Genomic DNA, 57,671 nt, shown 5'->3' with positions numbered 1-57,671 from the left:
AGATCCATACTGGCTCTAAGTAGTGTCAATCAAACTGAGCATTTTATTCTGGTTTCTGAGAGTTAGCTATTGATATGGATAATGATTCATCCACTTAAGGCAATCTCTCTATAAACCCATAATGGAGTTTTTTAATCAGATGAATTTCAGTGGCATTGTCGACACTATGGAGCCAGCCATTTTGGGCTTCTAAGACAATAAGGTTAGCTTGTCATCTGTGGTTTATTTATCCCCATTGTTTTTTCCTTGATTGTTAAGGTGTAGATTTGACACTCACATCATCCAAATATAAAAACGCATACTTTGCTAGGGAACCAAACTTTATCTCTGTGGATCTTCTTTTTGCTCTAAAATCTAAGGTGTATCGCGTATAAGGTTGAAAAGCAGTATCCTTTTTAACAGAAACCTTCTTTCCACCTATAAAAACCTGAAATTTATTCTCAAGGTCAGGTGGCTCCTCTATGGATGCAAAATAGTAAGTAAGTTGGTAGTGTCGACCAACAACTGTAGGGATAGTCTGTGATATGTAGCTAATGCCTGAAAATGCACCAAGCGATAAACCTTGGTTACCAGTGTGAGGAAAGTTGCTAATTGTAGTACCTGTAGCGCCAGATTTAAGCCATCCAGTAACATTAGGATTTACACCGTTAGGATTATTAGGATCTGCCAGAGGGTCGATTTCAAATCCCCCGTTATAAATCAGCTCTTTTCCTTCCGCTTGTGCTGCTGACTTATAAGTATTGGTAATCACAGCAGTATGAAGCAAGGCAGTGCTCAGACTACAAACAATAATTGAGAGTTTTTTAGTGAACTTCACGAGACATTACTCCAAATAGTTCAATCACGACAACGAGTACTTAATTGATTTAGTTTGCAGTCATTAAGGCAGGACAAAGCCATAATTATTTTTGAAGATATTCTTGGCAGTACTACCACTTAAGTAGTTAGAAAAACTTTGTGCCGTGGATAAAACTTTAGTTCTGGTGAGTATACCCAGTGGATAGACAATCGTATCACTCTCTGCTACTTTCGCACTGTCTACGACTCTTACCTTCTTAGAAATGGCAGCATCGGTTTTGTAAACGGCACCTGCGCTGATAGTTTTAGTTACACCTGCAACTACAAGAGTTTTATTTTCAACAGCAGTTAAAACGTTACGCACATTGCTAGCAAGGTATAATTTAGGACTTAGAGTAGTGAAAATACCTCGCTTAGTAAGAACTTGTTTGGCATAATTTCCGGCTGGCACAACTGAGGGAGTACCTCTGTAATCACCTATAGCAATGCCAGTAATGTTGGCGTTGGTCAACCCATTGAAGTTAGTGAGACCTGCACTACCAGTACTAATCGGAAATGTCGTAGGAACAATCAAAACTAGACTGTTTTTGACGACGTTTTTACGACTACCTGCAACCAATTTACTTGGAGTTGAATTCTGCAAAACATTTATTTGGTCGTTGGCAGCAGAAATGAAAATATCTGCTGGTGCTCCTGCTTGTATTTGCTTGAGCAACGTACCAGAAGCACCAAATGTATAAACAACGTTGACACCTGGGTTAGCATTTTGGTACTGAGTCTTAATAGCATTCAGCGCATTTGTTAAGCTGACAGCCGCATACACGTTAAGTGTAGTTGCGGAACTTGCTGGTGAAAAATTGACAAACTGTAAGCCAATTACCAGCATCATGCTGGTAACTGCCGTAGCAATCCAAGTAATAAGTCTTCTTCTGTTCATGAAAGTCATAGTTTGGGGAAAATATTACCTAAGGATCTTATTGCTCACATACATAATTTACGTACAGGCAACGAAAAAACCAACCATACACAAGGAAGGCAGAGTATACGGATAAATGAGAGTTTGAGAGGGTTTTTACGTAAGTCCTACGCATAATCTATTCTGGAAATAAACGACCAATCACAATTGCTAAAAGCATTAGTGTGATGGAAATTTATTGTTTCCAGGTAGGATTACAGAAACGGCGAGTGAAATGTATTTAGTGATGAAATATTATCAGTTAAATACGCTCATTACCAATATTTTTGGTTAACAAACCCTGACAACAGGGCAAACGCATCTATCTTGAGATTATAAAAAAAGCTAATTTGCTTGTAAAACAAGGGTTTTATCATCAAGTTATTAGCTAAATCGTAAATAATTAAAATTTTTTAGTACCAATATTTTAAAAATAAGGCGCGTATACCAATCTATATACTGATTTATTTGGTAATTAAATTGCTGCGCTGACACTACTAAACAGGCATCGCCTCTACATCTGTGTAGAAAAAGGAGCGATGCCTGCGGTGGTAAACTACGCATCCAGGAGTGCTTATAACTCATCCGCCTGGATCATCAATATAGATATAATTCTCTGTTTGTATAAAAATATTTACAATCCTCAATCTTATCAATAAAATATTTTACTTGACATACGTCTAACGATAGATAGATTTTATGAAATAAATAGTTTAGATTTGTAACAGATTACACAGAACTAGGTAAAGCACATGGCCAACATAATTGACACTGCCACTAATAATGGTTCTTTCACGACACTAGTTGCAGCAATCCAAGCTGCTGGTTTGGTAGATACACTGAAAGGTCCTGGCCCATTCACCGTCTTCGCACCCACTGATGAAGCGTTTAAGAAGCTTCCAGCAGGTACAGTAGACGCATTACTGAAAGATATTCCAAAGCTGAAGAAAATCTTGACCTATCATGTAGTCTCAGGCAAGGTACTAGCTGCTGATGTAGTTAAACTGAAGACAGCTACAACAGTTGAAGGTTCAGATGTAAAAATTGACGCTTCTAATGGCGTTAAGATCAATGATGCAAAAGTTGCAACAGCAGATGTTGCTGCTGATAACGGTGTTATCCACGTGATTGACACAGTTTTGATTCCTGCATAAACAAACCTCAGAATAGCGAATGCTATTTGTGGGGCGGCGACTACCTATAGTCGTTTGTTGATTACAGTTTGGTTGGATGTCTTTTAGTAAACATCAACTACCAATAAGTCCATCTAGATATTGTCTAGATGGATTTATTGTTTCATGCGTTTAGAGACGTTACCTTGCAACGTCTCTAGTGTTTGATTAGATGTAATCAAATTTTTAGTTTTGCCAAACCCAAATAACGGATACCTTCGGGGGAAATGTCAAAACGGCAAGGTAAGACTTCTAAACCAAGTGCGATCGCATCCCGTAATAATTTACCATATACAGGATCTGTGCGATCGCCAGGGGAAAACTCAGTACAATCACTACGATTGATAAAGTAAAGCATCACCGCACGAGTTAGAGGTAGCAGCGCCATTAGTTCTCGCAAGTGCTTTTGTCCTCTTGTAGTCTCCGTGTCAGGAAATAGCGCTAATCTCCCTTCAGAGAAAGTTGTATTTTTCACTTCTAAATAAATCGGGCGTTCCTCATCACTCCCTGTCAAGAAAAAATCCACTCGACTTTTTTTATCTAGCCCATAAACCACTTCGCCCTTGATTTGGTAATAGTCGCCCAATTCTGGGAAAAGGTGTTTCGCCAAAGCTAGCTTTACCACCCGATTGGGCAAAAAAGTATTTATACCTACCCAAGTCGGCTCGTTATCATCTACCTGAATTAGTTCTAAAGTGTAAGCCAATTTGCGGTTAAGATTATCGCTTTTGGAAAGCTGTACCGCACTTTGGGGAGTCGATACTCCAGTCATTGGCCCTGTATTGGGACAGTGTGCTGTCACTATTTCGCCAGAAGTAAGTTGAACGTCAGCAAAAAACCGCTTGTAGCGTTTTAACAGAATACCCGGATACAAAGGTGGGTAACGGTAAAGCCAATCAATCATTATGAAACCTTGTTGCTGCTAGTAAATATACGTCGATTTCTTCCCGACCGAACGCCCATCAGCAAATCTTTTCAGCAGCTACTTATACACCCATGAGCATTACTCCACTCTGTGACAGAAATTAAGTCATTTTAAATACCACAAAAGGTCAATTTTTGTAGTTAAATTGACAACATATTAATAAAAAGTAGCATATGCTAGGTGTTATAAGCCTCCCATGAAGAAAAATCTGGGAGGATTTTAACGTGCAAGGAGGTAAATCCTATGCAAAAAGTGGGGACATCAATGGAATTAGAATATGCTTTTCTGTTTACTCTCAGAAAGGTAAATTCGGTAAATCTAGAAGGTTTCAAGCCATTTTTTAGTAATATGCCTATTGACCCTTATATTAAAGGCAATTATCGTTCGAGAAGATTATCTCGGTTCACAGTCTCTGGAAATGAGTTAATCAAATTACCTCATGGCCACTTCTTTCAAAGTAAAGAGTATAATCGATTAGTGGGTGATGTAAAAAGAGAGTTTGCAGAATTGGATGATGCACTCATAGAACTTGATATTTTCAGAAATCTTGTCTTAGCATTTACTGATTCTTGTAAAATTCATCCGGAAGCTGAAATCGGAGTTCATCAAATTAGAATTATTTGTTCACCAGATAATTCGGGTAATCCAGCGCCTGAAGGTATCCATCAAGATGGTACTGATTTTATTGGCATATTCTCAGTAAATAGAGATAATATTGAAGGCGGAGAAACACATTTGTATACTGCCAAAAAAGAAAAGCCTGTGTTTAGCAAAGTTCTAAATCCAGGGGAACTCTTATTGGTTAATGACCATGATTTTTTCCACTTCGCTAATCCCATAAAACCACAAACTAATGCTCAAGGAAGTTGGGATGTTTTTGTACTGACTTCTCCTAGCTTGCTTTCAGAATAATTCTAGTTAACTATAAATATTTTACAATCTACGAGACATGGGGAATTGAATGTAGTCATTTCCCCAGCTTTTTTATTTAGAATTGGAAATAATCGGGCTGATAGTGGTTTATCTAACTTGATAGCTAAAGTTGCCATATCAATTAATAAAGCTACAATTGCTTTGACTTTCTTGGGAAATACGTTTAATAGCTTTGGCAGATTATTTGACATTCTCAAAGTTTATCCCACTTTCTCTGTCGCCAATTTTGCTTGAGCAATAAATAATCGATGTATTTTTGTAGATATTTGAAATTATATCTATAGTTTCAGGTTTGCTGCCATAACGTATTTAAAATTTGGCAAAGTTGTTCAAGAGTTTTAATTTCATTAATAACTTCGATTTTCGACAAGCCTTGTAGATATAGCAGTCCTAAATCATTTGTAAAAATAAATTAACCGCAGAGGCGCAGAGAGTGAAGAGAGAGGAATTGGAGATTTTCACGACTCATTTAGGATTGCTGTATTCTTCCCAGGTATTAGTGGCTATTCTAGTTGTTTGTACTTTATATCCTTTGTTTTTCAAACACAATCTGAGCTTGCTGATTAAACTCAACAGCTTGCTTAATTTTTTGCCTCTTTTATAGAGATTGAATTGATCTACCTGTTGTGATTGTTATAATTTTCATTCGGATAACTTATTCTTGATTAGGAGTAATCAAAGTTTTAGCCTGGATTTGCACTAAATCTAACTCCAAAATCTGGACGTGTACAATATTCTATTGGGTGAATTCCATTTATAACAACTTAGGGCGGTGTGTTCGTTTGAATTCACTGAAAATATGAAATGAACCAAAGCCACGTTGAATACTTAGAATATTAAAGGTAAGTGGATAGGTTAGGCTACGAAACAAGCCTGCTGGAATTCAACTAACTGAATCAACTAAACAAATGCCATGAATGACGAATTCTACAATAGAGGATTGGAAAAGGCTAGGCGAAAAGACTATGCTGGAGCAATTGAGGAATTTAACCATGCTTTACAACTGACACCTTACTTTCCCGAAGCTTACTTGCAACGGGGTTTGGCACATTATGACTCAGGAGCAATCCATAATGCTGTTTCAGATTATACCGAAGCCCTGAAGCTTAATCCTGAAAGCGTGGAGGCATATTATTGTCGTGGATTAGCAAGGGTGACGCTGAAAAATCTGCCGGGGGCGCTAGAGGATGTTGAACGCGCTATTCGTTTAAATCTCAATTACGCTGCTGCTTATAATCTGCGGGGAATAGTGCGGCGCAAACAGGGTTATATTCAAGATGCGATCGCTAACTTTAAAAAAGCTGCACAATTATATTTAGAACAACAGGATAAAGACAATTGTCGTCTGTGTCTGGAACAAATTAAACAGCTACAACCCCAAGAAAAACCTGCCGTTGAGCAATCGCGTACCAATACGCCAATTTTATCCACCAATGATTATTTTACGCAATTATTAGAAAAGGCTGAAAAGGGAGATACACAAGAGGCACTCGCCGATTTAAATTGGCTATTAAAAGCCGATCCGCAAGATGCCCAAGCTTACTGCTGTCGTGGGGTTGTGCGTTGTAAAATGGGAAATTATCGAGAAGCGATCGCAGATTTTAATCAAGCATTGCGACTAAATTTTCAAGATGCGATTGTCTATCGCAACCGAGGCAAAGCCCGTTCTGTATTGGGAGATCATCAAGGTGCGATCGCGGATCTTAACCAAGCACTTCAGATGCAACCGGAAGATCCCTTAGTCTATATTGCCAGAGGTAATGCCTATCGGACAACGGGTAACTATCTCGGTGCAATTCAAGATTACACCCAAGCGCTGCAAATCAATCCTGATGATGCTCAAGCTTACTACAATCGCGGCATTGCCTATACTTGTTTAGAAGAAATGCAAAATGCTCTGGAAGATTATCAACGGGCGGCGAGTATCTTTTGTGAACAAGAAGACTGGGTAAATTATCAACAAGTTTTAAGTAGCCTTGAAAAAATCCAAAAATTTAGTCCTGAGTCAAAAAAGCAAAAATATAACCTGCTACGTCAGCGACTTTTGCGAATGGTTGGGGGATATTGGGAAATTGCCGAACGATTAATTCAGCAGAAGCAGGATTACTATCCTGGGATGTCAGACGAGTGGTATTTGCAAAAAGTGATTGATGATTTAGAACGCGATCGCGGTAGATAAAATATAAATGTGACTACACACGTAAATTCACCCGTACACTTATCCGGGTGAAAATGCGATTAATCACTTGTTACTTTCTAATGAAACTAGATACACCTTATATTAGCAAGGTTTCAAAGTTTAGTTAAAATTGCGAGTTTGAGGGCGACAGTGCGGGATTGGAAAAGCAAAATAGCTAATATAAGTAGACATAAATAAACATAAGTATAATTTGGAAGAATAATTAGAAAAAAGAGGATAGCATATAAGTTTTAAGAAACAGTATGCAAGAGCAAGATTTTTATCGCGCTGATCCTGTAGCCCGTTGGTTAATTGACAAATGCCAATTGACACCTGTCAGTTTAGGAATACTCTCAATTGTTATTACATCTGGACTTTATTTAATTGCTGCTACGGCAACTAAGACGTTAATATTGCATGAAAAACACTTAGGATTGCTACAGGATTGGTTTGCCTGGGTGTGGATCTGCTTGCTCAATCCAGTCATCTTTGGCTACTACCTATGGTCATTTAAGGCAATCTATCGACTAATTCAGTACCTTGAACAATCAGATATTGTTGACACTGCCGAAGCAGAAATTAACTTGGTATTATTGCCCTACCAAAAGTCGTGGCGTCAATTTTTGGGGTTAGGAACAGCAATCGCTTTTGGAATCTGGTATTTCTCCGTACAGCAAGATGTTTATAACTGGACAGGATCTGATGGAGGAATTCCTGCCCTGACGGGTGCGATTAACGCTGTTGCAATATTTTACGCAGGAAGTATAGTGGTATTAAACCTAACAACTAATGTTTGGTTACTGCATGAACTTTTGGGTAAGGATAATAAGCAACTTAAAATCAATCCACTTCATCCTGATCACTGTGGCGGTTTGAGTCCGTTGAGCCGATATTCACTGAATACAGCTTACCTAGCTGCTATATTTGGTACAATGATAACACTGAGTAAGTATCAATTTATTAGTCAAGGAATAGCGCAGGAGTACTGGTATTTTAATTTAACAATTCTACTCTATATTCCCATATCGTTAGTATGCTTTTTTGGCCCTCTCCTTGCTGCCCGCAGAGGCATGAAAAAAGCTAAAGAAGAATTACTAAGCGAGATTGCGAAGCACTTTCAAGCAGATTATAAGCGTATTCACACAAGCTTGAGTAGCGATGGAGAAACTTTGAAGAAAGAAGCTACCAAACTTCAAGAGTTGCGTTCTCTCTACACATTGACTAATGAATTTCCTGTGTGGCCATTTGATGTTACAACCTTCCGTCAATACTTGCTTTCTGTAGTTACACCACTTCTCCCCCTACTACTCAAGTTAGGAGAGTACTATTTTAAGCGCATGGTTGTAAAGTAATTTAAATTCACATATTGCATTCATATACTTTTAATTAAGAACAGGTAATAAGTAATTTATTTACTATTACCTATTACCCATTACCACCCTTAACTGACTACTGCTTCAGCTTTTTCCTCTACTTTTTTCTTCACTAGCACATATGGCTTTTCTGTACCTTGTGCCAAATATTCAGCTAGCTGACTTTCGATTTGATCGCGCACAATTTGGCGATATTCTAGAAAATGCTCATTGTGGGCGCAGGCAGCAATGTAATGTTCAACAACTCCTGGGTTACGCTTGATGATGCTGAACAAATGATGCCAGAATTTCCAGCGAGTTTCCCGTTTGATTCCTTGTCGCCAAATTACAGTCAGCAGCGCTCTAATAACTATCCACTCAGGCATTTTGGCTGGTGCTTTCCAACTCGGCAAACCCATCATCAAGAAACAGCGATAGGTACGATCCAAGTATTGCACTGGGTCGTATAAAGTACAAAATGCCTCAATATATTCTCGTGCAAGTTCTTCCAGGGGACGGGTGGGAAGGAAGTTCATCAATGTTGTTTGGTTGATGTTGCCATCTTGATTTTCCCGCAGTCGTCCTTCCTTTTTCAGGCGATGCCAAAGCGCGGTGTTCGGTAACGCTTGTAACATGGCAAAGGTAGTAGAGGGAATAGCTGCTTGTTCTGCAAAGCGGACAATGCGATCGCCTGCACCTGCTTTTTCGCCATCAAAGCCGATAATAAACCCAGCCATTGGGCGCAATCCAGCTTTGGTGATGGTTTGCACTGCCTCAGTTAGGGAACTGCGAGTATTTTGAAACTTCTTGGTCATTTGCAAACTATCCTCATCCGGCGTTTCGATTCCCAAAAACACCGCCGAGAAACCACACTCAACCATCAACTCCAACATTTCTGAGTCTTGTGCTAAGTCAACTGAAGCTTCAGTGTCAAATCGGAAGGGATACTTGTGTTCTGCCATCCAGACTTTTAACTCTTTCAGCAACAATTTTACATTTCGCTTGTTGCCAATAAAGTTATCATCGACCATGAACACACCCCGCCGCCAACCCAATTCGTAGAGGTAATCTAACTCTGCCAAGAGTTGTGCTGGGTTTTTGGTACGCGGTTTGCGTCCGTAGAGAACAATAATGTCGCAAAATTCGCACTGGAAAGGACACCCGCGCGAAAATTGCACCGACATCATGTCATAGGCATCCAATTCTAATAAATCAAAGCGGGGTATTGGTGTGCTTGTCACATCAGGTTTTTCTGTGGCCCGGAAAGTGCCAGATGTGTCTCCCCTTTTTATTGCCTCAATAAACATGGGTAGCGTGATTTCCCCTTCATCCAGAATCAGAAAATCTGCGCCAACATTTTCAACTTCGTGAGGTACAGAAGTGGGGTAGGGACCGCCAACTGCAACTAGCTTGCCACGTTTTTTTGCTTCCTGAATTTGGTCAAGTAAATCTTGTTTCTGGACAATCATCGCAGAGAGGATTACTACATCTGCCCATGCCCATTCTGCTTCTGTTGCTGCGCGAATGTTGCGATCGACCAGCTTGAATTCCCATTCTTGGGGTAGAATCGCCGCTACTGTTACTAAACCCAGAGGTGGTAATAAAACTTTGCGATCGACTAACTCTAAGATTTTTTCATATGACCAAAAGGTTTTGGGAAATATTGGATACATTAACAAAATTCGCATGTAGTATAAATCCTCACACTTTGATTGTTATCTAACTTTAACGAAAATTAAGAGTTATTGACTTTTTATTAAAGTTGTTCTAGTTTAGCACTAATATTTTTCTCTGAAATTGGAACAAATAAAGAGAATACAGCCGTCAAAACTAAGTGTTTCGCTATGATAACTACACTTAGTAATCACAAGGCTTATCTCAATAATTAGTGTAATTTATTGCATAAGCTACTTAGCAGCTTTAACACCGCTAATTTTTAAAACATCACTCATGGTTGCACAATAATTTGGCAAGTCAAAACTACCGGGATTGATAAAGTTTTCATACGTGAAATGCCGATAGTTCATGCAAAACCTATCCCAAGCTGCCATCTGAATGCGGAACAGAACAATAATTAAATTAGCTAATGCTAAAGATATGGGAATGCGAAAGTAAATTTTTTTGCCTAAATAAGCACAAACTTCTTCCACTGCTTGATTAGCAGCTAACGGTGCTTGACCTAAAACCAACCGACGTGGTTGATCATTTTCGGCAGGATGAGCAATTAAATATCGCACGACAGTGGCAATGTCTCGTCCGTGGATAAAGTGAAAACTGCCATCTGCTTCCAAAAAGCGAATTAAATTAATATATTTCGTAACTTCTGGAATGCCAGATGTGAGGTGAGAATAGGGTTTATTGGCATCACCGCCCAATACTAAAGTGGGAAATACTGTGGTAATTTTGGGTGCGATCGCTAATTTCGATATCTTATGTAAGCAGTCATATTTGGAACGAATGTAATCTGTCCCAATTTCCCCGGCTTCTTTTAATGGTTGATTGTAGCGATCCAAAACGCTAGCTGTCGAAAAATAAATCACCTGCTGGCAACGTTCTGGATCTAGCAGTTCGAGCAACTCTATAGTCTTGACGACATTAATATCAAATGTCTGATCACCACCCCAAGCTGTGGCTGTGAGTACCGCCGTATCAATTGTTGATAGTAAATCAGCAAACTGGCGAATATTTTGCATATCACCTTGCAAAACGTTGATGCCTGAACGTGCCTTGGTATCAACTTGCAGTTTACTTGGGTTCCTAACTAGCAGATACAGTTCGTGATCTGTTTCCTTAATTAAAGCTTCTGTTAAATAATGACCTATACAACCACTTGCACCAGTCACTAAAATCCGTTTCTGGCTCATAGAGAATTTATAAAAAGTAAGGAGTTAAAAGTGAAGAGTTAAAAATGGAGTTAAAAGTTCCGAATCAGAAGTTAAAAATAAAGTTAGGAGTTATAAGTGAGGAGTTCAAATAACTCTGCACCTCACAACTGATAACTTAATAGCTTATAACTCATAACTCCTAACTCCTAACTCCTAACTCTTAACTCCTGCAAGATTCAGTTCCTTTGCGGTTTCAAAGAAGAAAGCGACATTTTCTTCTGGTGTTTCTGGTAATACACCATGACCAAGATTGAGAATGTGACCCCAATTGCCAGCTTTGCGAACGGTATCGAGGATGCGATCGCGGATAAACTGTTTAGAGCCAAATAGCACGCCTGGATCAAGATTTCCTTGAACTTTGACTTGCTTGCCCAATCTTGCCCGTGCATCTGCCATATCCACTGCCCAGTCTACACTGACAATATCAGCGCCAGATTGTGCCATTCTTTCCAACACACCCGCACTACCGCTAACTAGCAGAATCAAAGGTGTATCGGGGTGGGTTTGCTTGACTTGCTGGAAAACTCTCTGTTGATAGGGGAGAGCAAAGGTGTCATAATCTTGAGGACTCAATTGACCCGCCCAAGAATCGAACATTTGCACAACTTGAGCACCAGAGTCAATTTGGTAGCGGGCATAGATGGCGATCGCATCTGCTAATTTAGCTAACAATTGATGCAGTATCATCGGATCTGAAAATGCCATGTTTTTGATGATGGAGTAGGTTTTAGAACCTTTTCCCTCTACTGCATAAGCTGCTAACGTCCACGGCGCACCTACAAAGCCCAACACCGTTGATTTATCGCCTACTTCAGAACGCAGCGTCTGCAAAATTGTTTTGATAAATGGCAGAGTTGCTTCTGGTTCTAAGGGACGCAGACGATCAATTTGTTCTTGAGTCCGCAGAGGCGAGTGAATGATTGGCCCTTTACCTTCGGCAATGTCCATGTCAATACCCAAACCAGGTAATGGGGTGACAATATCAGAAAATAAAATTACTCCATCTGGTTGGAAGGCTCTCCACGGTTGCAAGGAAACCTCAATTGCTACATCTGGAATTTCCGAGCGATCGCGAAACGAAGGATACTGCTCTCTTAAGTCTCGATATGCTTTCATATATCGTCCCGCTTGTCGCATCATCCATACAGGGGGACGATCTACTACTTCACCACGAGCAGCCCGTAAGAGATGAGGAGTCGTTGAAGAAACACCCATTTATTACTTCGATCCTAAAGAGTGACTTTTTTATGCCACTGTTTAGCTTATCATTATGAATTACACTTTATTAGCTTATTAGCAACTTGTCAGGAAAAGGTGAGTAGCAGGGCAAACACATCTAAAATTACTCTTGATCGCAACCAAGGTTAAGAACCAACGAAAAAATTAGTATTTATTCCTTTGGTTTAGTTTCCAAGACTCAAAGCGATGTCTACGATGGTCACTGAGCGGCTGGTGAGCATCTCGGCTTCTCTACGAGACGCTACGCGAACGCTCGATGGAGCCGCAGTCGAACCATGTCGTACCCCTACGGTGAAGCAAGCAAGCTGCGCGCAGCGTCTCGTAGAGAAGTGCGAGCTACGCCTACGCCTAAAAAGGCCATTTATGGGTAAATCTAAAGGGCTATTGAGATGAAAGCTTGATTTTACCAGACAAAATTTTGATTCGCTCCCGATCAATTTTGAGTAAGTTAGTAAATTAATAAAGCATTATTTGCAATCTTTCTTTACAACGTGTCCCAAATTGCAGGTATCTCAGCAGACACCCATAAACAGTAATTACCGCCAGAATTAAAGCGGAAATATTAAAAGGTTCGCAAAAAAGCTGTGGTCAACCAAATTTTTTGGTGCGAAACATTAGATAACTAGTACCGCAAGGCGGAAGTCAAAAGTCAAAAGTCAAAAGTCAAAAGTATTATGGAATGGGCTTTTTAGGGATTTTAAATGGTTGCTCTATTTACGCCGTGGCGTACTAGTACAATAAGTCAAAATAAAAAATACTTATACCGTAAGCTTTTTACCCATTCCAGATCGTAGGTTAATTTCTGCCATGACGTATTAGTAGTATTTTAAATATTTTGGATATGAGCGCTCGGTTGGCTTGACTACAACATTAATGCCAGCTAGCGCTACAAGTTATTGTTTTTTTGACTTATCCCATGAAATCATCGTTTTAAGTACCACGTAGAAATGCACCTCTCACTTATGCATGAAGGGAACGCATGAGGAAAAGTGCATGACAAGTAACAGATGTGTCTCTATACCTGGCGTAAAGACACATCCTTAAGGGTTTTCAACGGGTATCCTGATAAATTTATGCTTTCACTGTCACTTTATGTTGTGAGCGTTTGAAGAGTGAAGTCATACCACAAGCACCTATTGCTAACACACCTAACATCGCATTAGGTTCGGGAATGCTCTGGCTGGCTAGTCTATAGGCGTGGTTATCTGTTTCAAAAGCAATACCATCTGAGCGCATCACAACTCGGTCAAATGTTTCTCCTGTTCCAGCTACAAGATTGATAAACATATTAGCTTGAGTGCTAGTCCAACTACCATCAGCTATAGCAGTTGGCACATCTGCACCACTAAAGGTCTTTAACAACTGATTACCTTTGTAAATGTCAATATAGTTGTAACTATCCAATGAGCCTGCATAAAAACCGAAGTAATTAACAGCTTCTTTGAAGTTAATATTGACAAACCCACTGTCGCCTGCAACATTACTACCTGATGGAGCAATTGTTAAAAATTTGGTATTATCCCCATAAGGTGAGGCGTATTGACCAGATACACTACCTTGAACAATGTTAGTAGTAATATTAGAGTAGGTAACAAATCCATTAGGATCATTTGCTGTGCCATCGTCAAAGGTGATAGTTTTGGTATTAGAGTAGCTAGAAAACGGGCCACTGTTGACTTGCAGAGTTACGGCACTGGCTGGATTTGCACTGATGACTACAACAGATGTTGCTACTAAAGCCAAGGATAATTTTTGCAGCATTCTAGTAATAAACCTTGAGAAACACAAAGATAATTAAGACTGAACCTTTCTTGAAACCCAGCTATGAAAAACTGATTTTATTACTCCAACAACATAGAATAAAATCACAAAGATTATTATGTCCTTCTAAATGACTGTTGTTGGGTACAACAAGCTCGAAGATGTAAGTTTATCTTGATGCTTTGTAATCCTATTGTGATTTTTTTAACTCGCAAAAGATACGGTATATATACTAAAATATCTTTAAAGATTAAGTGAAGGTTCTTGTACAATTCTAGTGGGCAGGACAAACGCATCTAAATTACTCTTGATCACAACCAAGGTTAAGAACGAACAAAAGAATCACCATTTCTCGTTTGGTTTAGTTTCCGAAACTCAAAGCGATGTCTACGACGGGCTACCTCAATACTTCTCGGTTAAACGGCAATAAAATTTAGGAGTAGGTTGGGTTGAGGAACGAAACCCAATATTATCAACCGTTCGTTGGGTTTCGCCATCGCTCAACCCAATCTACGATTCTTATCCGAGAAGTATTGCGGCCTACCCCTAAATCTTTAGCAATAAGCATAAGTTAATGAGATTATTTTCGACTCTATTGAGAATAAATTGCTATTATTGACATAATATGCCCGCCTTGGGGGAGTGGCGAGTAGCGAGTGGGGAATGGAAAATAGGGACTGGCGAGTGAGAAATAGGGTAAAACAAGAATCAATATTTAATTGAGGATTGGGCATTGGGCACTTGTACTGAGCGTACTCCTACGGGGAAGCAAGCTACGCGTAGCGTCTCGTAGAGAAGCCGTTGGCGCAGCCTCTCCAAGAGTTGTATTGGTTATTCTCCCCCTGCTCCCCTATCTCCCTGATCTCCCTATTCCCTCACTCCCCTAACTTCCTATGCAAACTGACTCTAACAGTCCCGATCGTGTTGCATCTGCTAATAGTGACCCTAAGCCAGGAAAGTTTTTGATTCCGCGATCGCAGCGACAAAGGTTCTTTATTCAGTTTACCTTAATGACCCTGATCGGATGGGTTGTGGGTGGCGTTGCCAGTATCGCTTTAGAGAAAATTATTCTGGAAAGCTTTTCACCTAGTGTTGCTCTCCAACCACAAACATGGAGTATTTTGGTCAGAAGTCTCAGCAACGTTGTATTTGCCGTGATTTTCGCCGCTGACCAAGCCCTTGTCATCTACCGATATTTACCGGGTTTGCAGTGGATATTTGCTACTAGCGTCGGTTGGCTGATTGCCAACGGTGTTTCTACAGCCTGGATTAACTACATTTCAACCATAGCCTCATCGTTAAATGAAACTTTATCTCCTGAACAAACTTTTATTTTTGGATTTCTGTCTGCGATCGCATATATAATTTCTGGTATTTGGCTGGGACTTTGCCAATGGCTGGTACTGAGGCGATATACAGTAGGCATTTGGTGGTGGAATTTTTTACCTTCAATCTCTTTTTTATTAATTAGTATTTTGGTTTGGTTGCTTTTTCTTGTGCAAAATTTGATTCCAGAACCCAACCGGACTCTCATATTGTATTGGAGTGGACAAGGATTTACAGCAATAATTCTGGGGATTGTACCAGCAATTGGCTTGTGTACCTTGAAAAGAAATTCACATCGCCAAAGTGGAATTTCTGGTTGATCATAATTAAGCATCGGGTTTAAGAACTAGTTCTTGCAAGGTCAGTAAAAAGGAAGCCTTAGTTAGGATTTCAGATTTCATTTAGATTGTAGGGAATCCCAAATTGAATCGAGGTTTGCTTGGGCTTGTTTGAGTGCTGTTTCTGGAGATGCACCTAGCATCGTGGCTTCGATGGCTCGACCTAAACTGTCAGACAAGCGACTATAGCCAGGAATGATTGGTCGAGAACCTGATACTGACATTTGGTCAATAAAGACTTTCAAGACAGGTTTTTGCTGGAGAAATTCTTGATAAGCCTGACTTTGGGCAGATTTAATGTTAACTGGTAAAAAACCCGTCCCTATACTCCATTCTGTTTGGAATTTTTCACTTAAAACATACTCTAAAAATTTGAGTGCAGCTTGCTCTCTTGCTGGTGTGGTCTTCATCAAATACATATTTCCAGTGCCTGTCACCGTAGCAGGCTTCACACTTGCAGGTATGGGGAATACTTTAAAGTCAACATTGGACTTCATTATATAAGTCCAAGGGCCTGTGATCTGCATAGCAACACGACCTGCAATAAAAGCGTCTTCTTCATAACCTCGCTCTGGAGGGGAAAGTGTTGCTGAACCATCTTTTAATATGTCTTGCCAAAATTGTAAGGCTGCGATCGCTCCTGCATTCGTCAAATTTGGGTGGTTATTTGTTACAATCTCTCCACCAGCGCTCAATAAAAAGGGGAACCAACTAAAGACAGTCCATTCTCCCTTTCCTAAAGGTAATAACATTCCGTATTGTTCAGGTCGATTATCACCATTCCGGTCTATGGTTAATTTTTTGGCAACTTTCCTGAATTCTTCCCAAGTCTTAGGAATTTGCGTAATCCCCGCAGCTTGGAAAAGTTTAGGTCGGTAAAAAATGCCTAAATTGCTCGTGCAAAGTGGGATTGACCAAAGATGACCGTCTAATTTTAATTCTTCCCATAGGTTGGGGCTAATTTCCGACTTCAATGGCAATTTGTCCAGCCATTCTTCTAAAGGTCGAATTGCCCCTAGTTCCATAAACTGACCTGTTAATTGAGGATCGAATGATAGAATATCTGGAGATGTATTGCCCACAACTGCTGTTAATATTTTTGGTAATTGGGGTTGACCTATGAAGATAGATTCCACCTGGACATCAGTATGAGTCTGATTAAATTTTTTTACTAGTTTCTCAAACACATCCCGATTAGCAGGAGGATTGATTGATTGCCATAGGCTTAGATGAATTACTCCGTCATTCTTTGCAGATGTTCCCTGACAACCGGATAAAAATATGAGATATGTACTAAGAAAAATTATCATAAGTGAAAGCCGCCAAGCAGAATTAATCAACTGGCGAGAACAATTCTGACTTTGGGGTTGAAAAAGAGTAAAGTTCATGCCAAGTAGTTAACCAATTTCATTATCTGAAGGATGAAAGATAAAAGTTCAAGTATGAAGGATAAAGGATGAATTTAAGAATCCAGATATCAATCTGGAGACTGGTAATCATGAGCCGACAAACTTCATATGAGGGATTTCGATTTATATTTTTTTCTATTTTGAGATGTGTTGGATATCTATCACTTCACTCTCTTTAAACTACACCAAGAAAATATACAACATTGCATTAGAATACGACGACTTCGAGTAAGGTTTAGAGTATTTGGAAGCAAGCAAAAAGTCTTCCTCTAATGTATTGTATTTTGATCTGGTAAACTCTTAAGAAACAGATTTTATAATCCATAGCCAGTAAGCATTTGAAGTTTTCAAGTTGAATGTGTTTCTTAGAGGATGTCGCAGGAGCGAAAAACGCACCCGTGGGAAGCTAACATCTTGCAGCAGTTATTTGATGACAATTTTTGTAGGATGAGTAATAGTTACATCTGTAACTAGTGAAAAAATGGGCTACTATACATATCCCCTTTACTTTTACAGGCTGCGTCCTGACTCAATGATTCATTCTAATCAAAATTATGCTCGCGATCACAAAACCCAATAAATACGTTGTTTAGGTGAAAAAATGATGTTTATGAAAATATATTAACGACGAAAATGTACCATAAATTATTATTTATGTCTACCCCAATGGGTCCGCTAGGTTCAGGATTGGGAGGTGGAGTAGAGTTGACCCTATCTAATATTGCTACAGAGATGCTGCGGCGAGGACATAAATTAGAAATTGTTGCACCGCAAGGGTCTATCAGTAATTCATTACCTATTAGAGAAATTCCCGGAGAACTAATACAGATACCAGCACAAAATCAGAGTCGTAGTGATCCAGTTTTCCTGCATAAAAATTCTGTTTTAGCGAATATGTGGGATTATGCTCGCCAAGTCCAGGCAGATTATGATTTGATTGTTAATTTTGCTTATGATTGGTTGCCACTGTATTTAACACCATTTTTTAACTGTGCAATCGCACATCTGATCAGTATGGGTTCTTTGACAGATGCAATGGATCAGATGATTGAACAAGTAGCAATCAATTTTCCGGGTAGTATCGGTGTTCACAGTCAAACACAGGCAGCAACTTTCACATTTGCAGGACGGTGTATTTGTCTGTTAAATGGCATGGATTTATCTATTTATCAGTTTTGTCAGGAACCAACTCAGAGTTTGGCATGGGTAGGTAGGATAGCTCCTGAAAAAGGGCTAGAAGATGCAGTAGCAGCAGCAGAAATAATGGGAATTACACTGAAAATATTTGGGTTAAAACAGGATGTATCTTACTGGGAGAAGATTTGTCAACAATACCCTGATGCTCCCATAGAATATGTCGGATTTTTACCAACGGTTGAGTTACAAAAAAAGTTAGGTCAATGTCGAGCACTTTTAGTAACTCCTCGTTGGATAGAAGCATTTGGAAATGTAGCAATAGAGGCGCTTGCTTGTGGAGTGCCTTTAATTGCTTATCGTCGGGGTGGTTTAACAGAAATTGTCCAAGAAAGCAAAACTGGTTTTTTGGTGGAACCTGATAGTGTCCAAGGTTTAGTAGAAGCGATTCAACATTTGGATGAAATTGACCGCCAAGCTTGTCGCCAGCAAGCAGAAACTCTGTATTCTTTAGAAGCTATGGGCGATCGCACAGAAGAGTGGTTTCAAAAAATTCTGAGAAACTATGATAATAATTGTGAATAAACTCTATGTATATGATGTGCAAACGTCTAGACAGCATAACTCTAGAGTTTGCCTACTAACCGTAGACCCGCGACCCGCATTCCCTACCAGACCACTAGAACTGAATAAAACAAATAACACCCCAGGTCATAAAATGCTTTGGCTCTTGTGGTGCATAATGATAATGATGCTGCAAGAGTGTAGTACAGGTGTGACCTAGATTAATGGAAAGAGTACTACTGCTTAAAAAAAAATCTGTAGAAAAACACAGTATTTTTATTTTGCTGAAACTGCACAATCGATATCTATTGAAACAACAAAGAACACGATTAAATCAAGTTTTTCCGGAATTGCAATAAAAAATATTCTCTATTTGAGCAAATAAAAAATAAGTTAATAAGCAAAAATTCACTTGCGGCGTGGATTAGCTATGTTAATCTCTATTTAACTAGTCAATAAAACAACTAAAGTTGTCGGATTTCTTAAAGTTGTCGGATTTCCTAAAAAAGCTCCCACTTTTAAAATCCCTTTCTATATAATCTGACTTAGATTTAACTTCAGTTAAATTCAAGACTCATAACTGAAAAAGCTTATGAACAAACAAACAGTTTTGTTTACAATGTTCGCTGTAATTTTTGTGGTGTTAGCTATGCAATCTGTAGCTGACAATCAAGCTAGGTCAATACTCTATGAGTTTTCAAAGCTGTTTTTTGCTGGTTATGTTGGTTACTTGCTCAAATAAAAAGCCTCTAGCTAGTTTGACTAACGAGAGACTTGGATTTAAAATGATGTTCTCAGATTATCGTGGATAAATAAGATAGGCAACCTTTTTACAGAAGGTTGTCTATATTTGCGGGAAACTATGGCGCGATCGCTAATATCCCCGCATCCCCATTTAAAGTTGCTTCTACACCCACTGGCAAAGCTGCATTGGGACTATCATGACCAAAAGGCAAATCAGAGACAATCGGAATATTTAAATCGCCCAAGCGATCGCGCAATACTTCTTCTACACTAAAGCTAGGCACAGTTGGCGGCGCTTCACAGCGACTAAACCCTCCCAAAGCAATACCGCAGACTTGAGACAAAGCACCGCTCAAACGCCACTGTGTCAGCATCCTGTCAATCCGATAAGGTGCTTCCGTAACATCCTCCAAGGCCAGAATTACACCATCCAGATGCGGCAGGATTGGTGTACCTAAAAGGTGAGTAGCCACCGTGAGATTACCTGGTAATAAAATACCATTAACTGCACCACCACCCCAACCGCAACCTTTGAGAGGGGCGAGAGGGAAACCTTCCACCAAATTGAATAATCGCTCAATTGACCAATCTGGTTCATCTGCCAAAGTCGTCAGCACGGGAGCGTGAACGCCAGAAAATCCTGCTATATAAAGGCTCCATAATAAAGCTGTGATATCAGAAAATCCGATGAGCCACTTGGGAAGCCCTGAGTTTAGCCAATTCCAATCTTCTAAGATACGGGTGCTGCCAAAACCGCCTTTGGCACAGAGAATACCACGACAATCAGGATCTTGCCATGCTGCTGCGAGCTGGTGACGACGGTTTTCATCTGTCCCCGCCAAATAACCACATTGGTCATCTATCTGGGGAGTGATTTCTACTCGATAACCACGCGCTCGCCAAATTTCTACACTCCGCCCAAATGCCTCAAATTCTCGCAAAGCACCACTAGGGGCAATTACTCGTAATAAGTCACCAGGTTTCAGGGGCGGTGGTAAGATTTTGGATGGCATGAAAAAAGTTAGGGGTTTGGAGAGACGCGATTAATCGCGTCTGTACAGGAGTTAAGAATAAAGACTATACCTCATAACTCTTATAAAATTTTGTTGAATCATTTTTCAAAGCGATCGCACAGTGGTTTTATTTTAGGTTTGCTTTGTATCTAACTGTGTATTTTCCTGAGTTGGATTTTGCGGTATCAGGTAAATTGCCCCAGAGATTAATGTCAAGCCCACAGAAATCCAAAAGGCAATCCGAGAGGGAATTTGCCCCACTTCAGGTAGGGGTGCAATCAGAAGTGCGATCGCGACTATTTGACTAACAGTTTTGAGTTTACCCCAAATATTTGCCCCCGTAATCGTTGTTTGATTCACACGCCAACCAGCGATCGCTAATTCTCGCGCTAAAATCAGGAATACTCCCCAAGCCGGCACTATTCCTAGTTCAATAAAAACCAGCAACGGCGCAAGTACCAGAAGTTTATCCACTAAGGGATCAAGAAATTTACCCAATTCACTAATTTGGTTGAGTTTCCGCGCTAAATAGCCGTCTAACCAATCAGTCAATGCAGCAATGAGAAAAATCGCCAAACATATCCACTTAGCTTGAGGTGTGGGATTATATAAACCGTAAAGCAGAAATGGTATCCCCAATAGGCGAGAGAAGGTAATCCAGTTGGGTATAGTCATAGGGAATTCAAAACTCAAAATTAACAAGTGTAAAGCAACAAGCAGCCAAGCAAATATGCAAAATCTATGCAGATTAGTGTATCTGAGTCTGCCTGCGTGGGAAAATCTGTTTTCTGTAGCTCTCCTAAAACAATACTATGACTGAACACACAGACTCCCAATTCCGCATCGAACGCGATTCGATGGGCGATCGCCAAATCGCTAGTAGCGTTTATTACGGCATCCAGACGCTGCGGGCAATCGAAAACTTTCCAATTAGCGGCATCAAGCCTTTATTCACTTACGTAGATGCTGGTTTGATTATTAAAAAAGCTACAGCAATTGTGAATGGTGAACTGAATTGCATTCCTCAAGATATTAGTCAGGCGATTGTTCAAGCAGCTGATGAAATCCTGGCTGGAAAGTTCCGCGATCAATTTGTCGTGGATGTTTATCAGGCGGGTGCTGGAACATCCCACCACATGAATCTCAACGAAGTTCTGGCAAATCGCGCCTTAGAAATTCTTGGTGAAGAAAAGGGCAATTACAAACGTGTTAGTCCTAATGACCACGTTAATTATGGTCAGTCTACCAATGATGTGATTCCTACTGCAATTCGCATTGGTGGTTTATTGGCATTATCCAAGACATTACACCCAGCAATAGATGGGGCGATCGCAGCCTTAGAAAAAAAAGCTGTAGAATTTCAAGATATCGTCAAATCTGGTAGAACCCACTTGCAGGACGCAGTACCCGTGCGTTTGGGTGAAAATTTTCGGGCTTGGGCACAAATTCTTGCAGAACACCAAAACCGGATTTACACCGCCTCTGGTGATTTGATGGTGCTAGGTTTGGGAGGTAGTGCAGCCGGAACGGGGTTAAATACTCATCCTCTGTATCGCGCCCGTGTAGTGGAAGTTCTCTCAGAATTGATTGACACTCCTTTAGAACCTGCACCCCACCTGATGGCAGCAATGCAGAGTATGGCACCATTTGTAAATGTTTCCGGTGCTTTACGCAACTTAGCGCAGGATTTAGTCAAAATATCTCACGATTTACGGCTGATGGATTCGGGGCCAAAAACAGGCTTGAAAGAAATTCAACTCCCCCCAGTGCAACCCGGTTCCTCAATTATGCCAGGGAAATATAACCCAGTGATGGCAGAGATGACATCAATGGTGTGTTTTCAGGTGATGGGTTACGACAGTGCGATCGCTTTAGCCGCACAAGCCGGACAATTAGAATTAAATGTGATGATGCCGCTGATTGCCTATAACTTGATTCACAGTATCGAAATTCTCGGCAATACCATCGCTGCACTCACCGAACGCTGCATCCAGGGAATTACAGCCAACCGGGAACGTTGTTTAGCATCCGCTGAAGGCAGTTTAGCTTTAGTAACCGCACTAAATACCCACATCGGTTATTTAAATGCCGCAGCTGTCGCTAAAGAATCTTTAGAAAGTGGCAAATCCCTGCGCCAAATTGTTTTAGAACGAGGATTGATGAGTGAAACAGACTTAGCCACAGTGTTAAATCTAGAAAAAATGAGTGGTATCTTACCGCTGAGAACAGAATAATAGGTTATGGGGCATGGGGCATGGGTTATTCCCCCCTTGTCCTCCTTGTCTCCCTCATCTCCTACGCTGTAGAAAGCTAAAGCTACACCTCCCCCAGTCTTTTTCTTCTCTACGAGACGCTACGCGAACAATTTTGAATTTTGAATTTTAAATTGATTTCTCTCCACTTCCTCTATCCCCTATTTATTATCCATGCAGACTCAAAAACCATCTGTTAGTCTCATTCGGGCTACATCTTACGAACAAGAGGCTTTACGAGAATCTTTAGTCATTCTCCTGGAACCTTTTGGAGGAATAGCAGCGTTTGTGAAAAAAGGCGATCGCGTTTTACTCAAACCGAATCTACTTACAGGAACGCGTCCTGGTAAAGAGTGTATCACCCGTGCCGAACTAGTTTACGAAGTTGCCCAGATGGTAATTGAGGTTGGCGGTAAACCATTTTTGGGGGATAGTCCTGCTTTTGGCAGTGCCAAGGGCGTAGCAGTAGCAAACGGCTATCTGCCTATTTTAGAAGAACTCAATCTTCCGATCATCGATTTTCACGGTCAGCGTTACCAAACCGTTAGTGACAATTTTAACCATCTCCGGCTGTCTAAACAAGCAATGGAAGCAGACGTAGTGATTAACCTACCGAAAGTGAAATCACATATGCAGTTGACATTAACACTAGGCGTAAAAAACTTGTTTGGTTGCGTCCCCGGCAAAATGAAAGCTTGGTGGCACATGGAAGCTGGAAAAGACGCGAATAGATTTGGTGAAATGTTAGTAGAAACTGCTAGGGCAATTAACCCTAACTTAACCATATTAGATGGCATCATCGGTCATGAAGGAAATGGCCCCAGTAATGGTGAACCTCGCCACCTGGGCATTTTAGCAGCCGCATCAGATATATTTGCCTTAGATCGGGCAATGGTAGAAATCCTCAATGTTCCTCCTGAACAAGTGCCCACAGTTGCAGCTTCCCAAAGGCTAGGAGTTTGTCCAGAACTTGCTGCCATAGAGTTTCCGCATTTAAATCCTGACTTATTAAAAATAGAAGATTGGCGGCTACCAGACAAGTTAATGCCCATCGATTTTGGTATGCCCCGCGTCATTAAGTCTACGTTTAAGCATCTTTACACCCGATTTATCAAGGAACCAATGAGTGTTTACGGAAGGAACTAGTACCGCAAGGCGGAAGTCAAAAGTCAAAAGTCAAAAGAATTGTATTCCTTGCTCTTGCGCCATTTGAAATGGTATGTTTATTTCCGCCGTGTTGTACTAGAGAGTGGGGGAGATAAGGGAGACAAGGAGAATAACCATGCCCCATACCCAATGCCCAATCCCTAATTTACAAGTGCAAACTTCGTTACAGCAATTTCATTTATTAGCAGAGTAATCTGTAATTACCCTCCGATTGCTTAACCAGACTTTAACCAGACCGCCCTATCATAGTTAGTGGCGGTTTTTTTGACTGATTAATTTGTTATATAATTTCTCGTCTTAGATTTTGATTTATCCAAAAACTTATATGGATTTAGGATCTGAAAATTGGGATTGGGTATTTTGTTCAGATATGAGCAAAGTTTGCCGATAACCCGCTACAGGTCTACGCCACCTTCTAAAACGCTTTTTATTCTACCTATATATAGATCGACAAAATTCCTGTGATATTACATAGAATTTAAAATTTAAATTCTGAAATATTTGTTTAGTGGTATCACTGAATCCATGCTGCACGACACAGTTGATGTATCTGTATTTATTCGGTAGTTATAATTGGTTACAAAAATCATTCCTACCATTTATTCTCTGGTGTCAAATATTTTGTGTATAACTACTGTATAACAATCAAAAGGACTGACACATATTCAGTGCTTTTGCGGTTTTGTATCCTGTATCACAAATTAGCAATTCCAGTAAAATGACCTTATCAAAGGCGTTGTAGGATGTTATAATCATGAAGTATCGGACAAATACATTTTGCTAATTAATCTTTAAACAGCGAAAAAATGTAATTTATGATGCTGTTAAAGTTAGCTTTAGGTATGCGAACGTTTACACTATACAGGGAAACATCTGAAAATATTAATTACAAAATAAAACATAATTTGTTTATTTGTAACTTTGTATTAAGAAGTCCATGTATAAAAACGCTATTATGACAGTTGCAAAACTGGTTTAGATTGGAGAATGCTAGACATTTTACAGTTTAAAAATAGCATTAAAACTCTCGATAAGAGAGTAGACCTACACAGTGTTACGAAGAACTTCAATTTTGTATGAATTCAAATAGCCAGTCTGCCAATTCTACCGACACATATTCCCAACGTTTGGCAGACATTGTGGGAACTGCGATCGCTCTATTGACTCTCACCCTACCCGTGTTTGTCATTGCCCACTATTCTTCAACTAATGTTCAAAATAACCAGCAACCCCTGATCCAAAACCTCAAAGGAAGTCAAGATTGATAAAGCTTTCCAGTAGCATTTCACCAGCAGGAGAGCTACAAAAAAAAGAAAACTGATTTTGAGAAAATCTCTGTAGATTTGAATGTAGTTCATCAGGAATAAGCTGAAATCTGTATTGTGTGACTCCAGATTTCAGTTGTATTCACAGCATAGGGGCAGAAATCCCTTTAACAGCAATCAAGGGCGGGAAAGAATAATACCCTTTTGGAAAAAGCGTTGCGAGGAAACTTGGCAACGCTTTTTTCATTTTTTGGCTAATTCAAGGGAACTGGGCATGAGGGCGATGAGGCAATACTTCTTGGGTTTTGGGGAAAAGGGGAAAGAAAAAACCTTTAACCCTTACCCCAAAACCTTTTCCCCAAACCCAATTCCAAGTTAAAAATGCACAAAGCCAGAAGTATTGGAGGATGATGGAGAAATAACCAATACAACTCTTGGAGAGGCTGCGCCAACGGCTTCTCTACCAGACGCTCTTGCGTTCGCTCAGTACAAGTGCCCCATACCCTGGAATAAATACCTTGGGAAGAGATCCATATTGCCCTAAAATTCTACACGGGGAGCGAAGCTGACTGAGTGCCCCCATGATTCACTGTTATCAGAGGAGTTTTTTGTGGATTTATCTCGTATTCCTGCCCAACCAAAACCGGGTCTAATCAACGTTCTGATTGAAATTATTGGCGGAAGTAAAAATAAATACGAATACGACAAGGAACTAGAAGCTTTTGCTCTAGACCGAGTACTTTATTCCTCGGTACAATATCCATACGACTACGGCTTTGTACCCAATACTTTGGCTGAAGATGGCGATCCCCTAGATGGTATGGTCATAATTGACGAGCCAACCTTTCCAGGTTGTATTATTGCTGCACGACCGATTGGCTTCTTGGAGATGATTGACGGTGGCGATCGCGATGAGAAAATCCTTTGTGTTCCTGACAAAGATCCGCGCTACACTCAGGTGAAATCACTGAAGGACTTAGCGCCACACCGCTTAGATGAAATTGCCGAATTTTTCCGTAGTTATAAAAATTTGGAAAAAAAGGTGACTGAAATTCTCGGTTGGCAAGATGTGGACAAAGTTGCAGCTTTAGTAGAAAAATCCGTCAAAGCTTATAGAGGATAATAGAAGAGTTAGGGTTAGGAGTTAGGAGTTAAGAATTATGAATTTTTATTCCGAACTCCTCACTTTAATGACTTCCGCTTGTTACGGATCGCAAAAACTGCCACCAATCCCAAACCTAAATGCAGCGCACTCTCCTTTTGGCAAAAATTCATAACTGCACCCTCACGGGGGCAAATATCAACTACGTGGGTAGTATCAGCATCGATGAAATCCTTTTGGAAAAAGCTGGTATCTTACCCTATGAGCAGGTGCAAGTAGTTAATAATGCCAACGGTCAGCGCTTTATTACCTATGCGATCCCGGCTCCAGCCCATTCAGGAGTAATTGAGCTAAATGGGGCTGCGGCACGTCTAGGCATTATTGGCGATCGCTTGATTATAATGACGTACGGGCAGTTCACTCCAGAAGAGTTAAAAAGTTACTCTCCTACGGTAGTCATTGTGGACGAAAAAAACAGGCTGTTGGAAGTGCGGCGCTACGATGACCTGCTCAGTAAGGTCTAATTTCAAGAAAAATGTCAAATTTTGAGTTGTCGGGTTCCCAGAGCTACATACCTGAAAAGTCATCTACCCTGCCAAGTAGCCCAGCAGGTGAATTTCTCGTGCAATTTTGGGGTGTAAGAGGTTTGATTCCCACTCCAAGTAGCAATACCAGTCGTTATGGTGGTAATACCGCTTGTGTAGAAATGCATGTAGCTGGGAAACGCTTGATTTTTGATGGCGGTACTGGCTTACGTATACTGGGGAAAATTTGGCAAGAATTACAACAGCCACTAGAAGCCCATTTATTTTTTAGCAACTGCCAATCAAATCGTATTCAAGGGTTTCCCTTTTTTGCTCCAGCATTTATTGTGGAAAATTGTTTTCACATTTACGGCACAGCTGCCTCAAATGGAGCCTCAATCAAACAATGTCTGTATGACCAGATGCTCCAGCCACACTTTCCTTACCCTTTACAGGTAATGCAGTCGGAATTGCAGTTTTACAATCTGACTTCAGAAAGTGATGTGAAGCTAGATGATGTGACGATTACAACTGCATTAATTAATCAAACTCAGCGGTCAGTTGGCTACCGAGTTACTTGGCAAGAGTATAGTGTTGCCTACGTCACGGATTTGCACCAGAATGCTGATCAACTAGAGCAAGAGCGGATTTTACAGTTTATTAAAGGCGTTGACTTGCTGATTGCCAATGCCACTTACACTCCCCCTACCTCTCACAACCATGACTCTGCTGATTTACTCTGGCAAGCTGCGGTGAATGCAGCTCTGAATGCTGGTGTGCAACGGTTAGCCATTTCTCATCATCACCCAGATGACCATGATGATTTTCTTGACCAGGTTCAAGTCGATGTTAAATCTGCCTTTCCTGAAGCAATAGTAGCCTATGAGGGTCTAGTTTTAACTGTTGGTAAGTGATTTTCACTCGTTGGCAGAGCATCGCCAAGGGGGAGATGAGGGAGGAGAGGGGTAGGATGCCAACAGTTCAGTTTAAGATTTGATTTCCTCCCTTTCCTTCTTTTTAAGGAGGGAACTAGTCTGAGAGCCAGAGCAAGTGACTGGCTCCCAAATCTAAACTTTCAACTTACAATAAACCTCGTTTACCATTAGGGCGCACGGTCATCCAATTTGTTTTTGCTAGTGCTAGCTGCTCATCAGAAATTTTGGCACTGGTGAGATTAGCACCACATAGATTAGCTCCTCGGAGGTTAGCATTGCTGAGATAAGCATTGCTGAGGTCTGCGCCTCGGAGGTCTGCCCCTTCTAAATCAGCATGGTTAAAGTATGCTTTGCTCAAATTAGCATCCTTGAGATTTGCTTGAGTGAGGCTAGCTCTGCCAAAGTCACTATTGTGGAGATTAGCTCCCTGGAGATTGGTTTTTTGCAATTGAGCGGAATGGAAATTTGTTTGGGATAAGTCAGCACTTTGTAGATTCAGCAAACTTAAATTGTGTAGGGCAAAATCCCGTCTTCCCTTCAAATAGGCTGTTAATAAACCTTGGGTATCTAACTTCCGCTCAACTTTAGAATTTTGAACTTGCGAACCATTGCTGTTGCTGTTAGCTAAAGTCGTTGATTTGGCCATCCCAGAACTCTGGTGTAATCCAGCCGCTTCCGCTGCCTTAGCTCGTCTAGCGCGAATTGCTGCCGCTACCTGTGCCACTCCTACACTGGTAACAGCAGTAGAGGAGTTGTTACATAAAACAGCAGAATTTTCCAGGTAGTTGTGTGTTCGCTCTTTATATCCACTATCTGATTTAATCAGTAAACCCTTTGCTAAACTTTCTAAGTATGGTTCTATTTCCAATGCTCTGAGAACTTCTGCCGCTGACTGATAGCGACTACGTACAGACACGTCTAACATTTTTCGCAATACATTGCTCAAGTGGTCACTCACTTGCACAAGCCGCTCCCACATCATCTCGCCAGTGTTGGGATTGTAATCTAAATCTTTAGGAGTTTTGCCAGTCAGTAAATAAATGCATGTCACCCCCAGTGCATAGATATCGCTGGCGTAGACTGGACGCATAGCCATTTGCTCTGGAGGTGCAAAACCAGGAGTGCCAATGGCATATGCAGTTAATACTGTTTGTCCTGATTGACTCGTCGCACCTTGAGTGACTTGGTCTTTGACAGCGCCAAAGTCAATGAGTACCATTCTGGCATCTTGAGTGCGGCGAATTAAGTTGGCTGGCTTGATATCACGGTGAATCACCTTTTGCTCATGGATATATTGCAGTAGTGGCAGAATCTCGCTTAAGAATTGCTTGACTCCAGTTTCGCTCAAGATACCGTTAAGTTTGACCTCCTCCTGCAAAGTATCACCACTGATATATTCTTGAACTAAGTAGAATTGTTCATGATCTTCAAAATAGTCTAACAACCTTGGTACTTGGGGATGATTGCCAATCTTACCTAGGGTTTTGGCTTCTCGCTCAAAGAGTTCTCTGGCCATCTGTAAAACGTGTGGGGTGCTTCCTGATGGGCGTAATTGCTTAATTACACAACTCGGTTCTCCTGGTAAGCCTTGATCATCGGCCAAGAAGGTTGCTCCAAAGCCACCCTGACCTAATGGTTTGATCACCTGATAGCGCGAACGCAACAGTAGTTGCGAGCCACAAGACTGACACCTTTGGCTATTTACCAAATTTTCTGGATTGGGACAGGTAGGATTTAAGCAGTAGCTCATGCACTGTCAACTCGCTGCACGAATAATCACGGTGAGTGTTATACTCCCTTTCAATTATTTAGATATTAATCAACTCTTGCCAGGTAATTTTTGCTGGAAATCCTTTGAAGAGTTCCTAAAGTTTAACTGGTATTACGTAAAGCGATCGCCTAAGTAAGCTGATTTATTATATTTATACCAACAACTAGTGTTTGATCTCCTTTTTTATAGGTAGTATTGTTTGACATTGCTGAAACAGCCTTAAGCCAGAGACTTTGAATCCAAAATTCAGCTTGCGCTGTCAGCGCACCTTTGGTGCGACCCAAAATCCAAAATTGGTATTGGAGGTATTGAAGGGCAGTGCCCATCCTACAAAAAATTGCTGTAGGATTTTGGATGCCCAAATTTGGAGGCAATTTAGAATTGTCTCCATTAGTCCTTAAGTGACTATTAGCTGGCTTTCATGTCCACACTAATCAGCTGTTCTATAAGTGCAAAAACATCACTGCGGCTGAGTTTCTCTTTACCATTAGCAAGGGCGTCAAGGGTGCCATTAGCCAATGTTAAGGGAATTTGGCAAAAATCTAAGGCTGGGCCTGTAGGAAGATTTTTGGTGTAGGCTTCTGCTAGGGCTAGATTGCGCCGAGCATACTCTTGCATATTTGCTGCATTCCAACCCTCTGGAAAAAAGTCTACCCCACGCCCTAAATCTTGAGTATGGTTACGCAGGATATTAACTGCTTGTAAACCCCGACCAAACCCAATCGCCTGGGTCCGGTTAGTTTGCGTTCCATCGTACCAAGTCCATAAGTCCGAAAGTAATAATCCCACTGCACCTGCAACCCCAAAAGTATAACGATCCAAATCAGATTCTGTGTAAATTTTCCAGTTTTTTTCTGCCCAGTAAGCCATCCGGTCTGCCATTGCAGCAGTGGCATCCCAAATTCGAGGTGCAATGGTCTCTGGTGCTAGCAGTGACCATTCTCTAATCCTCACAGTGACTTCTTCTAAGGTATTCTCATACCCACTAAATCCTCCAAAGAAAGCATCTACCGCGAAGCCATCAACCCCTGCCTGTAATGTCAGACTAATCGTTCTTAACAGCTTTGCTTTAGTAGCGTTATCTAGTTCGGGATGATCTTCAATTTCATCAATGGCACGCATACACAAATATGCTGATGCTACTGCTTCTTGCAATCCTGGCGGTAAAAGACTAATTGGAATATAAAAAGTTCGGCTAGTTTCTTTGAGGATTTGCAATGCATCTCTACGTAAATTCATGTTTTCACTCCCCGATTGATTTTTGCACCACATGAAGTTTGCAGTTTTTTGATGATACTGGATATAGTTTTGACTAAACCTTAAAAACTATAGACCATAAGATACGCTAGTATTTAATCTAAAAATTAATAGTTTTTGGTGTTGCAATTAACAAAACTCTCAAATTTATCAAAGTCCTATCTAGTATATAAGGTTTTGGTTGCAAAAATGTGTAAGGCGTCGTTTGATATAGCTTTCAGAAACTTTTAGTGTATATATAAAGAATTATGCTAGTATTTTGTTAATTCTCGCGAAATTTTTCCATCAGCAAACATCCATTTTAGAGATTTGAAAGTGTTTTAAGTCTGCGTTAATCTGACTAACAAAGTATAATTATTGTATATATAAAGGCAATTTAGGAAAAGCTGGTAACGGATAACAGTAACTGTACGCACTTAAAGGTGCGAACGGCGGCTTGCCTAAGAGTTAAGGTCAAATTGGACATAGAGGGCTGCAATCCTTGGGTTGAGCTACGCCTACGCTTGATCGGTTACAGTGGGAGCGTCCTTGCTGTTCAAAGTGACATAAAGTGACCATAACCTAGAGCAAGAAGTTCCCGTATATTTACGAGATTGACAAAACAGCCTACTCAACAAAACATTTGTGAATATTTGACCTCTCATTCAGTCTCAAGATATAGAGATTCAACAAGTTGTTTAGAGTCAGGCTAAAGCTATGGTCTCCACTTTTTACTTGTTTTCCACTGATGTCACCTCATTGGGCGAGTTGGTTGCTACTACCACAGCATCAGCTCTCACAACTTTACCACTGCTCGTCTCAACACGGGCGGGTAAACCACCTGGAATTTTTTCTACGTGTGCCTCCGGATAAATTCTACCACCACGGCGTTGTATAGCTTCTGCAAGTCCAGTTAGATATTTCAGTGGATCAAATTGCCCTTGTTGGGGAAAGCGTAGACACACTCCTGTATAAAAATCGCTCAACGGGGCTTTCTTCACCATTTCTACGTTAGTGAGTCCGACCCGGTGTACTGCTTCTAACTCCTGCTGAATCTCATCTATTGATTTCAGGTCTGGGGGAAAAAGATAGCCGTCAATCAATTTTGGATTTTGGATTTTGGATTTTGGATTTTGGATTTTGGATTGACCCCGGTAAGATTGGGTATGGGGCAAGCCGAATTTTAAATTGAGAATTTTGGATTTGTTCCGCCCACATACTCCGTAGGAGAAGCAAGCTAGCAAGAGGGGCACGTTCGCGTTAGCGTCTCCAAGAGTTGTGCGGGGCGGGGCATGAACCAAAAAATCTTTTATCTAAAATCTTTTATCTAAAATTCGTAGTCAAGTCTCTCCAAGTCGCAGTTAATGTTTTCTTGGGTGGCGATCGCCTCTATAGTATTAATTGCTGTTGTATGACTTTGAGCAACAAGTTTTGCGCCCTCTTCACCGTGCATTTGCTCCAGTTCGTGGTAACGATAAGTCAACACATTCGATAAGTGTGCCGTTGTTCTTGCCGTTTGACCGCCACCAATGGGGCCATCATCCAGCACTACTACTGACATTACCTTCGCGGGTTAACATATAGGCAGCTGACATCCCTGCTATCCCAGCACCGACAACGCACACATCTGCATGAGTATTTTCGGTAAGTAGGGGTTGATCTGGGACTTCTGCCGTTGTCATCCAAATAGAAATAGTTTTACCAGAGTCGTTTCGCATATTCTTAATAGAGTCTCAAGCCAAATTTAGTTTCTAGAAAGAAGGTTATAGGGATAAGAGCGAGGCAAGGGAATAGGACTTATGCACAAGAGATTTCCCAACCCCTTAAAAAGTTGGCTCTAGAGATTCACCCCTTTTTAAGGCTTGATCAGCGGAGCAACGTTTAAGTTTTTAATCTGTAAGTCTTGACTAAGAAGGAATAAAAAGGAAAAATATTTTGACATCTTTCATTTTTTTATTGCGCCTCTATATACTTTTAACCCTTGCAATAGCAGCAGAAAAGCGATCGCTAAACAAGCTAAGAAAAGTTGCAGGGCAAACCAATGAATAAAATTTTTGAAATCGCTCTTGGTATTGTTACCAGTATTGGCGGCTTTTTGGATGTAGGTGCGATCGCTACTGCTGCCGAAGCTGGATCTATTTACAGCTTCCAACTAATCTGGGCGATTGTCTTAGGGACAATTTGTGTAATCTTTCTGGTGGAAATGTCTGGACGTTTAGCAGCCGTTAGCAAACATACATTAGCTGCGGCGGTGCGAGAACGATTTGGGTTTAACTTTTATATTATTCCACTGTGCTAGCGATCGTTGCTATTCCACTGGAAATTATTGGAGGGTAGGAAATGGATGTTATTAGAGATATTCTTGATAACCAATTAGTTGACAGTAATCAACGCAAAATGGGTAAAGTTGATGGCATTGTGATGGAGTTGCGCGATCGCGAACCACCACGACTTGCTTATATTGAAGTAGGAGTAACAACCCTTACCAGACGGCTAAATCCGCGTTTGGCAGGTTTTGTAGCAACAATTGCAAGTAAATGGGGTGCTAAACAAAGTGAACCGTTTCGGATTCCGTGGTCAAAAGTGCGGGATATTGGTATTGATGTTGAAGTCGATGTTGAAGCTGAAGCAACACCAGCCTTAGGCTATGAAAAATGGTTGCGCGATCGCATCATCGCACGAATTCCAGGAGGGGGATAATGACAACTCGTGAAATTCATCTAGAATTACTGCTGAGTAAACCAGTACTAGACTCAACAGGTAAAACCGTCGGACGCATTCAGGAAGTACGCGCCGAACAACAAGGCGAAGAATGGATTGTTAAAGAATATCTTATCGGCTATGCTGCCGTTTTAGAACGGCTATCCGCTTGGACAATTGGGTTAAAAATTTTGCATCTACTTGGGGCACAGAAAATTTACGGTGGTTATACAATACCTTGGGACAAGCTAGATTTGACTGACCCTGAAAAGCCTCGTTTGCGTTGCAGTCTAGATACATTAAAGTCATTAGACGAGCAGCAGGATACAGAGTAACTTGGCTTGAAGGAGGCAGGCGGATGATGTCGCTAAGTTGCAAAACGCTGTAAATATTAAACATTTTTGGTCGCCTGCACCTTCTTTTAATTAAATTTAGTAATGTTAAGTATTTTATAGTATTAATAAATTGAGACTTAGTATGATGTTAATTTGACTAAAATTCTCTAAAAACTTTTAAAAATCTTTTAAAAGCTAATTATTATATTTTCCTATTCTTCATCTTTTTTAATGTTCAAATGCCAGAAGTTCAAGTTGGAGATATTAGCATTTACTACGAGGTTAAAGGCAGTGGGTGGGTATCCGCTACTCATGGTTATGGGTTTCAGCTTCAGCCTTTTAGATTGGGGAGATGTGTTGCCTGATGAACTGGCAAAACATTACCAAGTCATTCTGTTTGATAACCGCGATTCTGGACGGACAAAAAGCCAGTCAATTGAGGCGTTGCTGATTAGATGTATGATTCTTGGTGTAGAGACGTTGCAATGCAACGTTTTTACAAAGGTTTTGAAATCGGACAAAATCATTTTCATCCCTAAATTCAGCAACGCCAGAATTGGTATTAGCAGTGATGGATTGATTAAGGATAAAGCTTAATTGCTAGATTTTTATGATGTGGCTTTCTGCTTACGGCTAACTACCTTGCCTGCTCCTAGCGCAGCACCAAGTGCCAACACAGCTAGCCCCATTCTAGGTTCTGGAACAACAATGCTGTCTTCAGTGAAAGCCAAAAAGCCAGCCCCATTTAACCCACCTCGACCGGCAGGGATAAAGGTGTCAATAAAAGCTCCTGTCTTGCCGTCGTAACGCAACACATTGTTACTTTTTAAACCACTAACGTAAAGGTTTGCGTCGGGACCGAAGATTGGCTTGATAGGATCATTGAGTCCGCCACTGCCAGCCGAAACAAAAGTGTCGATAAAGACTCCTGTCTTACCGTTAAAGCGCGAAATATTATTAGTATTAAAGTTAGCAACGTAGAGATTGCCGTCTGATCCAAAGGTCAAGCCACCAGGTTCTGACCCTTTTTCCTCTGTTGCAAAAGTGTCGATAAATGCCCCTGTTTGCCCGTTATACCTTAAAATACTATCAGTAAGAGTACTACTGACGTAAAGGTTTCCGTCTGAACCAAAGCTCAAACTAACAGGTGCACTGAGTCCGCCGCTACCTGATGGGACAAAAGTGTCAATAAAAGCTCCAGTTTGCCCGTTGTAGCGTAGAACACTATTACTAGTGCGGCTGTTAACACTGGTAACGTAGAGGTTGCTGTCAGATCCAAAAACTAAGTCTTCAGGTGTATCTAGTCCACCACTAAGAGAAGGAACAAAGCTACTAATGAAATTCCCTGTTTTTCCGTCGTAACGTTTGACGCTACCGCTCAAAATACTACTAACATAGAGATTTTTATCGGGTCCAATAGTTAAACCAGTTGGTCCCTTTAGTCCGCCACTACCGGAAGGAACGAAGTCATCAATGAATTCTCCCGTTTTTTCGTCATAGCGCAGAACGGAGTTATTATTATAACTCCCCACTAAAAGTGCTGCGTTAACTCTTGGGGCTACCCACCCTAGCAATGCAAAGCTTATCAGTGGGAGGCTGATCTGACAAAAATTGAAAAATCTCATAATTTTGTTAGCTAAAACAACGATAATTACTTAGTACAGTTAATCATAAATTTGTAGCCTATCCTTGTTGGTTCTTAACTTTGGTTGTAAGCAAAAGTAATTTAGATGCGTTTGCCCTCCTCTGCTCTGGCTGCCTCAACGGATAAATTTCCTTAACCCAAGCGTATTGGTATTTAGTGTGGTAACAATAACTTGTGGATTACAAAAACCATTCTTGGTAAAAAATATCTCCTAATCTTTCACCCAACTTCTAGCGAAAGAAAGAGTTTCAGGCTGAGTATCTCTGTAATCATGAATGCCGACAAGTATTAACCTGCTTAATAACTGATATGCCGCAATATTTCGGAAAACTACCCACTACTAACCAACCTTGGACAACTGTTAGCAATGTAAAAGCTGTAACCTGGGACAATAATATTATTAATTTTGACTGTGGTGACTCACGCCTTACCATCAGCGTACTTGCTCCCAATTTAATCCGTGTGCGTTTTGCACAAACTGGGGAATTTATGCCTCGCCGCTCTTGGGCAGTGACGCTGGATGATGCAGAATGGGCGACAACACCTTTTGCAGTCCGGGAAACTGAAGCGACGGTAGAAATTGAAACAGCACAGATTCGTGTGTGCGTCCAGCGAGAAAAGTGTCGCATCGCCTGTTTTGACAAAGCTAATCGTCCCTTTGCCCAAGATGCAGAGATGGGTATAGGTTGGCGGATGGGCGCAGTTGCAGGGTGGAAAGAAATTGCCGCCGATGAACATTTCTATGGCTTTGGTGAACGTACAGGCTTTCTGGATAAACTCAGCGAAGTAAAAACCAACTGGACAACGGATTCTTTAGATTATGATGCACTAACTGATGAAATGTACCAAGCAATTCCATTTTTTATGGCTTTGCGCCCAGAGGTAAGCTATGGCATCTTTTTCAATACCACTTTTTGGAGTCAGTTCGATATCGGTGCTGAACAACCAGGTATTTGGAAGATGGAAACTCGTGGCGGTGAATTGGATTACTACATTATCTACGGTCCTGAACCAGCCCAAATCCTGGAGACTTACACTCAGCTAACTGGGAGAATGCCATTACCGCCGAAATGGGCGCTAGGTTATCATCAATGTCGCTGGAGTTACGAATCAGAAACCGTTGTGCGGGAACTAGCAAAGGAATTTCGCCAACGCCGCATTCCCTGCGATGTCATTCACCTCGATATTGACTATATGCGGGGCTATCGGGTGTTTACCTGGAGTCCCCAGCGTTTCCCCGACGCGGCAAAACTTATTAGTGACTTAGCACAGGATGGTTTCAAAACAGTCACAATCATTGATCCTGGTGTGAAATATGAACCAGAAGGCAATTATCACGTTTTTGACCAAGGATTAGAAAACGATTATTTTGTGCGTAAAGCTGATGGTACGTTGTTTCACGGCTACGTTTGGCCTGAGAAAGCTGTTTTTCCTGACTTTTTACGTCCTGATGTGTCTAACTGGTGGGCTGATTTACACAAAAGCTTAACCGATGTTGGTGTGGCAGGAATTTGGAATGATATGAATGAACCTGCTATAAACGATCGCCCCTTTGGGGATGAAGGTGAAAAGATTTGGTTCCCCTTAGATGCACCACAGGGAGGAGATGGAGATAATTCTCAATCCAAAATCCAAAATCGTTCGACTGAGCGACTTGTACTGAGCGAAGTCGAAGTAAGCCGAAGTCCAAAATCTAAAATTGATGTGACTCATACGGAAGTACATAATTTGTATGGGTTAATGATGGCTAAAGCTTGCTATGAAGGATTGGAACGGCATCGAAGCTCGGAGCGATCGTTTGTGTTAACGCGATCGGGTTATGCTGGTGTGCAACGCTGGTCTTCTGTGTGGATGGGGGATAACCAATCGTTGTGGGAGCATTTAGAAATGTCTCTGCCAATGCTTTGCAACATGGGACTTTCGGGTGTGGGGTTTGTGGGTTGCGATATTGGCGGGTTTGCTGGTAACGCCACAGCTGAATTATTCGCTCGGTGGATGCAGGTAGGAATGCTGTACCCAATGATGCGCGCTCACTCGGCAATGTCTACTGCTCGTCATGAACCTTGGGTATTTGGCGATCGCGTTGAAAATATCTGTCGAGAATATATTAATTTACGCTACCAACTACTTCCCTACATTTATAGTCTTTTCTGGGAAGCAGCAACAACGGGCGCACCGATTTTAAGACCCTTATTGTACCATTTCCCCAACGATCCGAAAACCTATAGCCTCTACGATCAAGTATTGCTAGGTGCATCGCTGATGGCTGCACCAATTTACCGCCCTGGAGTTGAGCATCGATCTGTCTACTTACCCCTTGGTACTTGGTATGATTGGTGGAGTGGTGAGCGTTATGAAGGCCCGATTCACATTCTTGCTCATGCACCACTAGAAAGAATGCCACTATATGTCCGTAGCGGTGCGATCGTTCCCATGCAACCTGTCAAGCAATACGTTGATCAAGCCTCACTCGACGAGATCCGATTACGGATTTGGCCTGGTAATAACGAATATCAGCTATTTGAAGACGATGGACAGACAAACAAGTATCAAGATAAAAAGTTTTCGCTAGCAAGTATCAGCGTATTTAGTGAGTCTAATCAAATAGTAGTCGAAATTGGAGCAAGAGTTGGGGAATGGACACCTCCACCGCGGGAAGTGATTGTAGAACTTGTTGGTATTGGAGAGCAATGTTTCCAAGATGATGGTAAGCGACATACTCTGCAATTTTGAAATACTCGCAAGGGTGGTTTTTTAAACCACCATTATTTCCTACTCTAAATTGTGCCAGAAAAAATATGCATACAGGTAGATGAAAAGCAAGTCAAGGGGTAACATACAATACAAAGGATCTAAATGATAAAACCGTAAGAAATACCGAAGTTTACCACGCTAGATAGATGCGGTTAGAGAACACTCAATGTTAAATTTTAACCGCTTGCGGCTGCAAGATAGATTTAAAATTACTACAAATTCACTTGTGGCAAAAGTCGCAAGTTTGCTCGCTGTTTTTGTTGGCAGCTTGGTACTAGTTGGCTGGTGGCTTGGCATTGAAGTTCTCAAGCGCGGCTTCCCTGGTAGTTCGGCGACAATGAAAGTCAATACAGCGCTGTGTTTTTTGCTGTGTGGTGTGTCGCTGTGGCTATTTTTAAGAGGAGGGGGAAACAATTCAAAATTCAAAATTCAAGTTGCGCTGGAAGCGCACCAAAGGTGCGACTCAAAATTATTTCCCCACTTCCCCAGTCTTCTAATTTCTAGGGTATGTGCAATAGCGGCTACCACAATTGCTGTGCTTACAGTCTGTGAATATCTGTTTGGCTGGAATCTTGGGATTGACGAACTGCTATCGCGTGATTCGCTAACTAGTATAGCGACATCGCATCCGGGGCGAATGGGGGTGAACACAGCACTGAACTTTATGCTGGTGGGCGTCGCCTTACAGATTGTGGTTGATCCAAAAACCGACCGCAGTTATTGGTATGCCCAGATTATCGCTCTGATAGCTACTTTAATTTCCTTTCAAGCGCTCATGGGCTATGCCTATAAAGTGAAAGTTCTCTACGGACTTGCCCCTTATACAACATCAATGGCCTTACACACAGCGGTGTTGTTCAGCTTACTAGGTATAGGCATTCTCTGGGCGCGGGCAGACCAGGGGTTAATGAGGGTAGTTACAAGTGATACCTACGGCGGCTTAATTGCACGTCGTTTGTTGGTTGCTGCGATCGCAGTCCCTTTTGGATTGGGGTGGATAATTGTTGAAGGTCAACGGGCGGGACAATACGATCCAGCTTTTGCAGTATCGGTGTTTGCCATCGTCCTGATTGTAATTTTTACTGTTTTGATTTGGCAAAGTGCGGCGGTTATTGAACGCCTTAGCCATCAACGTGATCTTGCCCAAGAAGCACTGAGAACCTACGAAGCTAAACTGGGGAGTTTTGTAGATGCTAACGTCATCGGCATTCTGTTTGGCGACGTGTATGGCGGTATCCAGCAAGCAAACGACGAATTCTTGAGGATGATTGGTTACACGCGGGAGGATTTGTTAGCAGGTAGGCTAAGTTGGAGCAATATCACACCACCAGAGTATCTATACTTGGATGAGCGAAGTGTTGCCGAAGCACAAGGAAGCGCCAACGGTGCTTGTACGCCTTACGAAAAAGAATATATTCGCAAGGATGGTAGCCGCATCCCAGTTTTAGTTGGTTACGTACTGCTAGGAGAAAACCGAGAAGAGTCAGTAGCATTTATCCTCGACTTGAGCGAACGCAAGCAAGCAGAAGCAGAGCAACAAAAATTAGTATCGCTGGTAGAAAATAGCTCTGACTTTATCGGCATCGCCACCCTTGAGGGTGAATTACTCTTCATAAATGATGCAGGTCAAAAGCTGGTAGGGCTTGCCAGCCTTGATGAAGTGAGGCAAAAAGCAGTATTAGATTACGTCATGCCCAAAGACAAAGCCTATTTTCAAGAATATATACTGCCGACTGTGCTATTACAAGGGCGCTGGCAGGGAGAATTCTGCTTTTGTCACCTCCAAACAGGTCAAGCGATACCAGTTGATTACAACATCTTCACTGTTACAGACAATAAGACAGGTCAGCCAATTGCCTTAGCAACTGTGACTCGCAACATCAGCGAACAAAAACAGGCTAAGGAACAAATCTTACAACTAAACAAGGATTTACAGCGCCGCATTACTGAGTTACAAACTTTGTTGGAGGTCATTCCCATTGGAATTGGCATTGCTGAAGATCCAAAATGCCAAAATATCAAGGTCAACCCTGCTTTTGCCAAGCAGTTGGGAATATCGTCAGATACAAATGCCTCCCTCAACGCTCCCAGTAACGAAAAATCGACAAGCTTTAAAATCTACCGAGAAGGAAGGGAACTCTCAGCAGAGGAACTGCCAATGCAATACTCTGCCACTCATGGTGTCGAAGTTTTGGATTGTGAACTCAATGTCGTCCATGAAAATGGAAAAATCGTCAACCTGTTGGAGTATGTTGCACCCCTGTTTGACGAAGAGGGTAAAACTAGAGGAAGCGTTGGTGCATTTTTAGATATTACGGAGCGCAAACAGGCAGAGGAAGTACTCCTAAATCAGCAAAAATGGCTAGAGGATGTGTTAAATCTGATGCCAAGACCTTTGCTGTTTATCGAACCAGGAACGGCGCGGGTAACTTTTGCCAATCGCTCTGCTGACGAATTAGCTGGGGGCGAATTTCCCAAAGGTGTACCAGCCGCAGATTATCACACAGTTTACCACTACACAGATGCAGCTGGCGATCGCATCCCCAATCAGCAAATGCCAGGAGTGCGGGTTGCCCTTGGCGAACGCCTGAATGGATTAGAAGTAGACTGGCACACTCCCGGTGGTGTCCGCTCTCTACTAGTATTTGCTGATACTCTGCCAGCAATGCACGGTCATCCAGCTACCTGTATCTTGGTGTTCCAAGAGATTAGCAACCTCAAAAAGGTACAAAAAGCACTCTCGTTAGGTTACAAAAGGCTAAACCTACTATTTGACACAGCTAACGATTTACTATCGAGCCAACAACCAGTAGTACTAATCGATAGCGTCTACCGAAAACTAAAAGACCAAATTGATTTAGATATTTACTTTAACTATTTGGTTGAGGATAACTCTCAGATATTGCAGTTGGGGTCTTACAGTGGTATTTCCCAGGAGATGGCAAAGGAAATTGAGAGATTGGAATTTGGTCAAGGGGTTTGTGGTACTGTAGCGCTCTCACGCCATCCTATAGCTGTAGAGAATGTGCAGCAATCAACTGAAGAGAAAACAGAATTGATTCGCTCTTTAGGCATTACTGCTTATTATGCATATCCATTGATCGCTCAAGGACGGCTGTTGGGTACTCTTTCTTTTGGCAGCCGCACTCTGTTAAGCTTCACCGACAATCAAAAGGGGATGATGCAAGCAGTATGCGACCAAATAGCGATCGCAATGGAACGGGCTAGTTTAATTGCTTCTTTGCAACAACAAACTGAGGAGTTGCAAGATGCTAACCGCATGAAGGATGAATTCTTAGGGATATTGTCCCACGAGTTGCGATCGCCCCTCAATGCCATTCTTGGCTGGGCGCAATTGCTGCAACGAAGCAAGCTGAGTGAAACCCAAATGGCTAGGGCTACGGAGACAATTGAGCGCAATGCTAAGGCGCAAACCCAGCTAATTGAAGACCTGCTGGATATATCACGGATGATTAGAGGTAAGTTACGCCTCAATGTTGGTACATGCAATTTGGTTGGGATGATTGAGTCAGCCATTGAGACTGTTAGTCTAGCCGCCCAGTCCAAGGAAATCGATTTGAGATTTTCCCTGATTCCCTCAAAAGAAACGCGAAATGCGCCACCGGGGATACTCCCCGTGGTCACTTTCGCGCAAAATTCAGATTTGGGATTAGGAATCAATCGCGAAAATCTAGAATCTCTAGAAGCACAATCCCAAACCAATCAACACTCAGAGGACAGCAAATTTAGCGAAAATTCTCAATTCTTAATTTCCGGGGATTTCGAGCGCTTGCAACAAATAATCTGGAATCTGCTATCCAATGCCATCAAATTCACACCCGTAGGAGGACGGGTAGAAGTGCAATTGTCAGTAGTCACTGGTAAAGAAAAACAACAGACAACGGATAAATATGCCCAAATTCACGTGATTGATACAGGCATTGGTATCAGTCCTGACTTTCTTCCTTACGTCTTCGATCGCTTTCGTCAAGCTGATAGTTCTAACACTAGAACCTATGGTGGATTAGGACTAGGATTAGCGATCGTGCGTCATTTAGTAGAATTACATGGCGGTACTATCCACGTAGATAGTCCAGGTAAAGAGCAAGGAGCAACGTTTACAGTCAAGCTACCACTTTTGAAAAGTCGCCCCCTCGCAGCCTCGTAGCCTCTCCCTCTCCCCTCTTTTCCTCTTCCCTCCTTGGCGTGGGCGTACTGGTTGTAAATCACCAAACCGATACCTGGGAATTTATCACCAGATCCCCTACGTATATTTCAAAAATCAAATATGAGTCCTATATATGTATATTTTTATCTCAATATGAATAATTATTCTGTATTGGAGCGATCGCTATTTAGTAGACCTCTTGCAAAAATCCCTAACACCCCACTCCTAACCCCTCCCCTTACCAAGGGGAGGGGAGACAAAGCGTAGCTTTGGCGGGGTGGGGTTCTTATTTTTGATTTATGCAAGAGGTCTATTAGAAGCAGCTTCAATAGCCAATGCAATGACTCCCCTTAAAAAGGCTTGCTGTTTTCCTCCTTTACTCCATTTTTCTAGGGGTTCCCAGGTGCATGAAATACACAAAACCTCACCCCCAACCCCTCTGGGTGAGTTTGGAGAGGGGAGATGCTTATTCTTTATCAGGGTGAGGTACAGCTTAACGTCACTCTTATTAGCACTCTTTTATTACTCTCATTAGAGAATATTTAAAACCTTGTTTCTCCGGGCTTGGTTCCTAACAAGGATTTTTTGGCAATGCTTATCAAGCGAGGTTTTAAAAAAGATTCAAAGTCAGCATCTTATTTTTCTCTCTTCAGAGACATAAAAGAGCGTTAGGAAACGCTATAAGGGGGTGACTACAGGCGGGAAGAACTTATCCAAAACTTATTTGGAAGCAACTTCCGAAATAGGCAATTTTAGAATTGTATTTAAATTATGTAACCTGAGTTAATCGAAACAGGCTACATAAATTGTTGTTTGAGTATTGTCAGGAAATTATGTTAAAAATTACACTTGTATTACTGTTTTTAGCATGATTGGTCTGTAATATTCACGTAATTTATTCAGATAATCATACAAAAAAAAGATGTGCATCTTCCAACTACCATAAATCTAACTAATAAGCAGTATTTAATACATTACAATACCTCCTATGATTGCTCTAACAAAGACATTAGTACAAATAGTAGCTGAACCACAACAGCTAGATAGTATTAACTTACATGAGTCGAAGCGAGCTGATTTTTTACAAGAAGTAATTGAAGGCTTAGAAGACGGTATATTAATTTTAAGCAAGGCTGGTAAAGCGATTCATGCTAATGCATCTGCTCATCGCCTTTGTTGTCAATTTAATCAAGGCAATTTTAATCAGAATTTTGTACCCCCAGCCATCTGGAATCTTTGTAAATCGTTACTCAATAGTCGGTATTTGTTTTCTGATAAACTGCTAATTCTGTCAGATGAGATTGTGCTTGATAAGTCAAATGTTTTTCGGATTAGGGTGAGATTGCTAGATTTAGAGGGGTTTGAAGTGCCTTGCTTGTTAGTGACCATAGAAAACCAATATGAGTCTGTGAAAAATGTAGCACTCACTGAAGTTAAAAAATTTGACCTGACACCGCGAGAAGCTGAAATTTGGTTTCTCTATAGAAGCAACTACAGCTACAAAGAAATTGCTAATAAGCTTTACATCACCATCAACACCGTGAAAAAGCACATGAAAAATATTCACACCAAGCGACAAGCGTCTCTTGTACTTGAATAGTAATATCGCAATCATAATTGGTTATGCAAGTTGGGGCACAATGCTGTATCCCTAATTGTATTCGGAGCTTTTTGTAGACATAGTAAGGTATTGGAAACCTGCTGTTTTAATAAGATATTGTTATTTTGTAGTTCCAGAGTAATTTTGTTGAACTGATCATTGCTCAAACCATTATCTTTGACAATTTTTTCAGACAGGGTACAGAAATTTTTGGCGATATCTTGAGCCTTTGTTGGAAGATCCTTTATACTGTTAGGATCGTTACAAACAATCTTGGGAATTTCTCCATTGCCAATAAGTTTTTTAATTTCTTCAAAGGCATTTTGACGGGCTGGCTCCATTGCCAGCACGGCTTGAGCGTAACTGTTGATTTCAGTATTGTTAACTATTGGTGTTGGAGTTTGACCATCAGCTTTTGAACTCAATGAGAACGCGTTGGAAATCACACTCACAGTAGCGATCGCACCGAAAAAGAATGATTGGAAAAGAATTCGCTTTCGGCTAGGTCGGAAAAAGAAGTCGGAAGTTTTCTTCATATAGTGTGTAACACAAAACTACATCAGGGATATTATAAGGACTTGGAATTATTTTCGGAGTTGGAAGTTCCAGCAACCGCTGAATACATCAAGCTTTTATATTTGATTGTCAACTTCCTCGGCATACTTGACAAAGTTCGATGACTTTAGTCTGGAGTGTTGACATTTCTGATGCTCCTTGCTTGAGGCTGACTTCTAACTCCAGTAGTAGGGGTAAGCAAGAGATTAACTGTTGCATAGAAAGCAGCCTGATTTCTTGCTGTAAGAAGTAGATCCGTTTGGGATTACCGATATCAGCAGCTTGAGCGATCGCTTGTTGATTGCGCTCACCACTTTCGATCATAATCTTCACCCATACCCAGGTGCGAAATTGTCCAATTAGTGTGGCAACTATCCGTAATCCCGGTTCGGCAGCATTGATCAGATCCGCCAACGTTGTCAAAGCTTTAGCTGTATCTCCTGTTCTGATTGCTGCTGCTAATTGTAAGCTATTTTGAGTAGTATTTCTTACTAACTTCGTCACGGTATCTACATCTAAAGGCTTGTTGCTACCTTGGGCATATAACCGCAATTTCTCTATTTCATTGTAAAGTAGCCGTGTATCATTTCCTACAGATTCTGCCAACAGCTGGGCAGTATTGGCAGTCAGTTTCACGCCCACAGTCTGGGCTGCTTGATTAACAGATTGCACCAGCAATTCTGTTTTCCAAGGGGGAATGAGGGGAAATTCTCGGAATTCGGTAGCAAATTGTTTTAACAATTTCGTGGATTTGAGGCGTTCATCTGGCTTGTTGCGGCTAGTGAGCAATAAAAATGAGTTTTCGGGAATGACTGGTAGCGATCGCACCAATTCTGCTAACACATTGTCTGGACAGTGTTGGCACAGAGTAGTGTTTATCAGCCATACCAAGCGCCCACCAGCGCCAAAAGTGGGTGTCATTACCTGATTTAACCCCTGGATAGCAGCATCAGCTTGATCTGGGGGAAATGAAGTGTAATTAAAACTGATCCATTGGGGATCGAGGACGCGATCGCGCAAAAGAGCGATCGCCTTTTCTATGGCAAAATCATCTTCACCCCAATAAACATAGATTGGCATAGATAAACCTCATTGGGCATTGAGCAAAACAGTTCCGAATTCTGAGTAAAGAAGTGAAATTCCCTACTTCTTTACTCAGCACTCCCCACTCCCCACTCCCTCAACCATCACACCCAGAAACTAAATACTTTTGAAATCATTCTGTTAATCAAGGTAATTTTCCCTAAAATCTATCAAGTGAGAGCGTGAGGCTATGAAGATTGGACGACAACTATCAAACTTACTTAAATCGGTTAGCACGACTGACGCTGCCAGAAGCCTACAGATCCCAAGTCCAGCATATTCAGGAATCTTCTAAATTCCAGCCACATTCTGGGTTGAGGCAAGCAGCGTCCTTTCCTGGCTATACGATAACTACCCCGCCGGCAGAAGAAGAATCACAAAACTCTGCTTTCTATGCCAAATTACAGACTTACCAACAGGAACTTTTACAGTTGCCTGTAAACCGTAATTTGATTGTACCTGTACCTCCTGCTAGCTTCCATCTGACTTTAGCGGATTTAATTTGGGACAGTGCTTACCTTGATGCTTGCGAAAAAAATCCCAATTTTGACGAGGAGTTACACTCTTGTTTAACCGAAATATTTCAGCAATATCAACAATTGATGACAAACAGGAGTCATCCAATTCAATGGCAAATGCTAGGACTGATACTGATGCCAAGAGCTGTAGCTGTTTGTTTAGTCCCTCAAGATGAACGCTGCTACGAGGAAATTATTAAATTTCGCCGAACAATTTATCAAAATCCCAAGTTAATTGCTTTGGGTATTGAGCAGCATTATCACTTCACAGCCCATATTACATTAGCTTATTTTGGGGAGGTTTCATCTGACTTAGACCGCACAAGTTTCAGTACAATGCTTTCTGAATTGAATGAAGAATGGCTGTTGAATTTGCCAGAATTTTTGATTCATCGCGTCGAATTGCGGAAGTTTGACAATATGACACGCTATTATCGTGAACCAGACTGGCCAATTTTAAATTTTTGATCTAATCCGCGGATTGTCTTCACAATAAACGTAAGAATTTAGCATTCAGGAGTCAGGATTTATTAGGAGTTTAGTATGCTCGGTATATTCATTCAGCAAATATTCTCCTGATTTTTTAACTATTCGGACTCCTGAATTCTAACTTCTGAATTTACGTTACTAGTTTTTTTACATCAAAATTCTGGTTGTTTATAAACGAGGTAAATAGCTTCTAAAAATATATCAGGTGTAATAGCTTCTGGGAGCTTTTCTAAATTAATAATAGTTTTAACTTGCTCGGCTAACTTTAGAGATAGTGAAGCTCTTGCCTTTAATGACATTGCACCACGTCGCTGTAAATACTCACGAATAACAGCAAAATCATCGGGCAACAATTGTGATAAATCGGCAATTTCTACTAACTGCTGATTGAGTACCTTTGCCTGTTCTGAAATTATCAATGTCGCGGATGCAGTGGGTATTTGGGCTTGAATCACAATTGTGCCAGCTGCCAAATCACCCAAACGCTTTTCGCGACGGCCCAACATAATTAAAAAAGCGCCAATAAACAAAGTTTCATCAAAGGGTCGCAGTAAGGCACGTAGCGTTGCTTGTTGTAGCCCGATGAGTCTACCGTCATCTCGAACCACGCGAATTTTAGCAAACCGTTTACCAGGAGTTTGCCCAAACCATAAAGTTTCAAAAAATACAAAATAGCTGATATAAATTGCAAAAGCGATAATGAAGAAAATTGCTAATAACCAAACTCCTAAATTTTTGCCATTAGTAAAAAAGTCTTCAACAAAATTTAATAGTTGCGTCGATAAGATACTCCAAGCAAGGACAAACAGAAGCAAGGTTACAATCAAGATTGTATAGTCAATCAGCAGTGCCAAAGCTCGATTGCCGATTCCCGCTAAAGTGAATTCCAACTCTACACTTTCTGGAGTCTGGAATGTGATGCGATTAAAAAAGCGCATATTTTAACTAATTGAAAATTAATAGAGTTGAATTAAGGTGTTGAGTTAACGAAAATCTTGTGAGGGAGGTTTTCGTAACTGCAAACCTAAACCCTCACGCCGAGTCCGCAAGTCCAAGTATAAAACAGCTTTTAGTGCTTGCCAGAATGGCATCACTAAAACTCCACCTATTAAGCTGCCGATTAAAGAAATAACATACACAATCCAGTAGATAATAGTACCTTGCTCAAGCTTTATGAGGAATAAGCTAGGTATATAGTTTAATACAAACATTAACGGCAGTGTAACTAAAAAAGCAACTAAAACAACGCCCTGAATGCGAAGTACCGAAGCTTTAGTTAACTCCCAACTTCGAGCAACACTTTCGCTACCATTAATATTTTCCTCAACTGCTAGTGGTACTTCAGCTACTACCCAACGAGAGTAGAACCAGGTTAGTCCCAACACCACAATTATTGTAAAAATTATTGCCAATGTAGTTACGATTATAACGACTGTATTACCACCGAATATCCTTCCTAATACTACTCCCAGCAAGCCAGCCAAGATACCAGCCGCGATCGCTAGTCCAAAATAAATTAAAAGCATTGATATTCCTACCTGAAAACCAACTCTTAAAAATGACCACAGACGCGGATTAATATGGCTGCTGGCAGCTTTGACACTTTCAGGTTGGTAAATCAATTCTCCAAAAGCCAAGCGTGAAATTAGTCCAGAAATAGCTGCATATTTTGCCCAGCCATAGATCGGAACTATAATCCACAAGTGAGCAATTAAAGCCAGTTTCAGATAAGTCTTCAGATGAGAACGATACAATCGTACCGCAGCACTGACAACATTTCCTACACTCAGTGGTTGTATCTGACCGGCAGATCCAAAATTTTCAGACATAATAGCAAATTTACCTTGAAACTACGGAGATGAATTTGAGGATATTTTAAGCTAAGTTAAACTCAGTGTTCCCAAAATTCATGAATATTCAACGTTGGATTGCGCGACGAGAACCGAATTGGCAGCGTTTGGATGCCCTATTAAAGCAGATAGAAAAAAAAGGGCTAAAGTCCCTACAAGCAACAGAAATTAGAGAGTTAGCGAGTTTATATCGTTCAGTAGCAGCAGATTTAGCTCGTGCCCGTACCCAGCAAATCAGCAATACTTTGATACAAAGTTTACAATCTTTAACAACTCGTGCCTATACGCAGATTTACCAAGGTTCGCGGCGACAGGAATGGCAGGCAATCCTAGAATTTTACCGTTGGGGATTACCATCTGTAGTCCAGAAAACATTTGCATATATTGCTGCTGCAACGGCGCTGTTTCTACTGGGGGCAGTAGTAGCTTGGTGGTATTCCTGGCAAAATCCTAGCTTTATGTCGTTGATAGTACCTGAAAGTTTGATTACCAAGGTGCGAGATGAGCATAAATTGTGGATGGGGTCAATTGTTGGCGTTGAACCTCTGGCATCCAGCGGTATCATGATCAATAATCTGTCGGTATCTTTTGGTGCTGCTGCTGGTGGCATGACGGCTGGAGCATATACAGCCTACTTGATGGTCTTTAATGGCTTATTGATTGGTGCTGTTGGTACTTTGGTGGGTCAAAATAATCTGGCTTATCCTTTTTGGGCGTTTGTGTTTCCGCATGGTTCCTTAGAATTACCCGCCATCTTTTTTGCTGGGGGTGCAGGATTTTTATTAGCAAGAGCAATTTTATTTCCTGGTAAATATCGCCGTGGTGATGCACTGAAATTCTATGGTTTTCAAGCAGTGCAGCTAATATTTGGGATTGTACCAATGTTAGTTATTGCTGGTGCGATCGAAGGCTTTTTTTCTCCTAATCCCAGCGTACCTGAGCCGATTAAATATCTAGCAGGAATAGGATTATTTATACTTTTGGTAATGTATTGTAGCCGCAAGCAACATGAAATAATTTAGATGGCGGCGGATTGGTAAGAAGCAAAGCGATCGCAACATCTGTACTTTGCGATTACTTCATACATATTTTTTATCTCTTATCTACTGATTCTATCGATTATGTTGAATATGCCTACGCGATCAAAAACAATCTGAAATCAGCATTGGTACAAAATAAGAGAGGAGAATTTGTTGCTCCTTCTTTAGAATCTGCAAATGCAGCTTTGTCAACTGTCACTTTCCCAGACAACTACCGCGTTTTTGTAGGAGATCCAGGACAAGGTTATCCCATCGTAGGTCTTACCTGGATTATGGTTTACAAACAGTATGCTAATGCTTCTAAAGCTGATGCTATTAAGAAATGGATCAATTGGGTATTGAAAGACAATCAACAATATAACGATGACCTCAACTACACCAAGATTCCATCTGATGTGGCAAATCGTGTACTTCAGACAGTGAATAGCTCTGTCAAACCTTATATTTGCAATCTTATTACTTTCCTCTCCTAGAGCATTGATTCGTAATCCTGGAAGAACTTCTCCCCCAACCCTACAAGAGTTGGGGGCTGGGGGGTTAGGTTTTTGATTACTGAATCGATGGTCTAGTAAGGTGAGTTGACAACTTTAGCATTTGTTGTTGAATTAATTGCAGCAATTCCCAGTGTCATTAGATGTGGTTTTTCAAATCAATCATATTTGGTCTTTCCTGTCAATGCGTAAGTCCTAATAAAATTATTTATTCAGAGTAACCGCCTAAAGAGCGGGAACACGCAAAATACAGGCATGGGGTCAATCTAAAATCTAAAATTTAAACCCGTTCGACTGAGCGACTTGCCTTGAGCGTACCCCTACGGGGAAGCAAGCTACGCGTAGCGTCTGGTAGAGAAGCCGAAAGGAGCCGAAGTCCAAAATCCAAAGTTGTTTGACTACCCATGAAGGGTATATGATATTAATATTTTTATTTCTACATAGCTATTTTAAGTCGAACCAACCCGAATCCTTTTTATAGGAAAGGATAGTATATAGGTCAAGGTGCGAAAGGTAGGTATAAAAAGTCTGTAAAAGAGAAATTTTGGGATACAGTCTTAATACAAATACTAACAGTTTATCTGCTGTATAGCTACGTAATTTCCATGAACATCTCCTTTTGGGAGTAACATAGTTAAACAGCGGCGCTCATTTCTACTGCTTTACTTCGTCAAGTTTTGTTTCACACGTTTTGGGAATATGAGTAAACTAATTCCAGCCATCAGAGTCAAAAACTTCAGCTTATATTACGACACTCAAAAGATAGTTGAAGGCGTGTCAATGGATATTTACCAAAACCAAGTCACGGCAATTATTGGTTCTAGTGGTTGTGGCAAATCTACTTTTCTTAAATCGTTAAATCGCATGAGTGAATTAGAAGGAGAAGTGAGGGTTGAAGGAAAAGTAGAATTTTTTGGACAGAGTATTTATGAGCGTCGTGTCAACATCAATCGCTTACGTCGCCAAGTTAGTATGGTTTTTCCCAAGCCAAATCTTTTTCCCATGAGCGTTTATGATAATGTCGCCTATGGGGTGAAATTAATTGGATGGCATCCGAAAGTAGAATTAGATGGGATTGTTGAATCTGCCATCAAAGCTGCTGAACTTTGGGATGAGGTGAAAAATAAGCTGCACAAATCTGCTTTAGAGCTTTCTGGCGGTCAACAACAAAGATTATGTATTGCCCGTGCTTTAGCAGTCAAACCGAACGTTCTGTTGATGGATGAACCTTGTTCAGGTCTTGATCCTGTTGGTAGCATGAAAATTGAACATCTGATCCATAACTTGCGCTCTGAGTTGACAATTGTGATTGTTACTCACAATATGCAGCAAGTTCCTCGCCTATCTGATTTTACGGCTTTCTTTTGTAGTAATGAAAATCGCATTACTCAAATGGTTGAATTTGGTACTACAAATAAAATCTTTACTAACCCCATGGATTCTCGCACCCGCGACTACGTTTTCGCCCGCATCAATTGAAGTGTTTCTTAAATTCTAGCTATTTAGAGGGCTACGACATAATGCAAGCGTAAATTAAGGTTGAATTTAATTTCTGCTTGCTTTGAGTTGATCTTGTGTTGGGCAATATAAACTGACGGCTACAGTATTTTTTGATACTATATAGTTAAGAACAGTATTTGCTCTAGACCACCTGAATCAGAAGATGAAATGTCCCCGGTGCGAATCTACTTTACATCGTAAAAATGGTCGTAGGAATGACAAGCAAAATTACCTCTGCAAAAATTGTGGTAAACAATTTCTTGAGCCTGGATTTCCTCGTTCCCTGGAAACCGACTTGCTTGCTAACAGCAACGGGCATCCTAAAATATCTATACCTGAAACTAGAGAACTTTCTTTAGTAAAAAACCTATTAGAAGAAAAAGTTACGGATAAAAGCCTTAGCTCTTTTAGTTTTACATTAGCTGAAGAACTGCTGCAAATTATATTATCGCCTGATTGGCTAGAATCTGCTGTGTTCAGTCAATTGCTCCAAAAATTTCAACAAAAAACTGAAATTCGACATCAATTAGAAACAGGAATCTCCCTTCTACTTTTGGATGCGGAAAACTTAAAATTAGATATTAATTCACAATTATTTTTAGCCAGTATCTGTAAGTATCCTCTCCAAGTTAAAATGGCATTTGCTAACTGGAGAAATCAAAGTATTGGTAAGCAAGATATTGAACTATATAACCGTGGCTATCAACTTGTCCATGTGCCTGAGGGTAAGGATAGTGCTGATGCAAAAATGATCGCACTTGGTGCTTGTATTTTACGCTCTTATCCCACAGCTAAAGAAATCTTGGTCTGTTCTAGCGATGGAATTTTGATCCACCTCTGTAATGAACTCCAAAATCAAGGATTAATTGTCTATTGGGTACGTAGACAAGGACAAAGTTTGCATATAGAAAACCGGAATACTGGCAAATTAACTCATTATTCCTTATCAATGGCAACAGAAGTTCCATCCTTTGAAAAAGTGGTTGAGCAAATTCAAGATTTAATTAAAAACGAACAAGATTCAATCAATGCTCGATTACACAGTTTAGCGGCTATTGCCAGTTTATTTCAAGAAAGATGCAATATCAATATCAACTATAATCAAAAACAGCCACAAATTGAAGAAATAATTTCTCTTCCAGAGGAGTTATCTACAGAATTTATTCAACAGGAAAAACAAGAATATTTTGCTAAAATTTCTGATGGAGAAACATTAGATAAATTTCTATTGAAAATAATTCAAAATATCCAAATAAATTCTCCCAAAACTAAATTATCTGTGTCCAAGCTAGGGACAGAGATACAGAAACTAACTGGAGAATCTCCTAATTCAATCATTAAAAAATTAAAGTTAGGTTCCAATTTTACCAAATATCTAGAATCATCTCCCACATTTACATTAAAGGCCAGTGGCAAGGAATATGAGATAACGCCGCTACTGTGCAAGTAAATACTTTCTGGATGTCTACGTACAACCTGAGCTGTAATTCAGTATTATGTAAAAAGATGTAAATAAATGTTAATAATACGATGCAGGATAAAGTTGTTGTCGTTGTCGGTGCTACTGGTGGTATTGGTTCAGCGTTAATACATAAACTTGCGCCTACCGGAGTCCGGTTGATACTGGCTGCCAGAGATGCAGTTCGTTTAACAACACTGGCCGCTGATTTACCAGGGCAAGTTTTGACCGTTCCCACCGATATTACTGACCCCCAACAAGTAGATACTTTGATAAAAAAGACCGTCGCTGAGTTTGGTCAAATCGATATTTTGGTGAATGCAGCTGGTGCTGGTATACTCAAGCCTTACAACAGCCTGGAACCTGCTGATTTAGACAAGATGATAAATGTCAATTTAAAAGGCAGCTTTTACACCACTCAGGCGGCTGCTGAAGAGATGCAAAAGCGCAAGTCTGGTCACATCTGTAATCTAGTAGGAATTCTGGGCAAGCATTCGATGGCAATGGCAGCGGCTTATTCTGCTTCTAAGTTTGGTGTTGTTGGTTTCAGTAAATGCATGGCAGAGGAACTCAAGCGTTTTGGTATCAAGTTCACGCTATTCTACTTTGGTGGGGTAGATTCTCCTTTCTGGGATAACGTGAACTTAAAAGTAGACCGAAAAAAAATGCTTAGTCCTGAAACTGCTGCCAATGCAATTTTTTTTGCCCTTTCTGCCGAACCGCAAGCTGTGCCAATGGAAATTAACATTCAACCTGATAGTCATCTGTTCTTTTAGAGTGGGAGTACGTCTACATAATTCTTGCCTGGTAAAGACATGAAAATCTAGCAAAAAAGGCAAAATTTACAGACATATAAGCTGTTATGCTTGATTTTCAGTATTTATGAAAATTGATCACGTTCATTTCTATGTAGAAGACGCCAAAGTATGGCGGGATTGGTTTGTACACCATCTTGGTTTTCAAGCAGTAGCCAAGAGCATCAGTTCGTTTCACACTTGTACAGAAGTGGTGAAAAGTGGTGATGTCTGCTTTTTTCTATCTTCACCACTATTACCCACAAGTCCAGTAGCTGAGTTTTTACTTCAATATCCACCTGGTGTGGCAGATGTTGCTTTTGCTGTCGAAGATGTTAAAAGCGCGATCGCACTAGCTCAAATGCACGGTGCTACAATCCTACAACCCATCCAGGAACGCCAGGTGGGTACGGCATTTCTCAAGTGTGGCAAAATTGCCGCCTGGGGTGGACTGACTCATACGTTGATCGAAAGGCGCTGTCCAGAAGTGGGAATAGGCGACGCAAAGAAAGAACTTTCGGTGTCCCCGTGTCCCCGTGTCCCCGTGTCCTCTTCAATTACTGCCATAGACCACATAGTGTTAAACGTGGCAGTTGGTGAATTGGAACATGCCGTAGCTTGGTACGAAAACATTTTAGATTTTCAACCCCAGCAGGCATTTAAAATTAAAACCGATCGCTCTGGTTTACACAGCCAGGTGATGGTTTCGCGCAACGCCCTGGTTCAATTGCCAATTAATGAACCAGCTTCCAGCAATTCCCAAATTCAGGAGTTTCTCGATGTTAACCGGGGGCCAGGAATTCAGCATATTGCCTTGCGGACGACTAATCTTGTGAGTGCGATCGCTAAATTTCGTGCCAGTGGTTTATCTTTACTCTCAGTTCCCCCAAGCTACTACTCACAGCTAAAACAGCGTCCAGGACTCACCCTATCACCTCTAGAACTGGAAGCGATCGCTCAACAGGAAATTCTGGTGGACTGGCAAGAATATCCTCCCGTAGAGGCGCAACAAACCGCGCCCTTACTACTGCAAATTTTCACCCAGCCCATTTTTGAACAGCCGACATTTTTCTTTGAGTTTATTGAGCGCCGTTTCCAAGCTAAAGGTTTTGGTGAAGGTAACTTTCGCGCCTTATTTGAAGCTATTGAAAGTGAACAAATCAAACGCGGTACCCTGCAATGATGCCTGAGTACAAAATATCAATTGAAATTCAGCCAGACTCCAAACAAGTTGATTTTGTAGACAAGCAACTTCAGGAATTCAATGTAGGCAATATTGGAGATTAAGTAAATCGGTGTTAAAAAATAAACCTATGTAACGAAGTATAAAGTCGGCAAAGAGCTTATAAATGAATCGTTATAGGGTTTTTACAAAACTCAACATACCTTGGTTTTATCGTGCCGACTTACTTATGCAAATGCTAGATATGTTGTACTGTTTCTATGGACTTAATGGTGATAACCTTGATTTGTAAGTAACTTGGAGAGTGAAAGATATTGAGATAAATTAGATATAGAAGCTGAAAACTAGACTAAAAAACATGAAAGTCAAGTCTCGTGATAGACGTAATTATATTGCTATTGTAGAAGCTCCTAATCACGCACACCCACGTAAGTATTTTATAGATTTTCGTAGAGAGTCTAGAAGTGAGGTAGTCTTTTACTCTAGCCAAAGCAATGTAAAGGCAAAAAGAACCAATAAAAAATTTGACAAAGTTAAAGCTAAATTTTATACAGAAGCGTTCTTAGACTTAATTGACAAAGATATTGCTCATAGCTCTAGTTTTATTGAACCTCTCACTGAAGATTTGTATCATCGTGCAGAAGCTCTTACCAAAGGTATGACAGTTGATTTTAATGAGGAGCTACCAGAGGAGTTTATTTTTGCATGAATGTTAATGGGTGGACATTAAAAGCTCACCCCGCTTTCAGTGAATCTTTTAAAAAACTGATTGTGACTGTTGAGCAGCTTGAAAAAAGTAATCCTGAAACATACCAATCTCACCCATCTACAAAGCTCCTTAACATTATTAAGGAGCTTGTTTATAATCATATTCCTAAAGACCCTACAGCAAAAGAGTTCAGACAGGGAAAAAGCTAGGGGCAGATAGAAAGCATTGGTTTCGAGCAAAATTTTTTCAACGGTTCCGTTTATTTTTTCGTTACAGTAGTACTGATAAAATAATTATTTACGCTTGGGTCAACGACGAAAAAACGCTGAGAAAAGAAGGATCGAAAACAGATCCTTATCAAAAATTTACAAAAATGCTTGATCAGGAAAACCCTCCAAATTCATGGAGCGAACTTTTAAACGCTTCTTTAGATATAGACAATTTCAACAAAGAAGATTTAAATATAGAAACAATATCTGAAGATTCTGAGACTTTAATTTAAGAGGTTAAAAATACCTCTAATAAATCTAAAGTGTTAGTTTTTTAAACCGCGATGATAAAACCTGGCAGCATGTTGATTGAGAAGTTTACAGCCGATGGTGAAAGTATGAAGTTTTTGGAGAGTTAGAAGATTTTCCTCCAGGTCATCGTCGATACTTTCTTAAAAAAACTTTACAAAAAACCCTTAGCTAGACTTGATCCTCTCGAAAAATAGCCATATATCTGAGATAATTTTAATAAAAATTAACATTTTGCGCCGATGCTAAGACTGATTACTGACTTCGACGGCCCAATTATTGATGTTTCCGAACGGTACTACCGTGTTTATCAATTCTGTTTGGAGAAAACGCGTCGTCCAGACCAAGTAGTGCAAGAACTTCCGAAAGCGGAATTTTGGCAGTTAAAGCGATCGCGTGTTCCCGAAAAACAAATCGCCTTAAATTCAGGGTTAGACGCAGCCCAAGCACAAGAATTTGCCCAGTTGCGGCGGCAAACTGTGCATACAGAACCTTACTTTCACTATGATACTCTCGCGCCTGGTGCTGTGGATGCACTGTTAAAAATTCAACAAGCTGGAATTGATTTAGCAGTTATGACCATGCGCCGATTTCGAGAACTAGATTATGCCTTTCAAAAACACGATTTAGGGAGATTTTTCCCGGAAAATCGTTGTTATTGCCTGAGTAACGACTACGTTAAAACTCGTGATATTGAAGATAAGCCTTTATTAATGGCTAGGGCATTAGAAGAACTGCCCCCCGCCACTGATATCTGGATGGTGGGAGATACCGAAGCCGATATCACCGCTGCTAAAAATTATGGTATTAAGGTGATGGCTGTAGAATCTGGCATCCGCGATCGCACCCAATTGGAACTTTACCACCCCGACTTAATTGTTAAGGATTTCAGCGCTGCTGTAGATTTAGTCCTAAAACCTAAACACCTTGTCTAGAAAGGCTGTGTAGCTGCAACAGATTGAATTAATCGGCATTCGTTTATTGTCTTTCCTTTTGCATCAATCTCAATTATGCCAATTACTCCCCAGGAAATAAATTCCCTCTCTTATAGCCAAATAGTCTTTTTGGGTTTCAACTTGGGGGTTTTCAGCCAACATTCTTAAAATCTAATCAACGTGAGCTTAACAAACCTCTCCCAGCCTTGAACTAAAGTTCAAGTCTGTCCCTCTGGGAGTTGGAGAGGGATAGGTTTTGCGTAGTAAAACCTCTTATACCAAGTTGCCAAAGATAGTATTGTTACATTCCGTTATATTGAACAGAGCCAAGAAAATCCGACTTCTCCCTTAACAGTTAGGGGGTTA

The 57,671-nt window shown here is 40.9% G+C and carries 49 protein-coding genes and 3 pseudogenes; 31 read left to right on the top strand and 21 right to left on the bottom strand.

The features are described 5' to 3' along the window. Window positions 1-253 precede the first annotated feature (253 nt). On the bottom strand, window positions 254-817 hold the full coding sequence (locus tag V7K49_RS19430; protein ID WP_334872129.1) for a hypothetical protein: 564 nt from the start codon (window positions 815-817) through the stop codon (window positions 254-256). A gap of 63 nt (window positions 818-880) precedes the next feature. Further along, complete coding sequence (modA, locus tag V7K49_RS19425; RefSeq protein ID WP_335206945.1) at window positions 881-1,735, bottom strand: molybdate ABC transporter substrate-binding protein; 855 nt, start codon at window positions 1,733-1,735, stop codon at window positions 881-883. 770 nt (window positions 1,736-2,505) lie between these two features. Here modA and V7K49_RS19420 point away from each other — a divergent pair. Then, on the top strand, window positions 2,506-2,907 hold the full coding sequence (locus V7K49_RS19420) for a fasciclin domain-containing protein (protein ID WP_334872126.1): 402 nt from the start codon (window positions 2,506-2,508) through the stop codon (window positions 2,905-2,907). 196 nt (window positions 2,908-3,103) lie between these two features. Here the strand turns inward: V7K49_RS19420 and sfsA are convergent, their stop codons facing one another. After that, window positions 3,104-3,829, bottom strand: a complete 726-nt coding sequence (gene sfsA, locus V7K49_RS19415; protein WP_335206944.1) for a DNA/RNA nuclease SfsA — start codon at window positions 3,827-3,829, stop codon at window positions 3,104-3,106. A gap of 264 nt (window positions 3,830-4,093) precedes the next feature. Here sfsA and V7K49_RS19410 point away from each other — a divergent pair, with 264 nt between their 5' ends. Further along, window positions 4,094-4,762: a 2OG-Fe dioxygenase family protein gene (locus V7K49_RS19410; RefSeq protein ID WP_335206942.1), complete on the top strand. Its 669-nt coding sequence runs from the start codon at window positions 4,094-4,096 to the stop codon at window positions 4,760-4,762. A 2-nt stretch (window positions 4,763-4,764) separates the two neighbouring features. Here the strand turns inward: V7K49_RS19410 and V7K49_RS19405 are convergent. Continuing rightward, window positions 4,765-4,920: pseudogene (locus tag V7K49_RS19405) on the bottom strand (DUF711 family protein); the annotation flags it as partial. A gap of 776 nt (window positions 4,921-5,696) precedes the next feature. Between V7K49_RS19405 and V7K49_RS19400 the strand changes: the two are divergent. Both V7K49_RS19400 and V7K49_RS19395 read left to right on the top strand, forming a co-directional pair. Next, window positions 5,697-6,962, top strand: a complete 1,266-nt coding sequence (locus V7K49_RS19400) for a tetratricopeptide repeat protein (RefSeq protein ID WP_335206941.1) — start codon at window positions 5,697-5,699, stop codon at window positions 6,960-6,962. Between the two features lie 263 nt (window positions 6,963-7,225). Further along, window positions 7,226-8,314, top strand: coding sequence for a hypothetical protein (locus tag V7K49_RS19395; protein ID WP_335206939.1), 1,089 nt, complete (start codon window positions 7,226-7,228; stop codon window positions 8,312-8,314). A gap of 89 nt (window positions 8,315-8,403) precedes the next feature. Here V7K49_RS19395 and V7K49_RS19390 read toward each other — a convergent pair whose 3' ends face one another. From V7K49_RS19390 to V7K49_RS19375, 4 genes are all read right to left on the bottom strand, one after another. Beyond that, window positions 8,404-10,002 (bottom strand): B12-binding domain-containing radical SAM protein, encoded by a 1,599-nt coding sequence (locus V7K49_RS19390; RefSeq protein WP_335206937.1) that lies wholly within the window; start codon window positions 10,000-10,002, stop codon window positions 8,404-8,406. A gap of 219 nt (window positions 10,003-10,221) precedes the next feature. Next, window positions 10,222-11,178, bottom strand: a complete 957-nt coding sequence (locus V7K49_RS19385) for an NAD-dependent epimerase/dehydratase family protein (RefSeq protein WP_335206935.1) — start codon at window positions 11,176-11,178, stop codon at window positions 10,222-10,224. A 174-nt stretch (window positions 11,179-11,352) separates the two neighbouring features. Next, on the bottom strand, window positions 11,353-12,414 hold the full coding sequence (gene hemE / locus V7K49_RS19380; protein WP_335206934.1) for a uroporphyrinogen decarboxylase: 1,062 nt from the start codon (window positions 12,412-12,414) through the stop codon (window positions 11,353-11,355). Window positions 12,415-13,509: 1,095 nt separating this feature from the next. Beyond that, a complete protein-coding gene (locus V7K49_RS19375) occupies window positions 13,510-14,199 on the bottom strand; it encodes an Npun_F0296 family exosortase-dependent surface protein (protein WP_335206933.1) in 690 nt (229 codons plus the stop codon). A gap of 893 nt (window positions 14,200-15,092) precedes the next feature. Between V7K49_RS19375 and V7K49_RS19370 the strand changes: the two genes are divergently transcribed. Then, window positions 15,093-15,845, top strand: a complete 753-nt coding sequence (locus tag V7K49_RS19370) for a hypothetical protein (RefSeq protein WP_335206932.1) — start codon at window positions 15,093-15,095, stop codon at window positions 15,843-15,845. Window positions 15,846-15,922: 77 nt separating this feature from the next. Here the strand turns inward: V7K49_RS19370 and V7K49_RS19365 are convergent, their stop codons facing one another. Beyond that, window positions 15,923-17,251 (bottom strand): ABC transporter substrate-binding protein, encoded by a 1,329-nt coding sequence (locus V7K49_RS19365; RefSeq protein ID WP_335206931.1) that lies wholly within the window; start codon window positions 17,249-17,251, stop codon window positions 15,923-15,925. Window positions 17,252-17,926: 675 nt separating this feature from the next. Between V7K49_RS19365 and V7K49_RS19360 the strand changes: the two genes are divergently transcribed. Together V7K49_RS19360 and V7K49_RS19355 are read left to right on the top strand one after the other, a co-directional pair. Beyond that, window positions 17,927-18,991, top strand: coding sequence for a glycosyltransferase family 4 protein (locus V7K49_RS19360; protein WP_334872106.1), 1,065 nt, complete (start codon window positions 17,927-17,929; stop codon window positions 18,989-18,991). A 571-nt stretch (window positions 18,992-19,562) separates the two neighbouring features. Beyond that, entirely contained in the window at window positions 19,563-19,712 is a 150-nt protein-coding gene (locus V7K49_RS19355) for a hypothetical protein (protein WP_334796460.1), read from the top strand. 118 nt (window positions 19,713-19,830) lie between these two features. Here V7K49_RS19355 and V7K49_RS19350 read toward each other — a convergent pair whose 3' ends face one another. Next, window positions 19,831-20,727, bottom strand: coding sequence for a S66 peptidase family protein (locus V7K49_RS19350; RefSeq protein ID WP_335206930.1), 897 nt, complete (start codon window positions 20,725-20,727; stop codon window positions 19,831-19,833). A 132-nt stretch (window positions 20,728-20,859) separates the two neighbouring features. Beyond that, window positions 20,860-21,402, bottom strand: a complete 543-nt coding sequence (pgsA, locus tag V7K49_RS19345) for a CDP-diacylglycerol--glycerol-3-phosphate 3-phosphatidyltransferase (RefSeq protein WP_335206929.1) — start codon at window positions 21,400-21,402, stop codon at window positions 20,860-20,862. A gap of 137 nt (window positions 21,403-21,539) precedes the next feature. Here pgsA and V7K49_RS19340 point away from each other — a divergent pair, with 137 nt between their 5' ends. From V7K49_RS19340 to V7K49_RS19315, 6 genes are all read left to right on the top strand, one after another. Then, window positions 21,540-22,961, top strand: a complete 1,422-nt coding sequence (locus V7K49_RS19340) for an aspartate ammonia-lyase (protein ID WP_335206928.1) — start codon at window positions 21,540-21,542, stop codon at window positions 22,959-22,961. 192 nt (window positions 22,962-23,153) lie between these two features. Further along, window positions 23,154-24,125 carry a DUF362 domain-containing protein gene (locus V7K49_RS19335; protein ID WP_335206927.1) on the top strand — a complete coding sequence of 324 codons (972 nt, stop codon included), beginning with the start codon at window positions 23,154-23,156 and terminating at the stop codon, window positions 24,123-24,125. Window positions 24,126-25,222: 1,097 nt separating this feature from the next. After that, window positions 25,223-25,411, top strand: coding sequence for a hypothetical protein (locus tag V7K49_RS19330; protein WP_334872095.1), 189 nt, complete (start codon window positions 25,223-25,225; stop codon window positions 25,409-25,411). A gap of 610 nt (window positions 25,412-26,021) precedes the next feature. After that, window positions 26,022-26,534, top strand: coding sequence for an inorganic diphosphatase (locus tag V7K49_RS19325; RefSeq protein ID WP_335206926.1), 513 nt, complete (start codon window positions 26,022-26,024; stop codon window positions 26,532-26,534). Between the two features lie 119 nt (window positions 26,535-26,653). After that, window positions 26,654-27,037 (top strand): aspartate 1-decarboxylase, encoded by a 384-nt coding sequence (gene panD / locus V7K49_RS19320; protein WP_273769423.1) that lies wholly within the window; start codon window positions 26,654-26,656, stop codon window positions 27,035-27,037. A gap of 11 nt (window positions 27,038-27,048) precedes the next feature. Continuing rightward, window positions 27,049-27,951, top strand: a complete 903-nt coding sequence (locus tag V7K49_RS19315) for an MBL fold metallo-hydrolase (protein ID WP_334872090.1) — start codon at window positions 27,049-27,051, stop codon at window positions 27,949-27,951. A gap of 166 nt (window positions 27,952-28,117) precedes the next feature. On the opposite strand, the gene V7K49_RS19310 is transcribed toward V7K49_RS19315, so the two are convergent. From V7K49_RS19310 to V7K49_RS19290, 5 genes are all read right to left on the bottom strand, one after another. Further along, entirely contained in the window at window positions 28,118-29,722 is a 1,605-nt protein-coding gene (locus tag V7K49_RS19310) for a serine/threonine-protein kinase (protein WP_334872089.1), read from the bottom strand. A gap of 429 nt (window positions 29,723-30,151) precedes the next feature. Further along, window positions 30,152-30,982, bottom strand: coding sequence for a phytoene/squalene synthase family protein (locus tag V7K49_RS19305; RefSeq protein ID WP_335206924.1), 831 nt, complete (start codon window positions 30,980-30,982; stop codon window positions 30,152-30,154). 728 nt (window positions 30,983-31,710) lie between these two features. Beyond that, window positions 31,711-32,154 carry an FAD-dependent oxidoreductase gene (locus V7K49_RS19300; RefSeq protein ID WP_335206923.1) on the bottom strand — a complete coding sequence of 148 codons (444 nt, stop codon included), beginning with the start codon at window positions 32,152-32,154 and terminating at the stop codon, window positions 31,711-31,713. A 152-nt stretch (window positions 32,155-32,306) separates the two neighbouring features. Continuing rightward, entirely contained in the window at window positions 32,307-32,540 is a 234-nt protein-coding gene (locus tag V7K49_RS19295) for a hypothetical protein (protein WP_334872084.1), read from the bottom strand. Beyond that, window positions 32,518-32,697, bottom strand: coding sequence for an FAD-binding protein (locus tag V7K49_RS19290; RefSeq protein ID WP_334872083.1), 180 nt, complete (start codon window positions 32,695-32,697; stop codon window positions 32,518-32,520). Before V7K49_RS19290 ends, V7K49_RS19295 begins: the two co-directional genes overlap by 23 nt. Before the next feature lie 323 nt (window positions 32,698-33,020). Between V7K49_RS19290 and V7K49_RS19285 the strand changes: the two genes are divergently transcribed. The 4 genes from V7K49_RS19285 to V7K49_RS19270 all read left to right on the top strand — a co-directional run bounded on the left by V7K49_RS19285 (window position 33,021) and on the right by V7K49_RS19270 (window position 34,611). Further along, window positions 33,021-33,278, top strand: coding sequence for a divalent metal cation transporter (locus V7K49_RS19285; RefSeq protein ID WP_334872081.1), 258 nt, complete (start codon window positions 33,021-33,023; stop codon window positions 33,276-33,278). A gap of 41 nt (window positions 33,279-33,319) precedes the next feature. After that, on the top strand, window positions 33,320-33,679 hold the full coding sequence (locus V7K49_RS19280; RefSeq protein ID WP_335206922.1) for a hypothetical protein: 360 nt from the start codon (window positions 33,320-33,322) through the stop codon (window positions 33,677-33,679). Continuing rightward, complete coding sequence (locus V7K49_RS19275) at window positions 33,679-34,014, top strand: hypothetical protein (RefSeq protein ID WP_334872077.1); 336 nt, start codon at window positions 33,679-33,681, stop codon at window positions 34,012-34,014. Before V7K49_RS19280 ends, V7K49_RS19275 begins: the two co-directional genes overlap by 1 nt. 291 nt (window positions 34,015-34,305) lie before the next feature. Beyond that, window positions 34,306-34,611, top strand: coding sequence for an alpha/beta fold hydrolase (locus V7K49_RS19270; protein ID WP_335206921.1), 306 nt, complete (start codon window positions 34,306-34,308; stop codon window positions 34,609-34,611). Between the two features lie 11 nt (window positions 34,612-34,622). Here V7K49_RS19270 and V7K49_RS19265 read toward each other — a convergent pair whose 3' ends face one another. Continuing rightward, window positions 34,623-35,639, bottom strand: coding sequence for a Vgb family protein (locus tag V7K49_RS19265; RefSeq protein WP_335206920.1), 1,017 nt, complete (start codon window positions 35,637-35,639; stop codon window positions 34,623-34,625). A 329-nt stretch (window positions 35,640-35,968) separates the two neighbouring features. Here V7K49_RS19265 and V7K49_RS19260 point away from each other — a divergent pair, with 329 nt between their 5' ends. The 3 genes from V7K49_RS19260 (at window position 35,969) to V7K49_RS19250 (ending at window position 44,181) form a co-directional block, all read left to right on the top strand. Next, complete coding sequence (locus V7K49_RS19260; protein ID WP_335206919.1) at window positions 35,969-38,392, top strand: glycoside hydrolase family 31 protein; 2,424 nt, start codon at window positions 35,969-35,971, stop codon at window positions 38,390-38,392. A 187-nt stretch (window positions 38,393-38,579) separates the two neighbouring features. Continuing rightward, window positions 38,580-42,581 carry a PAS domain S-box protein gene (locus V7K49_RS19255; RefSeq protein ID WP_335206918.1) on the top strand — a complete coding sequence of 1,334 codons (4,002 nt, stop codon included), beginning with the start codon at window positions 38,580-38,582 and terminating at the stop codon, window positions 42,579-42,581. 988 nt (window positions 42,582-43,569) lie between these two features. Beyond that, on the top strand, window positions 43,570-44,181 hold the full coding sequence (locus tag V7K49_RS19250; protein WP_335206917.1) for a helix-turn-helix transcriptional regulator: 612 nt from the start codon (window positions 43,570-43,572) through the stop codon (window positions 44,179-44,181). Between the two features lie 11 nt (window positions 44,182-44,192). On the opposite strand, the gene V7K49_RS19245 is transcribed toward V7K49_RS19250, so the two are convergent. Together V7K49_RS19245 and holA are read right to left on the bottom strand one after the other, a co-directional pair. Further along, window positions 44,193-44,717, bottom strand: coding sequence for a DUF4168 domain-containing protein (locus tag V7K49_RS19245; protein WP_334872065.1), 525 nt, complete (start codon window positions 44,715-44,717; stop codon window positions 44,193-44,195). A 109-nt stretch (window positions 44,718-44,826) separates the two neighbouring features. Next, window positions 44,827-45,816: a DNA polymerase III subunit delta gene (gene holA / locus V7K49_RS19240; RefSeq protein ID WP_335206916.1), complete on the bottom strand. Its 990-nt coding sequence runs from the start codon at window positions 45,814-45,816 to the stop codon at window positions 44,827-44,829. Between the two features lie 200 nt (window positions 45,817-46,016). Here holA and V7K49_RS19235 point away from each other — a divergent pair, with 200 nt between their 5' ends. Further along, entirely contained in the window at window positions 46,017-46,805 is a 789-nt protein-coding gene (locus V7K49_RS19235) for a DUF1868 domain-containing protein (protein ID WP_334872061.1), read from the top strand. A 173-nt stretch (window positions 46,806-46,978) separates the two neighbouring features. Here the strand turns inward: V7K49_RS19235 and V7K49_RS19230 are convergent, their stop codons facing one another. Then, entirely contained in the window at window positions 46,979-47,764 is a 786-nt protein-coding gene (locus V7K49_RS19230; protein ID WP_335206914.1) for an RDD family protein, read from the bottom strand. Between the two features lie 45 nt (window positions 47,765-47,809). Continuing rightward, window positions 47,810-48,655, bottom strand: coding sequence for a hypothetical protein (locus tag V7K49_RS19225; RefSeq protein WP_335206913.1), 846 nt, complete (start codon window positions 48,653-48,655; stop codon window positions 47,810-47,812). 80 nt (window positions 48,656-48,735) lie between these two features. Here V7K49_RS19225 and V7K49_RS19220 point away from each other — a divergent pair, with 80 nt between their 5' ends. From V7K49_RS19220 to V7K49_RS19170, 10 genes and pseudogenes are all read left to right on the top strand, one after another. Beyond that, window positions 48,736-49,698, top strand: coding sequence for a stage II sporulation protein M (locus V7K49_RS19220; RefSeq protein WP_334872055.1), 963 nt, complete (start codon window positions 48,736-48,738; stop codon window positions 49,696-49,698). Between the two features lie 89 nt (window positions 49,699-49,787). Continuing rightward, window positions 49,788-50,189: pseudogene (locus tag V7K49_RS19215) on the top strand (extracellular solute-binding protein); the annotation flags it as partial. A 717-nt stretch (window positions 50,190-50,906) separates the two neighbouring features. Further along, window positions 50,907-51,686, top strand: coding sequence for a phosphate ABC transporter ATP-binding protein (locus V7K49_RS19210; RefSeq protein WP_335206911.1), 780 nt, complete (start codon window positions 50,907-50,909; stop codon window positions 51,684-51,686). A 184-nt stretch (window positions 51,687-51,870) separates the two neighbouring features. Then, window positions 51,871-53,157 carry an IS1/IS1595 family N-terminal zinc-binding domain-containing protein gene (locus V7K49_RS19205; protein WP_442948679.1) on the top strand — a complete coding sequence of 429 codons (1,287 nt, stop codon included), beginning with the start codon at window positions 51,871-51,873 and terminating at the stop codon, window positions 53,155-53,157. 80 nt (window positions 53,158-53,237) lie between these two features. Beyond that, window positions 53,238-53,942 carry an SDR family oxidoreductase gene (locus tag V7K49_RS19200; protein WP_335206909.1) on the top strand — a complete coding sequence of 235 codons (705 nt, stop codon included), beginning with the start codon at window positions 53,238-53,240 and terminating at the stop codon, window positions 53,940-53,942. Between the two features lie 106 nt (window positions 53,943-54,048). After that, a complete protein-coding gene (gene hppD, locus V7K49_RS19195; protein WP_335206907.1) occupies window positions 54,049-55,143 on the top strand; it encodes a 4-hydroxyphenylpyruvate dioxygenase in 1,095 nt (364 codons plus the stop codon). Between the two features lie 358 nt (window positions 55,144-55,501). Beyond that, the gene (locus V7K49_RS19190; RefSeq protein WP_335206906.1) at window positions 55,502-55,852 is read left to right on the top strand and encodes a hypothetical protein; all 351 of its coding nucleotides are present in this window, start codon (window positions 55,502-55,504) and stop codon (window positions 55,850-55,852) included. After that, window positions 55,849-56,216, top strand: a pseudogene (locus V7K49_RS34725) (type II toxin-antitoxin system YhaV family toxin); the annotation flags it as partial. The gene V7K49_RS19190 and the pseudogene V7K49_RS34725, both read left to right, overlap by 4 nt. Before the next feature lie 9 nt (window positions 56,217-56,225). Continuing rightward, on the top strand, window positions 56,226-56,354 hold the full coding sequence (locus V7K49_RS19175) for a hypothetical protein (protein ID WP_335206904.1): 129 nt from the start codon (window positions 56,226-56,228) through the stop codon (window positions 56,352-56,354). Between the two features lie 258 nt (window positions 56,355-56,612). Continuing rightward, window positions 56,613-57,305, top strand: coding sequence for an HAD family hydrolase (locus V7K49_RS19170; RefSeq protein WP_335206903.1), 693 nt, complete (start codon window positions 56,613-56,615; stop codon window positions 57,303-57,305). The last annotated feature ends 366 nt before the right edge of the window (window positions 57,306-57,671 follow it).

Source organism: Nostoc sp. (genome assembly GCF_036919675.1).
In the GTDB taxonomy this organism is placed as follows: Bacteria; Cyanobacteriota; Cyanobacteriia; order Cyanobacteriales; family Nostocaceae; genus Nostoc.
Note: the sequence above shows the minus strand (reverse complement) of the source record. Positions and strands in the feature narration are given on the sequence as shown.

What these genes read in the sequence shown, in the direction of transcription:
- V7K49_RS19265 (WP_335206920.1), bottom strand. Translation starts at nt 35,639, where the DNA reads ATGAGATTTTTCAATTTTTGTCAGATCAGCCTCCCACTGATAAGCTTT.
- V7K49_RS19310 (WP_334872089.1), bottom strand. Translation starts at nt 29,722, where the DNA reads ATGAGCTACTGCTTAAATCCTACCTGTCCCAATCCAGAAAATTTGGTA.
- V7K49_RS19360 (WP_334872106.1), top strand. Translation starts at nt 17,927, where the DNA reads ATGTCTACCCCAATGGGTCCGCTAGGTTCAGGATTGGGAGGTGGAGTA.
- V7K49_RS19200 (WP_335206909.1), top strand. Translation starts at nt 53,238, where the DNA reads ATGCAGGATAAAGTTGTTGTCGTTGTCGGTGCTACTGGTGGTATTGGT.
- V7K49_RS19395 (WP_335206939.1), top strand. Translation starts at nt 7,226, where the DNA reads ATGCAAGAGCAAGATTTTTATCGCGCTGATCCTGTAGCCCGTTGGTTA.
- V7K49_RS19275 (WP_334872077.1), top strand. Translation starts at nt 33,679, where the DNA reads ATGACAACTCGTGAAATTCATCTAGAATTACTGCTGAGTAAACCAGTA.
- V7K49_RS19370 (WP_335206932.1), top strand. Translation starts at nt 15,093, where the DNA reads ATGCAAACTGACTCTAACAGTCCCGATCGTGTTGCATCTGCTAATAGT.
- hppD (WP_335206907.1), top strand. Translation starts at nt 54,049, where the DNA reads ATGAAAATTGATCACGTTCATTTCTATGTAGAAGACGCCAAAGTATGG.
- V7K49_RS19255 (WP_335206918.1), top strand. Translation starts at nt 38,580, where the DNA reads ATGTTAAATTTTAACCGCTTGCGGCTGCAAGATAGATTTAAAATTACT.
- V7K49_RS19245 (WP_334872065.1), bottom strand. Translation starts at nt 44,717, where the DNA reads ATGAAGAAAACTTCCGACTTCTTTTTCCGACCTAGCCGAAAGCGAATT.
- V7K49_RS19420 (WP_334872126.1), top strand. Translation starts at nt 2,506, where the DNA reads ATGGCCAACATAATTGACACTGCCACTAATAATGGTTCTTTCACGACA.
- V7K49_RS19315 (WP_334872090.1), top strand. Translation starts at nt 27,049, where the DNA reads ATGTCAAATTTTGAGTTGTCGGGTTCCCAGAGCTACATACCTGAAAAG.
- V7K49_RS19390 (WP_335206937.1), bottom strand. Translation starts at nt 10,002, where the DNA reads ATGCGAATTTTGTTAATGTATCCAATATTTCCCAAAACCTTTTGGTCA.
- modA (WP_335206945.1), bottom strand. Translation starts at nt 1,735, where the DNA reads ATGAACAGAAGAAGACTTATTACTTGGATTGCTACGGCAGTTACCAGC.
- V7K49_RS19295 (WP_334872084.1), bottom strand. Translation starts at nt 32,540, where the DNA reads ATGTCAGTAGTAGTGCTGGATGATGGCCCCATTGGTGGCGGTCAAACG.
- V7K49_RS19350 (WP_335206930.1), bottom strand. Translation starts at nt 20,727, where the DNA reads ATGCCATCCAAAATCTTACCACCGCCCCTGAAACCTGGTGACTTATTA.
- V7K49_RS19375 (WP_335206933.1), bottom strand. Translation starts at nt 14,199, where the DNA reads ATGCTGCAAAAATTATCCTTGGCTTTAGTAGCAACATCTGTTGTAGTC.
- V7K49_RS19280 (WP_335206922.1), top strand. Translation starts at nt 33,320, where the DNA reads ATGGATGTTATTAGAGATATTCTTGATAACCAATTAGTTGACAGTAAT.
- pgsA (WP_335206929.1), bottom strand. Translation starts at nt 21,402, where the DNA reads ATGACTATACCCAACTGGATTACCTTCTCTCGCCTATTGGGGATACCA.
- sfsA (WP_335206944.1), bottom strand. Translation starts at nt 3,829, where the DNA reads ATGATTGATTGGCTTTACCGTTACCCACCTTTGTATCCGGGTATTCTG.
- V7K49_RS19335 (WP_335206927.1), top strand. Translation starts at nt 23,154, where the DNA reads ATGCAGACTCAAAAACCATCTGTTAGTCTCATTCGGGCTACATCTTAC.
- holA (WP_335206916.1), bottom strand. Translation starts at nt 45,816, where the DNA reads ATGCCAATCTATGTTTATTGGGGTGAAGATGATTTTGCCATAGAAAAG.
- V7K49_RS19220 (WP_334872055.1), top strand. Translation starts at nt 48,736, where the DNA reads ATGAATATTCAACGTTGGATTGCGCGACGAGAACCGAATTGGCAGCGT.
- V7K49_RS19175 (WP_335206904.1), top strand. Translation starts at nt 56,226, where the DNA reads ATGCTTGATCAGGAAAACCCTCCAAATTCATGGAGCGAACTTTTAAAC.
- V7K49_RS19250 (WP_335206917.1), top strand. Translation starts at nt 43,570, where the DNA reads ATGATTGCTCTAACAAAGACATTAGTACAAATAGTAGCTGAACCACAA.
- V7K49_RS19400 (WP_335206941.1), top strand. Translation starts at nt 5,697, where the DNA reads ATGAATGACGAATTCTACAATAGAGGATTGGAAAAGGCTAGGCGAAAA.
- V7K49_RS19290 (WP_334872083.1), bottom strand. Translation starts at nt 32,697, where the DNA reads ATGCGAAACGACTCTGGTAAAACTATTTCTATTTGGATGACAACGGCA.
- V7K49_RS19365 (WP_335206931.1), bottom strand. Translation starts at nt 17,251, where the DNA reads ATGAACTTTACTCTTTTTCAACCCCAAAGTCAGAATTGTTCTCGCCAG.
- V7K49_RS19305 (WP_335206924.1), bottom strand. Translation starts at nt 30,982, where the DNA reads ATGAATTTACGTAGAGATGCATTGCAAATCCTCAAAGAAACTAGCCGA.
- hemE (WP_335206934.1), bottom strand. Translation starts at nt 12,414, where the DNA reads ATGGGTGTTTCTTCAACGACTCCTCATCTCTTACGGGCTGCTCGTGGT.
- V7K49_RS19285 (WP_334872081.1), top strand. Translation starts at nt 33,021, where the DNA reads ATGAATAAAATTTTTGAAATCGCTCTTGGTATTGTTACCAGTATTGGC.
- V7K49_RS19410 (WP_335206942.1), top strand. Translation starts at nt 4,094, where the DNA reads ATGCAAAAAGTGGGGACATCAATGGAATTAGAATATGCTTTTCTGTTT.
- V7K49_RS19340 (WP_335206928.1), top strand. Translation starts at nt 21,540, where the DNA reads ATGACTGAACACACAGACTCCCAATTCCGCATCGAACGCGATTCGATG.
- V7K49_RS19225 (WP_335206913.1), bottom strand. Translation starts at nt 48,655, where the DNA reads ATGTCTGAAAATTTTGGATCTGCCGGTCAGATACAACCACTGAGTGTA.
- V7K49_RS19355 (WP_334796460.1), top strand. Translation starts at nt 19,563, where the DNA reads ATGAACAAACAAACAGTTTTGTTTACAATGTTCGCTGTAATTTTTGTG.
- V7K49_RS19260 (WP_335206919.1), top strand. Translation starts at nt 35,969, where the DNA reads ATGCCGCAATATTTCGGAAAACTACCCACTACTAACCAACCTTGGACA.
- V7K49_RS19385 (WP_335206935.1), bottom strand. Translation starts at nt 11,178, where the DNA reads ATGAGCCAGAAACGGATTTTAGTGACTGGTGCAAGTGGTTGTATAGGT.
- V7K49_RS19190 (WP_335206906.1), top strand. Translation starts at nt 55,502, where the DNA reads ATGAAAGTCAAGTCTCGTGATAGACGTAATTATATTGCTATTGTAGAA.
- V7K49_RS19170 (WP_335206903.1), top strand. Translation starts at nt 56,613, where the DNA reads ATGCTAAGACTGATTACTGACTTCGACGGCCCAATTATTGATGTTTCC.
- panD (WP_273769423.1), top strand. Translation starts at nt 26,654, where the DNA reads ATGCAGCGCACTCTCCTTTTGGCAAAAATTCATAACTGCACCCTCACG.
- V7K49_RS19330 (WP_334872095.1), top strand. Translation starts at nt 25,223, where the DNA reads ATGAATTCAAATAGCCAGTCTGCCAATTCTACCGACACATATTCCCAA.
- V7K49_RS19210 (WP_335206911.1), top strand. Translation starts at nt 50,907, where the DNA reads ATGAGTAAACTAATTCCAGCCATCAGAGTCAAAAACTTCAGCTTATAT.
- V7K49_RS19230 (WP_335206914.1), bottom strand. Translation starts at nt 47,764, where the DNA reads ATGCGCTTTTTTAATCGCATCACATTCCAGACTCCAGAAAGTGTAGAG.
- V7K49_RS19205 (WP_442948679.1), top strand. Translation starts at nt 51,871, where the DNA reads ATGAAATGTCCCCGGTGCGAATCTACTTTACATCGTAAAAATGGTCGT.